This is a genomic window from Streptomyces sp. CHD11 (genome assembly GCF_018638295.1).
GTDB lineage: Bacteria > Actinomycetota > Actinomycetes > Streptomycetales > Streptomycetaceae > Streptomyces.
Window position 1 is genome coordinate 1 of sequence record NZ_JABTTS010000041.1, and the last position, 41,732, is coordinate 41,732.

38 protein-coding genes, 4 tRNA genes, 1 other RNA gene and 4 pseudogenes are annotated in these 41,732 nt (G+C 72.3%); 23 read left to right on the forward strand and 24 right to left on the reverse strand.

The features are described from left to right. Nucleotides 1–414: 414 nt before the first annotated feature. Together HTV45_RS30890 and HTV45_RS30895 are read left to right on the forward strand one after the other, a co-directional pair. Complete coding sequence (locus HTV45_RS30890) at nt 415–972, forward strand: SigE family RNA polymerase sigma factor (RefSeq protein ID WP_215209219.1); 558 nt, start codon at nt 415–417, stop codon at nt 970–972. A gap of 146 nt (nt 973–1,118) precedes the next feature. Beyond that, complete coding sequence (locus HTV45_RS30895) at nt 1,119–2,762, forward strand: long-chain fatty acid--CoA ligase (RefSeq protein ID WP_215209249.1); 1,644 nt, start codon at nt 1,119–1,121, stop codon at nt 2,760–2,762. 92 nt (nt 2,763–2,854) lie between these two features. Here the strand turns inward: HTV45_RS30895 and HTV45_RS30900 are convergent, their stop codons facing one another. Further along, nucleotides 2,855–7,096 (reverse strand): PAS domain-containing protein, encoded by a 4,242-nt coding sequence (locus HTV45_RS30900; protein WP_215209220.1) that lies wholly within the window; start codon nt 7,094–7,096, stop codon nt 2,855–2,857. Between the two features lie 584 nt (nt 7,097–7,680). On the opposite strand from HTV45_RS30900, the gene HTV45_RS30905 reads away from it, so the two are divergent. The 4 genes from HTV45_RS30905 to HTV45_RS30920 all read left to right on the forward strand — a co-directional run bounded on the left by HTV45_RS30905 (nt 7,681) and on the right by HTV45_RS30920 (nt 9,390). After that, nucleotides 7,681–7,771 (forward strand) — tRNA-Ser (locus HTV45_RS30905). A 187-nt stretch (nt 7,772–7,958) separates the two neighbouring features. Continuing rightward, nucleotides 7,959–8,031 (forward strand) — tRNA-Arg (locus HTV45_RS30910). A 338-nt stretch (nt 8,032–8,369) separates the two neighbouring features. After that, nucleotides 8,370–8,969: a hypothetical protein gene (locus tag HTV45_RS30915; protein ID WP_215209221.1), complete on the forward strand. Its 600-nt coding sequence runs from the start codon at nt 8,370–8,372 to the stop codon at nt 8,967–8,969. A 28-nt stretch (nt 8,970–8,997) separates the two neighbouring features. Beyond that, complete coding sequence (locus tag HTV45_RS30920; RefSeq protein ID WP_251693170.1) at nt 8,998–9,390, forward strand: hypothetical protein; 393 nt, start codon at nt 8,998–9,000, stop codon at nt 9,388–9,390. Nucleotides 9,391–9,497: 107 nt separating this feature from the next. Here HTV45_RS30920 and HTV45_RS30925 read toward each other — a convergent pair whose 3' ends face one another. The 4 genes from HTV45_RS30925 to HTV45_RS30940 all read right to left on the reverse strand — a co-directional run bounded on the left by HTV45_RS30925 (nt 9,498) and on the right by HTV45_RS30940 (nt 12,594). Beyond that, complete coding sequence (locus tag HTV45_RS30925; protein ID WP_215209222.1) at nt 9,498–10,886, reverse strand: FAD-binding oxidoreductase; 1,389 nt, start codon at nt 10,884–10,886, stop codon at nt 9,498–9,500. A gap of 173 nt (nt 10,887–11,059) precedes the next feature. After that, nucleotides 11,060–11,548 carry a potassium channel family protein gene (locus HTV45_RS30930; protein WP_251693177.1) on the reverse strand — a complete coding sequence of 163 codons (489 nt, stop codon included), beginning with the start codon at nt 11,546–11,548 and terminating at the stop codon, nt 11,060–11,062. Between the two features lie 44 nt (nt 11,549–11,592). Then, entirely contained in the window at nt 11,593–12,024 is a 432-nt protein-coding gene (locus HTV45_RS30935; RefSeq protein ID WP_215209224.1) for a hypothetical protein, read from the reverse strand. A 93-nt stretch (nt 12,025–12,117) separates the two neighbouring features. Next, nucleotides 12,118–12,594 carry a MarR family winged helix-turn-helix transcriptional regulator gene (locus HTV45_RS30940; RefSeq protein WP_215209225.1) on the reverse strand — a complete coding sequence of 159 codons (477 nt, stop codon included), beginning with the start codon at nt 12,592–12,594 and terminating at the stop codon, nt 12,118–12,120. A 103-nt stretch (nt 12,595–12,697) separates the two neighbouring features. On the opposite strand from HTV45_RS30940, the gene HTV45_RS30945 reads away from it, so the two are divergent. The 6 genes from HTV45_RS30945 (at nt 12,698) to HTV45_RS30970 (ending at nt 18,507) form a co-directional block, all read left to right on the forward strand. Then, nucleotides 12,698–13,099: an HGxxPAAW family protein gene (locus tag HTV45_RS30945; protein ID WP_215209226.1), complete on the forward strand. Its 402-nt coding sequence runs from the start codon at nt 12,698–12,700 to the stop codon at nt 13,097–13,099. A 49-nt stretch (nt 13,100–13,148) separates the two neighbouring features. Beyond that, entirely contained in the window at nt 13,149–14,021 is an 873-nt protein-coding gene (locus HTV45_RS30950) for a DUF2797 domain-containing protein (protein WP_215209227.1), read from the forward strand. A 44-nt stretch (nt 14,022–14,065) separates the two neighbouring features. After that, nucleotides 14,066–14,971 (forward strand): amidohydrolase family protein, encoded by a 906-nt coding sequence (locus HTV45_RS30955; RefSeq protein WP_215209228.1) that lies wholly within the window; start codon nt 14,066–14,068, stop codon nt 14,969–14,971. Between the two features lie 261 nt (nt 14,972–15,232). Continuing rightward, entirely contained in the window at nt 15,233–15,985 is a 753-nt protein-coding gene (locus HTV45_RS30960) for a response regulator transcription factor (RefSeq protein WP_215209229.1), read from the forward strand. 139 nt (nt 15,986–16,124) lie between these two features. Next, a complete protein-coding gene (locus tag HTV45_RS30965) occupies nt 16,125–17,657 on the forward strand; it encodes an MFS transporter (protein ID WP_215209230.1) in 1,533 nt (510 codons plus the stop codon). Between the two features lie 76 nt (nt 17,658–17,733). Beyond that, nucleotides 17,734–18,507 carry a TetR/AcrR family transcriptional regulator gene (locus HTV45_RS30970; RefSeq protein ID WP_215209231.1) on the forward strand — a complete coding sequence of 258 codons (774 nt, stop codon included), beginning with the start codon at nt 17,734–17,736 and terminating at the stop codon, nt 18,505–18,507. A 17-nt stretch (nt 18,508–18,524) separates the two neighbouring features. On the opposite strand, the gene HTV45_RS30975 is transcribed toward HTV45_RS30970, so the two are convergent. Further along, nucleotides 18,525–18,995, reverse strand: coding sequence for a PPOX class F420-dependent oxidoreductase (locus HTV45_RS30975; protein WP_215209232.1), 471 nt, complete (start codon nt 18,993–18,995; stop codon nt 18,525–18,527). Between the two features lie 9 nt (nt 18,996–19,004). Further along, nucleotides 19,005–19,370, reverse strand: coding sequence for an STAS domain-containing protein (locus HTV45_RS30980; protein ID WP_308309795.1), 366 nt, complete (start codon nt 19,368–19,370; stop codon nt 19,005–19,007). A 121-nt stretch (nt 19,371–19,491) separates the two neighbouring features. Between HTV45_RS30980 and HTV45_RS30985 the strand changes: the two genes are divergently transcribed. Further along, nucleotides 19,492–20,256 (forward strand): GAF and ANTAR domain-containing protein, encoded by a 765-nt coding sequence (locus tag HTV45_RS30985; protein ID WP_215209234.1) that lies wholly within the window; start codon nt 19,492–19,494, stop codon nt 20,254–20,256. A 93-nt stretch (nt 20,257–20,349) separates the two neighbouring features. Here the strand turns inward: HTV45_RS30985 and HTV45_RS30990 are convergent. From HTV45_RS30990 to HTV45_RS31000, 3 genes and pseudogenes are all read right to left on the reverse strand, one after another. After that, nucleotides 20,350–20,544: pseudogene (locus HTV45_RS30990) on the reverse strand (YceI family protein); the annotation flags it as partial. A 165-nt stretch (nt 20,545–20,709) separates the two neighbouring features. Beyond that, a pseudogene (locus HTV45_RS30995) lies at nt 20,710–22,356 on the reverse strand (MDR family MFS transporter); the annotation flags it as partial. Between the two features lie 13 nt (nt 22,357–22,369). Then, nucleotides 22,370–22,873, reverse strand: coding sequence for a MarR family winged helix-turn-helix transcriptional regulator (locus HTV45_RS31000; RefSeq protein ID WP_215209236.1), 504 nt, complete (start codon nt 22,871–22,873; stop codon nt 22,370–22,372). Between the two features lie 228 nt (nt 22,874–23,101). On the opposite strand from HTV45_RS31000, the gene HTV45_RS31005 reads away from it, so the two are divergent. Continuing rightward, entirely contained in the window at nt 23,102–23,296 is a 195-nt protein-coding gene (locus HTV45_RS31005; protein ID WP_215209237.1) for a hypothetical protein, read from the forward strand. 458 nt (nt 23,297–23,754) lie between these two features. Here HTV45_RS31005 and HTV45_RS31010 read toward each other — a convergent pair whose 3' ends face one another. From HTV45_RS31010 to HTV45_RS31045, 8 genes are all read right to left on the reverse strand, one after another. Further along, nucleotides 23,755–24,702: an RNA polymerase sigma factor SigF gene (locus HTV45_RS31010; protein WP_215209238.1), complete on the reverse strand. Its 948-nt coding sequence runs from the start codon at nt 24,700–24,702 to the stop codon at nt 23,755–23,757. Nucleotides 24,703–24,948: 246 nt separating this feature from the next. After that, nucleotides 24,949–25,785, reverse strand: a complete 837-nt coding sequence (locus HTV45_RS31015) for an RNA polymerase sigma factor SigF (protein WP_215209251.1) — start codon at nt 25,783–25,785, stop codon at nt 24,949–24,951. A 237-nt stretch (nt 25,786–26,022) separates the two neighbouring features. Continuing rightward, nucleotides 26,023–26,316, reverse strand: coding sequence for a Dabb family protein (locus HTV45_RS31020; RefSeq protein WP_215209239.1), 294 nt, complete (start codon nt 26,314–26,316; stop codon nt 26,023–26,025). Continuing rightward, on the reverse strand, nt 26,316–26,495 hold the full coding sequence (locus tag HTV45_RS31025) for a complement resistance protein TraT (protein ID WP_215209240.1): 180 nt from the start codon (nt 26,493–26,495) through the stop codon (nt 26,316–26,318). The genes HTV45_RS31020 and HTV45_RS31025 overlap by 1 nt, the downstream gene beginning before the upstream one ends. Nucleotides 26,496–26,595: 100 nt before the next feature. Continuing rightward, nucleotides 26,596–26,680: transfer RNA gene (locus HTV45_RS31030), tRNA-Ser, on the reverse strand. A 45-nt stretch (nt 26,681–26,725) separates the two neighbouring features. Continuing rightward, a complete protein-coding gene (gene tadA / locus HTV45_RS31035; RefSeq protein ID WP_215209252.1) occupies nt 26,726–27,157 on the reverse strand; it encodes a tRNA adenosine(34) deaminase TadA in 432 nt (143 codons plus the stop codon). Between the two features lie 65 nt (nt 27,158–27,222). Then, nucleotides 27,223–27,768: a hypothetical protein gene (locus tag HTV45_RS31040; protein ID WP_215209253.1), complete on the reverse strand. Its 546-nt coding sequence runs from the start codon at nt 27,766–27,768 to the stop codon at nt 27,223–27,225. Between the two features lie 307 nt (nt 27,769–28,075). Beyond that, nucleotides 28,076–28,279 (reverse strand): hypothetical protein, encoded by a 204-nt coding sequence (locus HTV45_RS31045; protein ID WP_215209254.1) that lies wholly within the window; start codon nt 28,277–28,279, stop codon nt 28,076–28,078. 285 nt (nt 28,280–28,564) lie between these two features. Between HTV45_RS31045 and upp the strand changes: the two genes are divergently transcribed. Then, the gene (gene upp / locus HTV45_RS31050) at nt 28,565–29,200 is read left to right on the forward strand and encodes a uracil phosphoribosyltransferase (protein ID WP_215209241.1); all 636 of its coding nucleotides are present in this window, start codon (nt 28,565–28,567) and stop codon (nt 29,198–29,200) included. Between the two features lie 111 nt (nt 29,201–29,311). Here upp and HTV45_RS31055 read toward each other — a convergent pair whose 3' ends face one another. From HTV45_RS31055 to HTV45_RS31070, 4 genes are all read right to left on the reverse strand, one after another. Then, the gene (locus tag HTV45_RS31055; RefSeq protein ID WP_215209255.1) at nt 29,312–29,923 is read right to left on the reverse strand and encodes a LytR C-terminal domain-containing protein; all 612 of its coding nucleotides are present in this window, start codon (nt 29,921–29,923) and stop codon (nt 29,312–29,314) included. Between the two features lie 147 nt (nt 29,924–30,070). Next, entirely contained in the window at nt 30,071–30,367 is a 297-nt protein-coding gene (locus HTV45_RS31060; protein WP_003986294.1) for a type II toxin-antitoxin system VapB family antitoxin, read from the reverse strand. Nucleotides 30,368–31,211: 844 nt separating this feature from the next. After that, entirely contained in the window at nt 31,212–31,823 is a 612-nt protein-coding gene (locus HTV45_RS31065) for an HhH-GPD-type base excision DNA repair protein (protein WP_215209242.1), read from the reverse strand. Nucleotides 31,824–31,847: 24 nt separating this feature from the next. Next, complete coding sequence (locus HTV45_RS31070; protein WP_215209256.1) at nt 31,848–32,570, reverse strand: siderophore-interacting protein; 723 nt, start codon at nt 32,568–32,570, stop codon at nt 31,848–31,850. 76 nt (nt 32,571–32,646) lie between these two features. On the opposite strand from HTV45_RS31070, the gene HTV45_RS31075 reads away from it, so the two are divergent. The 6 genes from HTV45_RS31075 (at nt 32,647) to HTV45_RS31100 (ending at nt 39,342) form a co-directional block, all read left to right on the forward strand. Next, a complete protein-coding gene (locus tag HTV45_RS31075; protein WP_215209243.1) occupies nt 32,647–34,782 on the forward strand; it encodes a penicillin acylase family protein in 2,136 nt (711 codons plus the stop codon). Continuing rightward, nucleotides 34,775–35,392 (forward strand): GNAT family N-acetyltransferase, encoded by a 618-nt coding sequence (locus HTV45_RS31080; RefSeq protein WP_215209244.1) that lies wholly within the window; start codon nt 34,775–34,777, stop codon nt 35,390–35,392. The genes HTV45_RS31075 and HTV45_RS31080 overlap by 8 nt, the downstream gene beginning before the upstream one ends. After that, the gene (locus tag HTV45_RS31085) at nt 35,389–35,868 is read left to right on the forward strand and encodes a cupin domain-containing protein (RefSeq protein ID WP_215209245.1); all 480 of its coding nucleotides are present in this window, start codon (nt 35,389–35,391) and stop codon (nt 35,866–35,868) included. The genes HTV45_RS31080 and HTV45_RS31085 overlap by 4 nt, the downstream gene beginning before the upstream one ends. Further along, nucleotides 35,865–36,638, forward strand: a complete 774-nt coding sequence (locus HTV45_RS31090) for an SDR family NAD(P)-dependent oxidoreductase (protein ID WP_215209246.1) — start codon at nt 35,865–35,867, stop codon at nt 36,636–36,638. The genes HTV45_RS31085 and HTV45_RS31090 overlap by 4 nt, the downstream gene beginning before the upstream one ends. 235 nt (nt 36,639–36,873) lie before the next feature. Continuing rightward, nucleotides 36,874–38,649, forward strand: coding sequence for a copper resistance protein CopC (locus HTV45_RS31095; RefSeq protein ID WP_215209257.1), 1,776 nt, complete (start codon nt 36,874–36,876; stop codon nt 38,647–38,649). A gap of 123 nt (nt 38,650–38,772) precedes the next feature. Beyond that, nucleotides 38,773–39,342 carry a DM13 domain-containing protein gene (locus tag HTV45_RS31100; protein ID WP_215209247.1) on the forward strand — a complete coding sequence of 190 codons (570 nt, stop codon included), beginning with the start codon at nt 38,773–38,775 and terminating at the stop codon, nt 39,340–39,342. A 486-nt stretch (nt 39,343–39,828) separates the two neighbouring features. Here HTV45_RS31100 and HTV45_RS31110 read toward each other — a convergent pair. After that, nucleotides 39,829–39,916 (reverse strand) — tRNA-Ser (locus HTV45_RS31110). 72 nt (nt 39,917–39,988) lie between these two features. Here HTV45_RS31110 and ffs point away from each other — a divergent pair. Both ffs and HTV45_RS31120 read left to right on the forward strand, forming a co-directional pair. Then, nucleotides 39,989–40,087, forward strand: an RNA gene (gene ffs, locus HTV45_RS31115) — signal recognition particle sRNA small type. 48 nt (nt 40,088–40,135) lie between these two features. Continuing rightward, a pseudogene (locus HTV45_RS31120) lies at nt 40,136–41,626 on the forward strand (DNA polymerase III subunit gamma and tau); the annotation flags it as partial. On the opposite strand, the pseudogene HTV45_RS34615 reads toward HTV45_RS31120, so the two are convergent. Continuing rightward, nucleotides 41,621–41,732, reverse strand: a pseudogene (locus HTV45_RS34615) (LysE family transporter); the annotation flags it as partial. The pseudogenes HTV45_RS31120 and HTV45_RS34615 sit on opposite strands and share 6 nt — an antisense overlap.

Consider the following 41,732-nt stretch of genomic DNA (forward strand, 5'->3'; position numbering starts at 1 on the left):
CGCCCGCCTCGGCCGCTCCGACGCCGCCCGCAGCCATCTTCACCGGGGGGCGGTACCGCCGCCCAGGCGTGCTCGGAGGCCCCGCCGTCCGTCGCGGTACCGCCGGCGCGGCCCACGCCGCCCACGCGACACCCGGTGACCGGCCGTGAAGGCCGTACCGCGCGGTGGCCCGTGGGGGCCGACCACCATGCGCCTCAGCGCCGGCCGCACCATGCGCCACAGTGCCGCCCGCACCACGCACCCCAGCGCCGGCCGCACCACGCGGCCTCTCCTCAGGGGTCGACCCGCAGTACCCCTCATCCGCTCGTCCACCTGTAGGAGGTGTGGCAGGCCCCACCCCTACAACCTGAGGGGGACCCGGCTTCGGGACCTGCGGCCGATCCGCCGGACGGGGCCCGCTCATAGCGTTGAGACATGACCACACTCGTCTGCTCCAGCGCTTCGCACGCGGCTGCCCCATCGAGGCAGGCCGCCCGGTACCCGTCGTTCTCGTCGTACATGAGGGCCCGCCAGCCGGTGCTCCTGCGTACCGCCCGGTCGCTGACCGGGAATCCGAGCGACGCGGAGGACCTGCTGCAGACCGCGCTCGCCAAGACGTATGTCGCCTGGGAGCGTATAGAGGACCACCGCGCGCTCGACGGCTACGTACGCAGGGCGCTGCTCAACACGCGCACCTCGCAGTGGCGCAAGCGCAAGGTCGACGAGTTCGCCTGCGAGGAGATGCCCGAGCCCGATCCGGTGTCCGGCGACGACCCGGCCGAGCAGCAGGCACTGCGCGACGCGATGTGGCGGGCGATCATGCGACTGCCCGCGCGGCAGCGGGCGATGGTCGTGCTGCGGTACTACGAGGATCTCAGCGAGGTGCAGACGGCCGAGGTGCTCGGGGTGTCGGTCGGCACGGTGAAGTCCGCCGTGTCGAGAGCGCTCGGCAAGCTTCGCGACGACGCTGAGCTGGGACTTGTCAGAAAATGAGCTGAATCTGAGGAAAAAGACCTCCGGTGGCGCGTGATCGATCATCCGCTCCCCTAGTGACATACCAAGCGGTATGTGCGCAGAATCAGCGCAACTCATACCGACGCGTAGGCAATGTCGCCCAGGAGGACGCCGTGCTGAGCACCATGCAGGACGTACCGCTGTTGATCTCGAGGATCCTGACCCACGGGTCGACGATCCACGGCACATCGCAGGTCACCACATGGACCGGCGAGGGCGAGCCGCAGCGCCGTTCCTACGCGGAGATCGGCGCCCGTGCGGCCCAGCTGGCCCACGCCCTGCGCGAGGACCTCGGCGTCACCGGCGACGAACGCGTCGCGACCCTCATGTGGAACAACGCCGAGCATGTCGAGGCGTACTTCGCGATCCCCTCCATGGGAGCCGTCCTCCACACCCTGAACCTCCGCCTGCCCCCCGAGCAGCTCGTGTGGATCGTCCAGCACGCCGCCGACCGGGTGATCCTCGTCAACGGTTCGCTGATCCCCCTCCTCGCCCCGCTGCTGCCGCACCTGAAGACCGTCGAGCACGTGGTCGTCTCCGGTCCGGGTGACCGCTCCGCGCTGGCGGACGCCACCGTCCGGGTGCACGAGTACGAGGACCTGATCGCCGGACAGCCCGTCGCCTACGACTGGCCGGAGCTGGACGAGCGCGCCGCAGCCGCCATGTGCTACACCTCCGGCACCACCGGCGACCCCAAGGGCGTGGTCTACAGCCACCGTTCGATCTACCTGCACTCCATGCAGGTCAACATGGCCCAGTCGATGGGCCTGACCGACGAGGACACCTCGCTGGTCGTGGTCCCGCAGTTCCACGTCAACGCCTGGGGCCTGCCGCACGCCACCTTCATGACCGGCGTCAACATGCTGATGCCGGACCGCTTCCTGCAGCCCGCCCCGCTCGCCGAGATGATCGAGGGCGAGAGGCCGACGCACGCCGCCGCCGTCCCCACCATCTGGCAGGGTCTGCTCGCCGAACTGACCGCCAAGCCGCGGGACGTCTCCTCCCTCACCCAGGTCACCATCGGCGGCTCCGCCTGTCCGCCCTCCCTGATGGAGGCGTTCGACCAGCTGGGCATGCGGGTCTGCCACGCCTGGGGCATGACGGAGACCTCCCCGCTCGGCACCATCGCCCGGCCGCCGGCGAGCGCCGTCGGCACCGACTCCGAGTTCGCCTACCGGCTGACGCAGGGCCGCTTCCCGGCCGGCGTCGAGGCCCGCCTCACCGGCCCCGGCGGCGAACGCCTCCCCTGGGACGGCGAATCGGCCGGTGAGCTGGAGGTCCGCGGAGCGTGGATCGCGGGCGCCTACTACAACGGCCCCGGCGCCGAACCGCTCCGTCCCGCCGACAAGTTCAGCGAGGACGGCTGGCTGAAGACGGGTGACGTCGGCACGATCTCCCCCGACGGCTTCCTCACACTCACCGACCGCGCCAAGGACGTCATCAAGTCCGGCGGCGAGTGGATCTCCTCGGTCGACCTGGAGAACGCGCTGATGGCCCACCCGGACGTCGCCGAGGCGGCCGTGGTCGCCGTCCCGGACGAGAGGTGGGGCGAGCGCCCGCTGGCCACGGTCGTCCTCAAGGAGGGCTCGACCGCCGACTTCACCACCCTGCGCGCCTTCCTCCAGGAGGAGGGCCGGATCGCCAAGTGGCAGCTCCCGGAGCGCTGGACGGTGATCGAGGCGGTGCCGAAGACCAGCGTCGGCAAGTTCGACAAGAAGGTGCTGCGCAGGCAGTACGCCGAGGGCACGCTGGACGTGACGCAGATCTGACGGAAGCCTCCGGCCGGAACGACGTGCGCCGGGCGGTGACCGGGGAAGCCCACGGTCACCGCCCGGCGCGTCGTCGTAGGGGCGAAGGCCGGTCAGTTGGTCCCGATCCGCGAGAGCAGTTCGACGATCCGGTCCTGCACCTCGGCGCTGGTGGACCGCTCCGCGAGGAACAGCACCGTCTCGCCGGAGGCCAGCCGCGGCAGATCCGCCTGGTCGACGGCGGCCGTGTAGACCACCAGCGGGGTGCGGTCGAGCTGTCCGTTCGCCCGCAGCCAGTCCACGATCCCGGACTGACGGCGCTGCACCTGCATCAGGTCCATCACCACCAGGTTGGGCCGGAACTGCCCCGCCAGTGACACGGCGTCGGCGTCGCTCGCGGCCCGCGCCACCTGCATCCCGCGCCGCTCCAGCGTCCCGGTCAGCGCCAGCGCGATCTCCGCGTGCTCCTCGATCAGCAGCACGCGCGGAGGGTGCTGTTCGCTGTCGCGCGGCGCGAGCGCCTTCAGCAGGACGGCGGGATCGGCGCCGTACGCGGCATCGCGGGAAGCCTGTCCCAGCCCGGCGGTGACCAGCACCGGTACCTCGGCCGCCACGGCCGCCTGGCGCAGCGACTGCAGCGCCGTACGCGTGATCGGCCCGGTCAGCGGGTCCACGAACAGCGCGGCGGGGAAGGCCGCGATCTGCGCGTCGACCTCCTCGCGCGAGTGCACGATCACCGGACGGTAACCGCGGTCGCTCAGCGCCTGCTGTGTCGCGACGTCCGGCGCGGGCCACACCAGCAGCCGGCGCGGGTTGTCCAGCGGTTCCGGCGGCAGTTCGTCGTCCATCGGCTGCGGACGCGGGGTGTCCGACACCTCGACGGCGCCGCCCGGTCCGTCCAGCGGCTCGGGTCCCTCCGCGGCGTCCGCGTCGGGCGCGCCTATGGCGTACGAGCGGCCCGAGCCCTCGGTACCCGGCGCGAGCCGCGACTGACCGGCGAGCGAGGGCTGCGGCTGAGGCTGCGCCTGAGACTGCGTCTGGGTGAGCGTCGGTGCCGGTGCCTGCGCGGCGGCGGGCGCGGGCTCGGTTCCCGGGTGCGGGCGCCCGTTCTGCCCGGTGGCCGCTGCCGGGTCCGGACGCGTACCGAGCTTGCGGCGGCGTCCGGAGCCGCCCGGCTGGTGCGGGGGCGGTGTGGCCGACGGCAGCGGCTGCTGGACCTGGGCGGCCTGCCGGTTGAACGGCACCCCTTCTCCCAGCGTCCGCACGCTGATCGCCCGCCCCTGCGTGGAGTGCGGGTCCACCGGCGCCGCGGTCGCCTCCTCGGGCAGCGGCTGAGCGGCACGCTGCGCCGGCGTGGACGCGTCTTCGGGCGGCAGCGGCGTACCGGTGGCGGGCGTCGGCTGCGACGGGCCCGAAGGCTGCGACGGGTTCGGAGGCTGCTGCGGTACGGGCATGCCGGCGCCGGAGCCGTCACCCGCGGCGGGCCACGGCTGCGGAGCCGGGGCATGGTGCGCCGGCGCGGCCTCGGCGGGCAGCGGCTGCGCGGCGGGAAGCGGTACCGACGCGGGTGCCTCGGACGGTGCCTGTGCCTGTGCCTGCGCGGGGGCGGGCATGGGCGTGGGCAGGGGTGCGGGCATCCCCTGCGAGGGCGCCGCCCCCCACTGCTGCGGAGCCCCGGCGGCCGGAGCGGCAGGAACACCCGGAGCGGCCTGCGCCGGCTGGGCGGCGGCTCGTCGTCGGCGGCCCGTCGGCGCGCTGGTGGGATGCGGCTGCGGCGGGGTGTGGTCGTCGGCCTGGTCATGCGGTGCGGCGTCATGACGACCGAGGTCGGCCGGAGCGTCCGCGGACGCGACGGATACGTCCCCGCCCGCCTCGGCCGGCGCGGGCTGCCCAGCCTGCCCAGCCTGCCCAGCCTGCCCAGCCTGTACAGGCTGTCCGGCCTGCTCCTCCTGCGGCCCCTGCTCACCTTGCTCCGCCTCCACCGGCGGCAGCGCGAACACGGTGCGGGGCGCGGCCTCCTGCGCCGCCGCCCGCTCGCTCGCGGCGGCCAGCGCACGCCGGCGCCGCCCCGTCGGCTGCTGGGGCTGCCCCGCCTGGGCCGGCACATGCACGGCCACCTCGGCCTGGGGGGCCTCGCCGGACCCGTTCAGGCCGGTGGCCGGCGCGGGCAGCGCCGCCGGCAGCGCGTGCTGTTCGCCGGATCCCTGCCGGGCACGCCGGCCGGAGGGGTCGGGCATCCCCTGCGGCGGCACGGTCCCGCCGAGCCCGGTGTTCGACGCGGCGGCACCCGCCGCATGTTCGGCGGCGGTGACCACGGCTCCTTCGGACACCCCGGACCCGGCGACCTCGAGCTCGGCGCCGGCCGGCGCGACCTCCGCGGGCCGGCCGCGCCGGCGCCCGGTACCGCCGGACACCGCGGCGGCGTCACCGGAGGCCTGCGCCGGAAGCTGTGCGCGCGCGGGCTTCTCCGCGGCGGCCGCCCGGCGCCTGCGCCGTCCGGTGGGCCCGGCCGTACCGACCGGACCTGCCGCACCACCCGGGCCTGCCGCACCGTCGTCCGCGCCGGGCACCTCACTGTCCAGGAAGGCGTCGACGGAGGACCGCCGCGCCCGTCGCCGCCCGCCGCCACCGGCCGGCCCGGCGGGAGCGGCCTCGAGCGCCAGAACCGGAGTCTCGACGGCCGCCACGGCTCCCGCCCCGCCGCCGATCGGCACCTCGAGGACGAACGCGCTGCCGCTCATCCCGGGCACCTCGTGCGTCTGCAGCACACCACCGTGCGCCCGGACGATCCCGCGCACGACCGGCTCGTGCACCGGGTCCCCGCCGCTGTACGGTCCGCGCACCTCGATGCGTACGACCTCACCGCGCTGGGCCGCCGCGACCACGACGGTGTTGTCCAGGTAGCCGCCCGTCGACAGGGGCGTGTTGCCGGTCGCGTCGACGCCCGCGACGTCCGCGACGAGATGCGCCAGGGCGGTGGCGAGCAGCCGCGGGTCGACCTCGGCCTCGATGGGCGGAGCGTGCACGGCGAACTGCACGCGCCCGGGGCCGATCAGCTCCACGGCACCGTCGACCCCGGCGGCGACGACGGCGTCGAGCATCACCTTCGTACGGGCGATCCGTTCTGCGCCCACGTCGAGCCGCTGGTAGCCGAGCACGTTGTCGATGAGCGTGGTGATCCGGGCGTAGCCCGCCGACAGGTGGTGGAGCACCTGGTTGGCCTCGGGCCACAGCTGCCCGGCGTCGTCGGCGGCCAGCGCGGACAGCTCGCGGCGCAGTTCGTCCAGCGGGCCGCGCAGGGACTGCCCGAGCAGGACGAGCAGCTGCTCGTGCCGTGCCGCGAGGGCCTCGTAGCGGTCCTTCTCCCGTTCACCGAGGGCGGCGTAGCGCTCCTCGTTCGCGGCGAGTTCCTCCGTGTGCCGCTCGCTCAGCCGCTCCAGTTCGGCGACGTGGCTCTGGCGCAGCGCGGTGAGTTCGGAGCCGTGCTCCTCGGCGAGCCGCTCCAGCTCCTCGGCGTGACGCTTCTCGGACTCCTCCTTCTCCTCGGCGAGCGCGTCATAGGGGCGCCGGTCGAGGAAGGTCATGACGGCGCCGACGAGCTGGTCGCCGTCGCGCACCGGCGCGGTCGTCAGGTCGACCGGCAGCTTGTCGCCGCTCTTGGCGTACAGCACCTGCCCGCGCACCCGGTGCTTGCGTCCGGAACGCAGGGTGTCGGCGAGCGGGGACTCGTCGTAGGGGAAGGGGGAGCCGTCGGCGCGCGAGTGCAGGACGAGGGTGTGCAGCTCGCGTCCGCCGAGTTCACCGGCCCGGTAGCCCAGGATCTGGGCGGCGGCCGGGTTGACCAGGACGATCCGCCCGTCGGTGTCGGTGCCGACGACGCCCTCTGAGGCGGCGCGCAGGATCATCTCGGTCTGCCGCTGCGACCGCGCCAGCTCGGCCTCGGTGTCGACGGTGCCGGACAGGTCGCGGACGACGAGCATCAGCAGTTCGTCACCGCCGGCGCCGTAGTTGTCGTACGCCTGCTGTCCGCTCTCCAGGTTGGCACTGGTGACCTCGACCGGGAACTCGCTCCCGTCGGTCCGCCGGGCGGTCATCCGGGTCGGCTTGGTGCGCGCGCGGGGGTCGATGTGGTCGGGCCGCCGCATGGACCCCGGGATGAGTTTGCTGTCGAACTGCGGCAGCAGATCCAGCAGCCCGCGTCCCACCAGCGCCGTGCCCGGGGTCTCGAAGGCCTCGAGGGCGATGGTGTTGGCGTTGACGACGGTCCCGTTGGCGTTGACCAGCACCAGCGCGTCGGGGAGCGCGTCCAGTATGGCTGCGAGGCGAGCAGCGCCTCGGGATGGCCTGCTGCTCACGAGACCCGTTCCTCCCTGTTACCGCGACGTGCCGACCGCTCCGGCCATCTTGCCAACGTGCCCGCAGCGTGTCACGCGAGGGAGTCTAAGGGCTGGGGTGGCGCTCGCGGCGCCGGATGCGACGGACATCGCATCAGGACGTGACGACGGTGTGACGCTTGGTGCGCCCCGGACCCGCGGCTGCCTGCACCGACACGGCCCGAACCTTCGCGGGACCTTTACGTCCCCTGTGCCCCGACTCGCCTCCCCATCCCGGGCAGCAGCGGCACGAGCCGGTCCCACCGGGCGGTCGCGCATCCGGCTCTTCCCCCGCGGCGCGGCCCGCGCCGTGCCGGGGGAGGCGGGCCGGCACAGGACCCGGGACGGAGGCGGGGACGTGACCTGAGGCGTGGCGTGGGACATGGCCTGATCACCGCGTCACCGCGCGGGCCGTCGCGCCACGCCGGCCCGACGGCCGGAAGGGCTTTGCCCTGCGGGCTCCCTGCCTAGTACCGTGGGCGTCGATTGGTGACAGCCCACGCGGTTGTGTCATCATCGGCACGCACCGACCCGCTCGCGCTCACGCGCGGAAGGAACCTGTGCGAGGAGGCGTCGCCTAGTCCGGTCTATGGCGCCGCACTGCTAATGCGGTTTGGGTCTTAAAGCCCATCGAGGGTTCAAATCCCTCCGCCTCCGCCCTCACCACGAAGCCCCGGCCCCTGCGGCCGGGGCTTCGTCGCGCTCCCCCTCAGAAGTGCGTTCGCGCAGCTCACAAGGGGTGAACCAAACGGATTTCACATGGCGGCGGCAGTCATGTAATGTTCTTCCTGTCGCCGCGAGCGGGCCCGAGAGGCCGGGAGCGGCGAGAAAACTGAAAAGACAAGCACTCGTAGCTTAACGGATAGAGCATCTGACTACGGATCAGAAGGTTGCAGGTTCGAATCCTGCCGAGTGCACAGCAGACCAGAGGCCCCGTGGAGTGATCCACGGGGCCTCTGGTGTTGCGCGGCCAGGGTGTCCGCGCGGGTTCGCGCCGTGACGCCTTTCGAGCAGGGGTGACCGCTACCGGCTGCGGGCTGCGGGCCGACTGTCCGCTCCGAAGGCCGGGGAGTGCGCGCGCTGAAGAGTCGCTTCCTGTGCGGTTATCGCCGTCTCCGTTTCCTCAGAGAGCCCTCAAGTCAGTTGCTCCGGAAACGCTTCTCATGCAAGATCAACACCGCGACGGAACGCCGTCTCTGACCAGGGTGGCGGCTGTTCGGTGTTCAAGTAAATGTGAAGCAGGGGGAACAATTTCATGATTGCTTTTCTGCATGCGCGTACCGGTGCTCCGGTGCGGCGCCGGGTGGCTGTGACGGCCGGTGTGGCGGCGGCGGCCGTCTTCGCCACGACGGCCGGCGCCCACGCGTCGGAGTCGGCGCCGGAGTCCACCCCCGTCGTTGTCCCGGCCCAGGTCCAGGCGGGGTCCGCCGCCGACGAGGCCGCGTTCGCCGAGATCGAGAAGGCGCTGCGGCTCATCACCGACATCCCTGAGGACGTACTGAGCCGAGGTGACGAGGCGGCGCGGCAGTGGCTGACGCAGCGCGTGGAAGGCGAACTCGCCAAGGAATCCAAGGGGGGACCCCAGCGGGCCTTCAGCGCCACCGGATGTGCCCGTGGAATTCTGCTGGCCATCGGCTCCAACGTGTTCGCCGTGGCCAAGATCTACAAGATGAAGAAGGCCATCGACAAGCTCGGCGGGATATCCAAGGTGGTCAAGAATATTCGCTCGAAGAAGAAGGCGGGGAAGACCTTCAAGAAGGGAATCGCGGAGGTTTTCGAGGAGGCGGGCGGCGGCCTCGGCGGGATGGCCGCTTCGATCCTCGGGGTCGACGGCGTCATCAAGCACTGCTGGTGAGTGAGCACGACGGGAACCGGAGGCAGGGATGATGGACACGTTGGCGAGCCTGCTGCGCGCGGGCTGTCTGGTCGCCGGGAGCGCGCTGATGGTCGCCTTCGCCGTGACGGCGGTGCGGCGTCGCCGTGCGGGTGCCGGCTTCGGTGAGCTGGCGGATCTGATGGAGCGCGACTGGTTCAGCGCCGGGAAGGTCTTCTTCGCCGTTCTGACGGGGCTGGCCGGTTCGTGGGCCGCGGCGTATGCCGGCGGTACGCGGAGCGGGCTGACGGAATCGGTCGCCATTCTGTTCCCGCTCGGTGTCGTCGCCGCGTTCGCGGTGTGCCGCTTCGCGGACGGGGCCGGCGGGCGTGCGCTGGGCGGGAAGGCGGTCGCCCTGGTGGCGGTGCCCGTCGCGCTGGGCGCGATCATGACCGGCTGGTGAGACATCCGGCGGTCTGAACCCGCGCGCCGGCCCTGAGGGACCCACCGTCGTGCCCGGCCTGGACCGCCCGGCCGGGCACGACCTGTCCCGGGGCGGGAGGATGGCGCTCAGGCCGCGGACGGGGCGATGTTCTGGTTGGCGTGGAAGAAGTTGTGCGGGTCGTAGGCGCGCTTGACCGCCGTCAGACGGTCGTAGTTGCCGCGGTAGGTGGAGCGGACGCGTTCGGGTCCTTCCGACTCGCCCAGGAAGTTGACGTACGAGCCGCCCATGGAGTGGGGGTGGAGGTCGGTCCAGTAGTCGACGCACCACTGCCGGACCGCGTCGGCGTTGGCCGGGTCGGGGTCGATGCCGGCGATGACGCCGGACCACACGGCGTCCCGGTAGGCCCAGGCCGTTTCACCGGGGGCGGTCCGGTGGGCCGCCCCGTCCACCGGATACAGGTGCATGGTCGACAGGTCGGTGGGCAGGGCGTGGCCGTACCGTTCGTGCACGGCGACGGCCGCGTCCGGGATGCCGTCGAAGAAGTCACCGCGCCAGTACCACTGCAGGCCCTTGGGGACGAGTTCGTCGAACATGGTCTGGAGGGCGGGGTAGGGCATCGGCGTGGCGAAGTGGAAGGCCGGCGGCGCCGGTTCGTTGACCACGGACAGCGTGTCCTCGAGGCGGCCTTCCGCCGGTTCGCCCGTGTAGCACCAGATCACGGCGCACATCTTCCGGCCGTGGATCGGTTCCGGGAACGGCGGGCCGGGCGGGACGGTCATCAGCGCGAAGAACCCGTTGAGGTCCTCCGGCGCGGCCGGCAGGAACTCCCGGTACCAGCGGAGCACCTCCGGAGTGCGGTCGACGGGCCAGACGGTCACCGCCACCCCGACCGTGTCCACCGGGTGCGGCCGGAACGTGAACGAGGTGACCACCCCGAAGTTGCCTCCGCCACCGCGCAGTGCCCACAGCAGATCCGGGTGCTCCTTCCCGGAGACGGCGACGACGCTGCCGTCGGCGAGGACGACGTCCGCGCCGATCAGGCTGTCGACGGTCAGCCCGTACTTACGGGTGAGATGGCCGTGTCCGCCGCCGAGGGTGAGACCGCCGACCCCCGTGGTCGAGTTGATCCCGGCCGGTATGCCGAGGCCGAAGGCGTGGGTCTCGTGATCCAGGTCGCCGAGCTGACTCCCGCCGCCGACCTGCACGACCCGGGCCTCCGGGTCGACCCGTACCCAGCGCATGGGCGACAGGTCGAGGGTGAGGCCGCCGTCGACCAGGCACAGGCCCGGCCCGCTGTGCCCGCCCCCGCGGACGGCGAGGTCGGCCCCCGTCTCCTGGGCGAAGCCGATCGTGGTCCGCACGTCCGCCGTGCCCGTGCACCGGACGATGGCGGCCGGACGCCGGTCGATCATGGCGTTGTAGATGCTGCGGGCGTCGTCGTAGTCCGCGTCCTGCGGTGTGACGACACGTCCCCGCAGGGCCGTGCGCAGGCTGTCGAGAGCAGTTGCGTCCATGCCGCTCATGAGCGGACACCCCTCGGAAGAATCGCGGAGCCGGAAGGTCGTGGGCGGCGGACGGTAACCGGGAGCCGGCGGGAAGGCCGTGGTGCGTCGTTGGCCCAGGCCCGGGGAGGGAATCCCCCTCACTCCAGTGTGACGCCGGTCACATGGAGGCGCGACACGGCGGCTCACTCGGGCCGGTGCGGGTGCCCACGGTGGCGGAGGGTGTCCCGGAGGTAGCGGCTCAGGCTGGTGGCCGCCGCGGTGAGGAAGACGAAGGTGTAGACGATCTGCAGGACGGCGACCAGGCGCGCTGCCTGTCCGTGCGGGGTGATGTCGCCGTAACCGATGGTGGCCAGGGTGACCAGGGTGAAGTAGAGGGCGTCCAGGCGGGTGGCGATGCCGTGGAGCTCACCGGGGTTCCGGGCGAGCGTCAGGTAGGCGGTGGCGAAGACCAGGATGGACAGGCACATCAGCGGCGGGATGACCAGGCCCGGCCGGACGTCGGGGACCGACAGCAGTACCCGCACGACCTGCCGCAGCAGCAGGAGCGCGATCAGTGCCAGCGCGACGACGATAAGCACCCAGCTCAGGACCGGACGCCTGGGCCCCAGCCGGTCGAGGGGGAGAAGGAAGTAGGCGGCGACGAGCACCGTCACCACCGCCGCCTGGACCAGCCAGGGCCACAGGGCGGCCCAGGCCGTGGCGGTGGAGGACCGCGTTACGCCCGGCTCTCGCGACGGGGTGCGCACAGGGCCCAGATGATGAAGCCGTCGATGACGATGAGAACGATCGACCACACCGGGAAGTACGGGAGCCATACGAAGTTGGCGATCATGCTGAGCCCGGCGAGCGCCACGCCCACCACCCGGGCCCACGTGGCTCCCTTGAACAGGGCGGCGCCCGCGGCGACCACCAGCGCGCCGAGGATCAGGTGGACCCAGCCCCATCCGGTCAGGCTGAACGCGTAGGTGAAGTTCCGGGTGGAGACGAAGACGTCGTCCTCGGCGATCGCGGCGATGCCCTGGAAGACCGCCATGATGCCGCCGAAGACCATCAGGAACGCCGCGGCGGCGGTCCAGCCCGCGGCCCAGGGGTTCTCCGCCTCCCATCCGGTTCCGTGGTGGCGCGTACCGCTGACATTGCTCGCCATGTTCTCGGCCTTTCGCCAGTCCCCGAGTGGAGCGATACCTCACTTCAGGTTGGCACTCGCGGTCGCACCCGGCACTTCGGCGCACGTCCCCGGTCAGTCGGTACGGCAGTGCTCCTCCAGGTAGGCCGCGGCCAGGGACGTCGCGCGTGTGAACCAGTCGTGCAGTACGGCGATCTCCTCGGGGGTGTAGTCGGCGAAGAGCGCGGTGACGCGGGCGTAGTAGGGCTCGTAGATCTCCTGGGTGCGTGCCAGGGCCTCCGGCTGGGCCGCCACGCGGACCCGGCGGCGGTCCGCGGGATCGGGCCGGCGGGTGATGTAGCCCGCGCGTTCCAGACGGTTGAGGATCCCGGTCATCGCACCGGTGGTGACATGGACGCGTTCTGCGAGTTCGCCGGCCGTGAGCAGGTCCTCGCCGGCCCCGACGACGAAGCCGAAGCAGGTCAGGTCGGTGACGTTCACGCCTGCCCGCTGGGCGATCTCGTGCTGGCCCACCAGGTGGGTCGCGATGAGCTGGTCCATCGCCCACAGCGTCTGCTCCGGTGTGGCGGGCGGGCGCGACTTGGCTTGCATTCCGGACTCCTGATTCCCTTAGCTCGTGAGGGATTTCTGTAGTAAATTCCTTACGACGTGAGACATCACGTCCTGGGAACGCCGACTGCACGAAGGGGCAGACATGAGCGCGCATCCATATGACCACGGGCACACGGTGGCCGGATGGACCGGTTTCGCCATCGCCATCGTCGGAACGGCCGTACTGGGCACCGGCGTCTGTGCCGGGTCCGGACCGCTGCTGTTCGCGGGGGCGGGGACCGTGGTGGTCTCGCTCCTCGTCACCTGGGCGCTGCATCTCGCCGGGTGGGGCAAGGCGTCGGGGCCGCGGCCGAGGGACCAGTGGGACTGGAGGGTGCGCGACCCGGGCGCCCGCGCGGGGCATGGGGAGTGTGTCGGGTGCCTGCTGGCGGGCCGGAGGCGGGTGCGGAACGGCACGGACGGGGCTCCTGCCCTGAACGCCGTGCCCGTGCCCCGGAGCGATGCCGGTGTCCAGGCACTGGGAGCCGGGCGTTCCGGGAGCTGAGCCGCCGGGCGGAAGGCGTTGTCAGTGATGCCCTCTAGTCTCGGCAGAGATGGCACAGGCGTGGCGCTGCTCAGGACTGCGGTGGTCGGCCGACGGCCCCGTGTTGGCGTGGGACGGCGGTCGGCGCTCGGCGCTGACCTGGGGGAAGCGGGTGGCCTTCGGGGTCGCGGACGGGGGTGTGCGGGCATGTGTGGGGGCACGGGGGCATGCGTGTCCGCTCGGCGCGGCGGTGCCGGGGCGGAGTACGGGGGCGCGCTGCGAGGAGTGCGCCCGGCTGGACCGGGCGCACTCGGTGGCCGCCGACACCCTCGCGGACGATCCGCGGCCCTACCGCGTGTACCTGGCGTGGTTCGGGCCGGGGATGACCAAGGTCGGGATCACGGCGGAGCGGCGGGGCGGGGCGCGGCTGCTGGAGCAGGGGGCGGTCTGCTTCACCTGGCTGGGCGGGGGGCCGCTGATGGCGGCGCGGCGCACCGAGGAGCTGTTGCGCGCCGCCCTCCGGGTACCCGACCGGGTCCCGTACGCCGCCAAGCGGGCGGTGAGGGCGGGCCTCCCGGCGACGCGTGCGGAACGGGCGGCGGAGATCGCCGGGCTGCACGCGCGGGCGGTCGCCCTGAGCGGCTGGCCGGAGTCGCTGGCCCCCGCGCCGTTCGAACCGGTCGATCATGTCGGGGTGTTCGGGCTGGCGGAGGTTCCGGCCGCCGTGGGGGAGGTCCGTGAACTGGTCGCCGGGGGCGCGGTGAGCGGTGAGCTGGTGGCCGCCGCGGGTCCTGATCTGCATCTGCTGACGGACCGGGGGGTCGTGGTGCTGGACACCCGACTGCTGGCGGGGTGGGGGCTGGTGCCGGCCGGCGGGCGGGAGGTGGCGGTGCCGGTGAAGGCGTTGAAGGAGAGGACGACGGCGCAGGAGGGGCTGTTCTGACGGGCCTCTGGACCGGAGGCGGGGTCACGGGTGATCGTGACGGCATGAGCGATCCCTCCGGTACCGGTTCCGAAGCCGACGACGTGCGGCGCTTCTGGGAGGGGCTCGGGCTGCCCGGCCTCATCGACGTGCACACGCACTTCATGCCGGAGCGGGTGCTCCACAAGGTGTGGGCCTATTTCGACGCGCTGGGGCCGCTGACCGGCGGGGTCGAATGGCCGATCACCTACCGGGAGGAGGAGGGCGAACGGGCGGCGCTGCTGCGGGCGTTCGGCGTGCGGGCCTTCACTGCGATGCTCTACCCGCACAAACCGGGCATGGCGCGCTGGCTGAACGACTGGGCGGCCGGTTTCGCCCGGCGCACCCCTGACTCCCTGCACACCTCGACGCTGTTCCCCGAGCCGGGAGTCGAGGGATATGTCCGGGAGGCCGTGGAGGACGGGGCGCGCGTCTTCAAGGCACATGTGCAGGTGGGTGGGTACGACCCGGCCGGTGAGACGCTCGACGCCACCTGGGGGCTGCTCGCCGAGGCGGGCGTTCCCGTGGTGATCCACTGCGGGTCCGGGCCCGCGCCCGGCGACTACACCGGCCCCGAGCCGGTCGCCCGGGTGCTGGCCCGCCACCCCCGGTTGCGGCTGGTGGTGGCGCACCTCGGGATGCCCGAGTACGAGGATTTCCTGGACCTCGCCGAGCGGTACGAGGAGGTGCGGCTGGACACCACGATGGCGTTCACCGACTTCAGCGAGCGCATGGCGCCGTTTCCCCGGCGGTCCCTGCCCCGGCTGGCCGCCCTCGGCGACCGGATCCTGCTCGGGTCGGACTTCCCCAACATCCCCTATCCGTACGTCCATCAGCTGCACGCGCTGGAGCGGCTGGAGCTCGGGGAGAAGTGGCTGCGGGGGGTGTGCCACGACAACGCGGCGGCGCTCTTCGGTCTGCGGGGCCGGTGAGGACAGAGATGTGGCGCAGCCCGGCGCCTACGGGGTGCCTCCACCGCTCTCGGCTCCGCTCGATCGGGGGACCCCATGAGCGGAAAGACCCCATGAGCGGGACCGCAATCGCCCGCGGAGGTGCCTCCCGGCCTACAAGGCACTGGGGGAGGCGTGGCTGCCCGCGCAGGGCGGGGGCGGCGGAGGGACCTGCGCGGTTTCTCAGGGAAAACACAGGTTGCCGAAAGGGTGTTCTCAGAGGGCCCGTACATCGTGTGCGGTATGACCACGATCTCGCCCCGGGGGCGCACCGAACTGCTCAGGCCGGACGAGAGCCCCGTCCGGGTGCTTGTCGTGGACGACGAGCAGTCGATCACCGAACTGCTGTCCATGGCCCTGCGGTACGAGGGGTGGCAGATCCGCAGCGAGAGGGACGGCCGGAGCGCGCTGCGCACCGCGAGCGAGTTCCGGCCCGACGCGGTGATCCTGGACATGATGCTGCCGGACATGGACGGGCCGTCCGTCCTCGGGCGGCTGCGCCGCGAGCTGCCGGACGTGCCCATCCTGTTCATGACCGCCAAGGACGCCATCGAGGACCGTATCGCCGGTCTGACCGCCGGCGGGGACGACTGCGTCACCAAGCCGTTCGGCCTGGAGGAGGTCGTCGCCCGGCTGCGCGGGCTGATCCGCCGCTCCGGCGTCGCGGAACGCCGCTCCGACGCGGTCCTGGCCGTCGGCGACCTGACCCTCGACGAGGACAGTCACGAGGTCACCCGGGGCGGGCAGGGCATCCACCTGACCGCCACCGAGTTCGAGCTGCTGCGCTTCCTGATGCGCAACCCGCGGCGGGTGCTCAGCAAGGCGCAGATCCTCGACCGGGTCTGGTCGTACGACTTCGGGGGGCAGGCGAACGTCGTCGAGCTGTACATCTCGTATCTGCGCCGGAAGATCGACGCCGGCCGGCAGCCGATGATCCACACCCGCCGTGGTGCCGGGTACCTGATCAAGGCCGCGGTGTCGTCGCCGCGTACGTGACGATGGGCGGACGCGGTAATGTGCGCGTGGCCTGCACGGTCACCTGCCACGGCCTCTCCCGGCGGACGCCCGGCAGCTGACCGTCGTCCGCCGCCACCCGAACTGTACGCTGTATGACAGTTGTTCTACGGTGTACAGCATGACGATGTCCTCCCAGGAGCATGCCTCCGACCGGTCCCCGGAGCCGTCGGACCAGGCTGCCCCTCCGCCCCAGGGCCACCCCCGCCGCTGGCTGATCCTCGGGGTCATCTGTCTCGCCCAGCTCACCGTGCTGCTCGACAACACCGTCCTGAACGTGGCGATCCCCTCGCTCACCCGGGAGCTGGACGCGTCGACCGCCGATATCCAGTGGATGATCAACGCCTACTCCCTGGTGCAGTCGGGTCTGCTGCTCAGCGCCGGCAACGCCGCCGACCGCTACGGCCGCAAGAAGATGCTGATCGTGGGCCTGGCCCTGTTCGGCGTCGGGTCGCTGGCGGCCGGCCTGTCCCAGTCCTCCGGGCAGCTGATCGCGGCGCGGGCCGGCATGGGCGTGGGCGGTGCGCTGCTGCTGACCACGACCCTCGCCGTCGTGATGCAGATCTTCACGCCCGAGGAGCAGCCCAGGGCGATCGGCATCTGGAGCGCCGTCAACTCGCTGGGCTTCGCGGCCGGTCCGCTGGTCGGCGGCATCATGCTCGACCACTTCTGGTGGGGCGCGATCTTCCTGATCAACCTGCCGGTGGTGGTCCTCGCGCTGGCCGCCGTCGCCGCCTGCGTCCCCGAATCGAAGAACCGGCAGGGCGACCGGCCCGACCTGGTCGGCGCGGTGCTCTCCACCATCGGCATGACGGCCCTGGTCTACGCGATCATCTCGGGCCCCGAACACGGCTGGACCTCCGGCCGGGTCCTGGCCACGGCCGCGGCGGCGGCCCTGGTCCTCGGGCTCTTCGCGTACTGGGAGAACCGGATCCCGTACCCGATGCTCGACCTGCGCTTCTTCCGCAACCGCCGGTTCACGGGCTCGGTCGGCGGTCTGGTACTGATCACCTTCGGCATGGGCGGCGCGCTGTTCCTGCTCACCCAGTATCTGCAGTTCGTCCTCGGCTACGGCCCCCTGGAGGCGGGACTGCGCACCGCGCCGATGGCGATGACCGTGGTGGCCCTCAACTTCACGGGGGTCGGGACCCGCTGGGCGGCGAGGATGGGCACCCCGCTCTCCATCGCCGTCGGTATGACGCTGATGGCGGGCGGGCTGGTGTCGATCGCCACGCTCACCGGGCACGGGTACGCCGGTACGCTGCTCGGCCTGGTGATGATCGGTGCGGGTACGGCGATCGGCAGTCCGGTGATGGCACACGCGGTGATGAGTTCCATACCCCGGGAGCGGGCGGGCGTCGGCGCCGGGATCAACGGCACCCTGGCCGAGTTCGGCACCGGGCTCGGGGTGGCCGTGCTGGGCGCGGTGCTGGGCGCACGGTTCGCCTCCCTGATCCCGGTGACGGCGACCTCGCTCCCGGCGGCGATGGCCGAGGCCGGCTCGGACGGCGAACGGGAGCGGATCACCGACGCGTTCTCCGCCGGGCTGGAGACGAGTCTGCTGGTGGGGTCGGTGGCTGTGCTGCTCGGCGGAATGATCGCGGCGGCGTTGCTGCGCCGGGCGGACCGGGCAGACTCGCGGGAGAAGGCCTGAGGGCCGGACCGGCCGCGCGACCCGGACCCGGGCGCCCGGCACGGACCGGCAGTCGGCACGTCGAGGAAGGTGCGCCATGGTGAGGGCAGACCAGCGGTCCGAAGAGGTACCGCGGACCAGTGTCTGGCTGGAGGACAGAACGCGTCGCGGCGGGCGGGGCGGCGGACATCCGTCGGGGCTGGACCGGGAGAGGATCACCGAGGTCACCGTGCGGCTGCTGGACGCGGAGGGCCCGTCCCGGTTCTCCATGCGCCGGCTCGCCGCCGAGCTCGAGGTGACGGCGATGTCCGTCTACTGGTACGTCGACACCAAGGACGACCTCCTCGAACTCGCCCTGGACCGCACCTTCGGCGAGCTGAGGCTGCCCGACCCGGCCACCGACGAGGACTGGCGCGACCAGCTGCGCGCCCTGGCCCGCGAGTACCGCGTCCTGCTGGTGCGCCACCCCTGGCTGTCACCGCTGGCCGGCCGGTTCCTCAACATCGGGCCCAACGCGATGGAGTTCTCCCGGGTGGTCCAGCAGGTCATCCGCAGGACCGGACTGCCGGCCCACGGGGTGACCGGGGCCATCGCGGCCGTCTTCCAGTTCGTGTACGGCTACGGCACGATCGAGGGCCACTTCCACGCCCGGGTCGCCGCGACCGGCATGACCCCCGACGCGTACCACCGGCACGCCCTGCACGAGGCGCGGCAGTCACCGGACGCCTCCGGGGTGATCGAGGAGTCGGCGAGGATCATGGCGGCCCGCGGCGGTGACACGGTCGAGGAGATGCTGGAACGCGACTTCGCCTTCGCCCTGGACCTGTTGGTGGCCGGCATCGAGGTGATGGTGGCCCGCGGCCGGGACTGAGCAGCGCCGCCGGGGGCCTACTCCTTCTCGGCGAGCCGTGCCGGGAACCCCCCGGTCGCCACCGGACCCCAGCGCTCCGGCGTGACCCGGATGATCGACTTGCCCTGCTCGGCCATCGCGGTCCGGTACTCGTCCCAGTCGGGATGCTCACCGGCGATGTTCCGGTAGTACTCCACCAGCGGTTCCACGGACTCGGGCGAGTCCACCACCTCCGCGGTGCCGTCGATCTGCACCCAGGGTCCGTTCCACTCGTCGCTCAGGACGATCAGGCTCACCCGGGTGTCCCTCTTGGCGTTCCGCGTCTTGGCCCGCTCGGGATAGGTGGACATCACGATCCGCCCCGAGTCGTCGACCCCGCAGGTCAGCGGCGAGCCCTGGGGAGCGCCGTCGGCCCGTCGGGTGAGCAGGACAGCCCGGTGCCGGGGCCGGACGAAGTCCAGCAACCCGGCCAGGGAGACACGGGTGTTCGTAGCGATGTTCGGTGCCATGGCGTCAGACTAGGCGGCCATCGCCTCGGGGAGGTTGTCGTACACGGGGATGTCGCGGCGCAGGCCGGTCAGTTCCAGTACGCGGCCCGCCAGACTCTCCGGACGGGCCACCACGTACACCCGGGTCCCGGGTTCCAGCAGCCGGCGGACGCCGTTGATGAGGCGGACGCCCTGGGAGTCCATGAACCGTGTCGCGGTGAGATCGAGGACCACGAGCCGGGGCGGCCGGCCGGCGCGGGGACGGGCCTGGGCCATGATCAGCGGGAGCAGCCCGTCCGCGTTGGAGAAGTCGATCTCCGTGGGTAAGGGGAAGAGCACACGCTCGGACGGTTCGTAGGTCCGGGAGCGGTTCGGGAGGAAGGTCACTGCGGTCACCTGGCAGACGTGCGTTCGGAATCTCGGCAAGGCCGCTTCCTGACCCGCCCTCATTTCACCACGTCGGAGAGCATCACCGGAAGCGGCTAAAATTGCGTACGTCCTGTGCTCGCAGTCGGGAATGTGCTGCGGAGCTCTCCTGCGCACGCCTGTCCGGTCGTGCTCGCCGAAGAGGTTCGTGGTGACTGCGTCCCGGTTTTCCGATCTGCCCCGATTCCCCGCCGATCCCGATCTGGCGGAAGCGCTGACGGCCGCGGCGTGCCGCCTGCACGAGACGTCCAGCCCGGACAGCACCCTGGACGCAGCCGTCCGGCTCGCCGTGGAACTGCTGCCCGGCGCCGACCACGCGGGCATCTCCGTCATGGAGCGCGACAACCGCCGGCAGACGCTCGCCTGGACGGACGAGGTGGTGCGCGCCGCCGAGGACCGTCACCCCCTGGTGGGGAAGCAGCCGTACTGGCACCCTCTGTGGACCGCTCCGGCGGTCACGGTCGAGGACAGTGAGGGCGCCGGGGAGGCGGACCCTCTCGCCGGGATGGGCCTGCGGTCCGTGCTGTCGCTGCGTCTGCGGGCCGACCGGCGCCGGCTGACCGTGCTCACCGCGTACGCCCGCAAGCCGCGCGCCTTCGACGAGGAGGCGCTGCGGATCGGGCGGCTGTTCACCGCGCACGTCGGTATCGCCCTGGACTCCGCCACCGTGCGCGAGCAGCTCACCGAGGCCATGCGCACCCGGGACCTGATAGGCCAGGCCACCGGCATCCTCATGGAGCGCCTGGGCATCGACGCGGCCGGCGCCTTCGACAGCCTGGTACGGGCCTCGCAGCGGGAGAACGTGAAACTGCGCGACCTGGCCCGCCGTATCGTCGACGTCCACAGCGGACCCTGACGGCTGCGCACCCCTGACGGCTGCGCACCCCTGACGGGGGCCGCATACCGCCGACGGGGCCGCACACCGCCGGCAGCGACGCGGCACAGCGCTCAGGGAGTCCGCCGAACGCAGATGGGTGTCGCGCGTCCTGTCGCCGGTGTCGATGGACGCCGCCCGGATCACCGCCTCCACCCGGGACCCGGTGACATCGTCCGGCGCGACCTCCACCAGGGCCCGCGGGAACCCGGTGAACCGGCCCCGCACACCGGGGATGTCCAGCTGCTGGGCGAGCGCGGTCACTGAACTCGGGACCGGCCCGGGGCGGGGCGCGTCTGCGGTGCAGGACGCGCGGCCCGCCACGGGCCGGGGTTTCTCGCTACCCGCCGGGGCGGGTTCGATGACCGTGGTCTCCTACGGTCACCGGCGCACCGGCCGGGCCGGCTGCTCGGCACCCTGCGCCGGGTCGGCACCGCGGGCCGCCTCGGCCGGGGCCGGTGTCACGGGCGGGGCGGTCGCGGCGGAAGCCTCCGCCGCCTGGGCCGGCGCGCCGCTGGTCCGCAGCGGGACCTCCTTGATGAACAGGGTGACCAGGAAGGCGAGCAGGGCGATCGGCGCGACGTACAGGAAGATGTCGGCGATGCCGTGCCCGTAGGCACTCTCCAGCCAGGTGCGGATGGACGGGGGCAGCAGGTCCATGTCGGGTATCGCGCCGCTGCCGGAGGCCTTGGCCGCCGCGGCCTGCTCCTGGGGGCCGAGCGAGCCGATGGTGTCCTGGGCGTAGTGGCTGATCCGGGTCGACATGACCGAGCCGAGCACGGAGACGCCGACCGCGCCGCCGAGGGAGCGGAAGAAGGTCACGACGGAGGAGGCCGCGCCCAGGTCGTCCGGGGCCACCTGGTTCTGCGTGCACAGCACCAGGTTCTGCATCATCATGCCGACGCCGAGACCCATCAGCGCCATGAAGACGCCGATGTGCCAGTAGGGGGTGTCGTAGCGCATGGTGCCCAGCAGACCCAGTCCCGCCGTCAGCAGCAGTCCGCCGGCCAGCAGCCAGTTCTTCCACCTGCCGGTCCGCGTGATGATGATGCCGGAGACGGTGGACGATATGAACAGTCCGCCGATCATCGGGATGGTCATGACGCCCGACATCGTCGGGGACTTGCCCCGGGCCAGCTGGAAGTACTGGCTGAAGTAGACGGTGCCCGCGAACATCGCCATACCGACGAACAGCGACGCCAGCGAGGCCAGCGTGATGGTGCGGTTCCGGAACAGGCGCAGCGGGATGATCGGCTCGCTCGCCCTCGACTCGACGAAGAGGAACACGAGCGTCAGGACGATCGAGCCGCCGACCATGACGCCGGTCTGCCACGACATCCAGGAGTACTTGTCGTCGGCGAAGGTGACCCAGACGAGCAGCAGACAGACGGCCGCGGTGACGAAGAAGGCGCCGGTCCAGTCGACCTTGGCCTTCCGCTTGAGCACGGGCAGGTTCAGGGTCTTCTGCAGCACGATCAGCGCGAGCATCGCGAAGGGCACGCCCACGTAGAGGCACCAGCGCCAGCCGAGCCAGCTGGTGTCGGTGATGACGCCGCCGAGCAGCGGACCACCGACCGTCGCGACGGCGAACGTCGCGCCCAGGTAGCCGGAGTAACGCCCGCGCTCCCGCGGGGAGATCATCGCGGCCATGATGATCTGCGCCAGGGCGGACAGACCGCCGCCGCCGAGGCCCTGGATGGCGCGGGCGGTGATCAGCATGGCCGAGTTCTGCGCCAGACCGGCCACGACGGAGCCGATGACGAAGATGATCAGGGCTGACTGGACCAGGACCTTCTTGCTGGTCAGGTCGGCGAGCTTGCCCCACAGGGGGGTGGAGGCGGTCATCGTCAGCAGTGAGGCGGTGACGACCCAGGTGTAGGCGCTCTGGCCGCCGTCGAGGTCGGCGACGATCTCGGGCAGTGCGTTGGTGACGATGGTCGACGACAGAATGGCGCAGAACATGCCGAGCAGCAGCCCGGACAGTGCCTTCATGATCTGCGGATGGGTCATCGGAGCCTCCGCGGAGGAGCCTCCCCCGTGCTTGGCATGAGCCCGCACACCGTTCGGTGTGGTCGTTGCCATGGACTTCCTTCTCTTAGGTGCTCGCGGGTGTACGGGTGGTCTCTGCGGGTGCGGGTGCGGGTGTGGATGCGGTCGGCCGGGGCACGCCGCGGCCGTCGCCGAAGCTGTCCCTGAGCCGGGCCATCAGCTGGGCGAGCCGGCCGACCTCGTCGTCGGACCAGTCGTCCAGACGTTCGGCGAGGAGCTGGGTGGTCCGCCGGAACAGCTCGTCGAGCCGGGTCCGGCCGGCGGGGGTGAGGCGCAGGATGCGGGACCGCTTGTCGGCGGGGTCGGGGAAGCGCTCGATCCAGCCGCGCTCGGTCAGATGGGCGACGTTGCGGCTGGTGACCGACATGTCCACGGAGAGCAGCTCGGCGAGCCTGCTCATGCGCATGTCGCCGTGTCGGCCGAGGAGGGTCAGCACGGACGCGGAGCCGCCGGGGCAGTCGGCCGGCATGATCCGGTTCATCTCCCGCTTGACGGCACCGAAGGCGCTGAACTGTCGGACCAGTTCCTCGTAGCGCGCCGGCTCGGCCATGGCATCTCCTATTTCGTTGCTTGAAGCAACCGTAGATTTCGATGGTTGTTACAGGCAAACGAAAGAGGGGAGGGAGGCTCAAAAACTTGGCAAAGGCAAGTAATCGCGCCGGTAAAAACGCAGGTGGCAGGGGCTGTGCCGGTTCGGCCCCGTCTGTCACCGGCGTTCAGCCCGCCGACCCCGGCCCCGCTTGGGCCGCCCGCCGGGGATTCGCTAGTGTCTCGTGACATGGCTAACACCCCGGGCCCGCAGGGCAATCAGGACCCCGCCGGCAACACCCAGATGTTCCGTGCCTTCGTCGACGAGGCCCCTCAGGGCCGGCAGGCCGCGTCCACGGGCGGTGGGCCGCGTATCGGCCTGATCGTCGGCATCGTCGTCGCCGTGGCGGTCGTCGCCGCGGTCGCCTGGCTCGCGCTGAAGTAACGGGCGGCGCTGCGGCGTTGCCGGGCTTGTGCCGCGGTGTCGGCAGCCGGCTGCGCCGTGGCGGAGCTCGCGCTCATATGGCCGGGCGCGCGGCCGGCATCGGACGCACGCCCGAGTGGCCCCGCCCGCACCCCCCGGGGCGGGAGGACACGCACTGAAGCGGCCGGGCGCGGCTGGCACGGCGGAGAACGCTTGAAGCGGCCGCCCGGAAACGCGGCGGCCGCCGTTGCGCCCCCGGTGGGGCGCCCCGACGGCCACGAAACCGCTTCCGTCCACGGAGCGTCCTGCCCGCGCCCCGCAGGGCGCGGCGCCCCGGACCGCGCGGAGAGTCCGGCCGGCTCAGGCCGTACGCGCCGGCTCACACCGGACGGCCGGCTCGTCCCGCCGCGGGCAGCTACGCCCGCGCTGTCCGTTCAGCCGGCTCGGTCCGCTCGGTCCGCTCGGTCCGCTCGGTCCGCTCAGTCCGAGATGAGGCCCTCCCTCAGCTGGGCGAGCGTCCGCGTGAGCAGCCGTGAGACGTGCATCTGGGAGATGCCGACCTCTTCGCCGATCTGCGACTGGGTCATGTTGGCGAAGAAGCGCAGCATGATGATCCGGCGCTCCCGGGACGGCAGCTTGGCCAGCAGCGGCTTGAGCGACTCCCGGTACTCCACGCCCTCCAGCGCCGTGTCCTCGTAGCCGAGGCGGTCCGCGAGCGAGCCCTCGCCGCCGTCGTCCTCGGGGGCGGGGGAGTCCAGCGAGGACGCCGTGTACGCGTTGCCGACCGCGAGCCCGTCGACGACGTCCTCCTCCGACACGCCGAGCACGGCGGCCAGTTCGGGAACCGTCGGGGAGCGGTCCAGCTTCTGCGAGAGCTCGTCGCTGGCCTTCGTCAGCGCCAGCCGGAGCTCCTGCAGCCGGCGCGGCACCCGCACCGACCACGACGTGTCGCGGAAGAACCGCTTGATCTCGCCGACCACCGTCGGCATCGCGAACGTCGGGAACTCCACGCCCCGTTCGCAGTCGAAGCGGTCGATCGCCTTGATCAGGCCGATGGTGCCGACCTGGACGATGTCCTCCATCGGCTCGTTGCGCGAGCGGAACCGCGCCGCCGCGTACCGCACCAGCGGGAGGTTGAGTTCGATCAGTGTGTCCCGGACGTAGGCACGCTCCGGGCTGTTCTCGTCGAGGGCGGCGAGCCGCAGGAACAAGGAGCGGGACAAGGTGCGGGTGTCGAGGGCCGCCGTGTCCGGGAGCTCCGGAACATCCTGAAGCTCCGTCGGGTCCGGGAGCTGCTTCGTTTCCTGGAGCTCCGGAACCGGTGTGGCCGGGCCTTCGTCGATGGGGCCGAGTGCGTCGAGAGCATGGGGAGCTGATTCGCTCTCCGCGAGCGTGAGCACCTTCGAGCTGCCCTGTTCTGCGGACATGCCACCCCCTTTGGGTCGCGGGACGGTCGCGGCGGACGTTCCCGATCTGAGGAACGCAGCCTTCACCTGAATACCGGCGCCGAGGCTCCGGCAAACGCGCTTCCGGCAGAATGTCACATGTCGGCAACGCGCTGTAGTGACATGTCGACATCCAAGTTGCGAATCAGCCCTGGAAACAAGGGGTCTGACGGGCTTTCGACGCAGAAACAGGGAGAAAGACCGAGGTGAGCGATTCGCTCTTTCCGGTTACGCCTCGATCCTGTTTGCGGACCGGAGCCGCTGGAAGCTGCGCGCCAGCAGACGGGACACATGCATCTGCGAGACGCCGAGTTCCGCGCTGATCTGCGACTGGGTGAGATTGCTGTAGTACCGCAGCAGCAGGATGCGCTGCTCCCGCTCGGGCAGTTGTACGAGCAGATGCCGGACCAGGTCGCGGTGCTCGACGCCGTCCAGCGCGGGGTCCTCGTAGCCGAGCCGGTCCAGCAGTCCGGGCATTCCGTCGCCCTCCTGCGCGGCCTCCAGGGAGGTGGCGTGGTACGACCGCCCGGCCTCGATGCAGGAGAGCACCTCCTCCTCGGGGATGCGCAGCCGTTCGGCGATCTCGGCGGTCGACGGGGTGCGCCCGAAGGCGGTCGTGAGGTCCTCGGTGGCGCTGTTGACCTGTACCCACAGCTCGTGCAGCCGGCGCGGTACGTGCACCGTGCGGACGTTGTCGCGGAAGTACCGCTTGATCTCGCCGACCACCGTCGGCATCGCGAATGTCGGGAACTGCACGCCCCGCTCCGGATCGAAGCGGTCGATGGCGTTGATGAGCCCGATGGTGCCGACCTGGACGACGTCCTCCATCGGCTCGTTGCGGGAGCGGAAACGGGCGGCCGCGTAGCGCACGAGCGGGATGTTCGCCTCGATGAGCGCCGCGCGCACGCGGGTGTGCTCCGGCGTGCCCGGCTCGAGATCCTTGAGCTGACCGAAGAGCAGCTGGGTCAGGGCCCGGGTGTCGGCGCCGCGCCGCTTGGCAGGGGTCTGGACCGCGTCGGGGGACACCTCGTCCTGGGGCGGCGCAGTACTGGCCGGCACGGTCAACGCCACCTCGTCATCGTTCTCATGTCCGTCAACTCATCCGTCAAAAGCGGTCATAGCATCACAAGACTGACTCACTGTGTGCAAGCACCGCATATTCCGTGTTGAGGGCGAACGCGGCCGTGCGGCGCGCGAAAACCCCGTGCCTCGACGGCAGGGGGCCTTCAGGGGCCGGTCGGGAGACCGGGGGAGAGGTGGCGGGCGAAGGGGGACGGGAGAGGAGACGGAGACGGCGAGATGTCAGAACTCGTAGTCGGCGATCACCCAGGTGGCGAACTCGCGCCACAGTGCGACACCCGCCTGGTGCTCCGGGTGCTCCGCGTACCGGCGCAGCGCGTCCGCGTCCTCGAACGCCGAGTTGATGGCGAAGTCGTAGGCGATGGGGCGGTCGCTGATGTTCCAGGCGCACTCCCAGAAGCGGATCTCCGGGATCCTGCCGTCGAGCGACCGGAAGGCCTCCTCGCCCGCGACGACCCGCGGATCGTCGCGCCCGACGCCCTCGTTCAGCCGGAAGAGCACCAGATGGCGGATCATCACTTACCTCCGTTGGCGACCCAGGTCATGAAGTCGCCGATGGCCTTGGCGGCGTCCGAGACCCCCTCGAACCCGACCGTGACGTAGTCGCCGGCCGTCTCGGGGTCCGTGATGATCAGATACAGCACGAAGACCACAAGCAAGTAGGTCGCGGCCTTCTTCGCGTTCACCGCCCCCATCGCGGCCCTCCCCTGTCACTGATGTGCACCGGTGTCACGTGTGTCGAGCGGGCCCATGATCGCACGAAGGGCCCCGTCTGACGACGGGGCCCTTCACCAGCGGTAGCGGAGGGATTTGAACCCTCGGTGACTTGCGCCACACTCGCTTTCGAGGCGAGCTCCTTCGGCCGCTCGGACACGCTACCGAGGGAGACTTTACAGCACGGTGCGGCGTGGTTTGAAATCGGTATTCACCGGTTCCGGAAGAACTCCGTGAGCAGCCGGGAGCACTCCTCGGCGAGCACGCCCCCGATCACCTCGGGCCGGTGGTTGAGCCGCCGGTCGCGGACCAGGTCCCACAGGGAGCCCGCCGCGCCGGCCTTCTCGTCCCGGGCCCCGTAGACGATCCGGTCCACCCGGGACTGCTGGAGGGCGCCCGCGCACATCGTGCACGGTTCCAGGGTCACCACCACGGTGCAGCCGGCCAGCCGCCACTCCCCGAGCCGGGCGGCGGCCCGCCGGACGGCGAGGACCTCCGCGTGGGCCGTGGGATCACCGCCCGCCTCGCGCTCGTTGTGGGCGGAGGCCAGCACGGTGGTGCCGTCCGGGGCCAGGACGACGGCGCCGACCGGCACGTCCCCGCCCCGGACGGCCAGCGTGGCCTCGTCCAGGGCGAGTCGCATCGCCGCCCGCCATCGGTCGCGTACGGGGTCCGGCGGTCCGGACGCGGTGGTGGTGGCCGGCACGGTCAGCGGACGGTCTCCAGGACCTCCGAGGCGCCCAGGGCCTCGGCGATCTCGTTGACGGCGTCTCCGGTCATCGCACGCAACTCCTTCTCGCTCACGCCCAGATCCTCCAGGACCCGCGGGTCACCGACCGGTCCGTGCGGCGCCGTGTCGGCGGAGCCGGCGGACGCGGCACCGTCGTCGGCGTCGGTGTCGTCGTCGTCCGGTTCGCCGTCCTCGGTGCCGTCGAGGTCGAGGGCGTCCAGGTCGGGTCCGTCGTCCCCGGGCTGCCGGCCGAGCAGTTCGTCGGTGAGCAGGATCTCGCCGTAGCTGCTGCGGGTGGCCGCGGCGGCGTCGGAGACATAGATCCGGGGGTCCTCCTCGCCGTCCACGCGGACGACGCCGAACCAGCCCTCCTCCTGCTCGATGAGCACGATCACCGTGTCGTCGTCGGTCGAGGCCTCCCGGGCCAGGTCGGCCAGGTCCGACAGGGTTTCCACATCGTCGAGCTCCGTGTCGCTCGCTTCCCACCCGTCTTCGGTGCGCGCGAGCAGTGCGGCGAAGTACACCGTGACTCTCCCACTGGTCATAGGCGTGCCGGTTGGGGATCCCCCCGGCGGAGGTGTGCGGGCGGGGACCGGTACGCCGAGCCCCACCCACGGGGAATCGTGGCAGAAACATGGCCGTCAGGGGACGTCTTCCGCACCCTGTGTCCGGCACTTTCGATCGCGGTCCGCCCTGCGCGCCCCCGAAGGAGTCACCGGCGCACCTGGCGCCGCTGTCACCGCTGTTGCCGCCACGTGCGGATCGTACGCGGCCGGACCCTCCGCGGCGGTGCGGCGCTCGGGTCCGCCGTGCGGCGGCCCGGTGGCGGTCCTACCAGCGGAAGGTGCGCATGCGCATCGCGTGCCGCAGCCGGGCGGCCTTGGCGCGGCGCGGCTGGACCCGCTCTCGCAGTGCGCGCGCCTCGGCGAGTTCACGCAGGAACCGGGCGCGCCGCCGCCGTCGCTCGGTCTCCGACTCGGCTTCCGACCGGGCCTGCGACCGCGACACGGGGGCCGGCCCTGCGGCCGACTGGATCTCCGACCGCGACACGGGCGCCCTTCCGGCTGCCGGTTCGGCCGCCGGTCCGGCCTGCGGCCGCCTGGCCCTCGTACCGGTCCCGGACGCGGTGGGGCGGGGCGTCGCGCGCGGCGACGGATCGTCTCGGTCTTCCTGCTCAGGCATGGGTTCATCACTCCCGTCCGTCCCTCCCACCTTCCCCCGGACGGGCGATTTGACGCCAGCGAACGAGTGATGGGGGGGCCGGGGCGCTTGCCGTGCGCGGGGACGCCGCGCCTCCGGGGCCCGGTTAGTGTTGACGCCATGCGCCTCCACGTCGTCGACCACCCTCTGGTCGCCCACAAGCTCACCACCCTGCGCGACCAGCGCACCGACTCCGCGACCTTCCGCCGTCTCGCCGACGAGCTGGTCACCCTGCTCGCCTACGAGGCCACCCGTGACGTGCGCACGGAGCAGGTCGACATCCGGACTCCGGTCGAGCGGACCACGGGCGTCAAGCTCTCCCACCCGCGCCCGCTGGTGGTGCCGATCCTTCGCGCCGGTCTCGGCATGCTGGACGGCATGGTCCGGCTGCTGCCGACCGCCGAGGTGGGCTTCCTCGGCATGATCCGCAACGAGGAGACGCTGCAGGCCTCGACCTACGCCACCCGGATGCCGGAGGACCTCTCCGGACGCCAGGTCTACGTGCTGGACCCGATGCTCGCCACCGGCGGCACGCTGGTCGCGGCCATCCGGGAGCTGATCAGGCGCGGCGCGGACGATGTGACCGCCGTGGTGCTGCTGGCCGCGCCGGAGGGCGTCGAGGTCATGGAGCGCGAGCTGGCCGGGACGCCGGTGACGGTCGTGACGGCGTCGGTCGACCAGCGGCTCAACGAGCAGGGCTACATCGTGCCGGGCCTCGGTGACGCGGGCGACCGGATGTACGGGGCGGCGGAGTAGGCTCCACGCCCTCCGGCCCACCGGTCCTCCGGGTTCCCGCCGCGGCGGACCCTCGTCCGTGGCGGTGCTTCCCGGCCGGAGGGCTGTCCCCGGCCGGCGCGGGTTCCCCGGTCAGCAGTTCTTCTTCGAGGCGGGCGTCGGCTTCGGTTCGGCCAGTGCGGTCAGGGCCCGGTCGGCGTCCGCCTTCTTCGTCAGCTCCCGGAACCCGTCGCCGATGATGAGGTCGAGCTCGACACCCTTGCGGGCGGGATCGGTGCGGCGTTCCGCGCCGGCGAGCTGGGTGCCGAGCACCGGCAGCGAGGAGTCGAGAGCGGTGGCGGGACCGAGCAGCACGCCGGCGCCCTTCACCTTCTTGTCGTATTCCTTGTTCGCGTTGGCGACCTCGCCGATCTTGAAGCCGCGCTTCTTCAGCTCGTCGGCGGTCTTCTGCGCCAGGCCGCCGCGGGTCGTGGCGTTGAGGACGTTGACCGTGATCGTGCCCGGTGCCGGGAGCGTCTTCGGGGCGGCCGCGGTGGTCGCCTTGGCGGCGCAGGCCGCCTTGGTGCCGACCGCGGAGGCGGAGTCCCCGCCGCCGGTGAACACGTCGATGAGCTGCAGTGTGCCCCAGCCGCCCACACCGAGGACGGCCACGGAAGCGACGCCCAGGGCGACGAGCTTCCCGCGCCGCCGGGGGCGGCGCATCCGCGGGTATCGGTCACCCGTGATCCGGTACTGGCCGCCCATGCCGGGTGGAGTGAGCATGCTCATGAGCGCAGCGTAGTGCGCCCGGGCTGTAATGCCTACCAGATGATCATTCGACTGGGTGCAGCCCTGGCGCAGTCCAACCCGAAAGGGCCAAACCGGGCGGTGGGAGAGGGCTCCGGAGGGGCGTCAGCCCAGCTCGAGCACGCGTGCGTGCAGTACCTGACGCTGCTGGAGTGCCGCGCGCACGGCGCGGTGCAGCCCGTCCTCCAGATACAGGTCGCCCTGCCACTTCACGACATGCGCGAAGAGGTCGCCGTAGAAGGTCGAGTCCTCGGCCAGCAGGGTCTCGAGGTCGAGTTGCTGCTTGGTCGTCACCAGCTGATCGAGGCGGACCGGGCGCGGCGCGACGTCCGCCCACTGCCGGGTGCTTTCCCGGCCGTGGTCGGGGTACGGCCGGCCGTTTCCGATGCGCTTGAAGATCACACGGAAAGCCTACCGGTCAAGGCGAACCGGGCGCAGCCATGGCGGCGCAGTGCGGCGCCGGAAAAAACGGGAGCAATCGGGAGGTGGCGGTCTTCCTCGGTGAGGCGCGTCCGCTGTTCGGTGACGCTCGCGCGGTGTCAGGGGCCCGGTCGGCCCGACCCGGCGGCCGATTCCCCCGAAAGGGGTCGCCGCCGTCCGCGTCCCGCGGCGGACCGGCGTGCCCGGCGGGACCACGACGCGGACGCCCTGCGAGCGCTTCCGGCCGATTCGTCCCGCTCGCCCCCCGCCCGGTCGCGGACGCCTGATGTCGTCTCCGGCCGCCCTGCTTGCCGGTGCCCGCCCACCTGCCCGGCGGGGTGGCGGCCGGCGTATCCGGCGGTGTCTCCGGCGGCCGTCCCGGTGACGTGCCCGCCCGCCCGTGTGCCGGAGGCCCTGCTTGCCGGTGTTCGGTCGCCTGTCCGTGGGATGACCGTCGGGGTGACCGGTGGTGGGTCCGGTGGGCCTGCGCTCGCGTGTTCGGCTGTCGGCCCGGCTGCGTGCCTGGCCGTCCGGCTCGTGGGTGTTCGGTGGCCTGTCCGGCCCTGTTCCGCCCGCGTGCCCGCGCGCCAGCCGCCAGTCGCCCGCGCGCCACTCTCCCGCCGCCTGGCCGGTCGCGACGGCGGGTCTCGGCCGCGCGCCCGCCGACCCGCCGGGCCGGTCGGTCGGCTCCGGTCTGTGGGGGCGTTTCAGCCGCGCGCCCGCCTGACCGCGCCCGCCTGACCGCGCCCGCCTGCCCGCGCGCGTGTCCGCCGGCCCGAGTACTACGTGTCGGCCGCCCGGCTGCCGCGTCCGCACGCGGGGCCGTTCACGTGCCCGGCTTCCTGTCGGCGTTCGCCGCCTTCGCGGCCTTGGCCGCCGCCTTCAGTTCCTGCTTGTGTGCCCGTACCTTCGACAGCGACTCCGGGCCGGTGATGTCGGCGACGGAGCGGAACGCCTTCTCCTCGCCGTAGGCGCCGGCCGCCTCCCGCCAGCCGGTGGGCCGGACCCCCAGCTGCTTGCCGAGCAGGGCGAGGAAGATCTGGGCCTTCTGCCTGCCGAACCCCGGCAGGTCCTGGAGCCGCTTCAGCAGCTCCCTGCCGTCGCCGACGCCCCGCCAGACGGCCTCGGCCTCACCGTCGTAGTGCTCGACGAGGTACTGGCACAACTGCTGGATACGGCCCGCCATCGAGCCCGGGTAGCGGTGCACGGCCGGTTTCTCGGAAAGCAGTGCCGCGAACGCGTCGGGTTCGTACGCGGCGATCTCGTGCGCGTCCAGATCATCCGCGCCGAGCCGCCGGGCGATCGTCGCCGGGCCCTTGAACGCCCACTCCATCGGGATCTGCTGGTCCAGCAGCATCCCGGTCAGCGCGGCGAGCGGGCTGCGGCCCAGCAGCCGGTCGGCGTCGGGGTCCTGGGCGAGGTGAAGGGTGACGTCCATGCCCCGATGATCGCGCGTCGCGGCTCAGCTCGCGCGCCAGTACCCCAGCGCCTGCATCCGCTGCTTGGGGACGCCCAGGTCCTTGCGTACGAAGGCGGAGAGCGCCCGGGTGGTCGCGGTGTCGCAGGCGATCCACACGTACGGGTCGGGGCCGGACCGCAGCAGTTCGGGCAGCTCGGCCCGTACGCGCTCGACCAGGGCCGCCCCCGCCTCCTGCCGGGGCACCTCGCGCACCTCGTGGCGGCCGGGGTCGGCGGCGCTGGGCAGTCCGTCGAGGGTGCCCTCGAACCAGATGGTCGCCGGGGCGTCGCCCAGCGCGCCGAGCAGGGAGTTGATGGCCGGGAGCGAGGCGGGGTCGCCGACCACGAAGAGGTGGGAGGGGGCGGGGGCGGGAGCCTCGAACCCGGTGCCCTGCACCGTCGCCTCGATGGTGTCCCCGGGCTTCGCCGTCCGCGCCCACTCGCTGGCGCAGCCCTCGTGAAGCGCGAACTCCAGGGTGAAGGTGCCGGCCGCCTGGTCCGGATCGACCAGGGTGTACGCGCGCTGATGGGGCTTGCCCGCGTTGTCGAACCACAGCCGCACCCACATCGTCGGGTGGACCCCGGCCGCCGCCAGCAGCCCGCCGTCCGTGAAGTGCACCCGCCGGTAGTCGGCGGTGACGTCCTCGCCGCCCGTGACCGTGAATGTGAAGTCCTTCGCGCGCAGCAATCTGAGGACCGCGCCCTCCCAACCCCGCCCCTGCCCCATCGTCTTCGCACCCTTCGCGTACAGTTCCGTCACGATTTACTTAGGGGAGCCTAACCTAAAGCGAGATGAGGGCACAGTGACCGGCGAGATCTTTCGGGACCCCTGGGGCATCCCGCACCTGCGCGCGGACGGCGTGGACGAACTCGCGCGCGCCCAGGGCCGGGTCACCGCCCTCGACCGGGCCTGGCAGCTCGAGGTCGAGCGCCATCGCGCCCAGGGCACCTCGGCTTCCTTCCTGGGGCCGGAGGCCCTCCCCTGGGACCGCTTCGCCCGCCGCGCCCGCCTGGCCGACACGGCCCGCCACTGCTTCGCCGGACTGGAGCGCCGGGACCCGGAGACGGCGCAGTGGATACGGGCGTACGTGACGGGGGTCAACGAGGGTCTGGCCTCCGCCGGGACCACGAGCCCCGCCCCCGAGTTCGGGCGGGTCGGCCTCACTCCCGGCCGCTGGGAGCCCTGGACGCCGCTCGGGGTCTGGCTCGCCACGCACATCCTCTTCGCGGGCTTCCCGGCCAAGCTCTGGCGCGAGCACATCACCACCCGCCTCGGCCCCGAGGCCGTCGGACTCTTCGCCGCCGACGGGCCCGGCACCTCCGGCAGCAACGGCTGGCTGGTCGCCGGGGAACGCACGGTCACCGGGCACGCGGTCATCGCCGGGGACCCGCACCGGTTCATCGAGGAACCCGGCGTCTACCAGCAGATCCGCCTGTCCTGCCCGGAGTTCGACGTCGTCGGCCTCGCCGTGCCCGGCGTCCCCGGGATCGCCCACTTCGGCCACACCGGCACCGTCGCCTGGGCCATCACCAACGCCATGGCCGACTACCAGGACCTCTACCGTGAGCGGCTGCGGCGCACCGGCGCCCGCGTGGAGGCGCTCGGCCCGGACGGCACCTGGCGGCCGGCCGCCCGGCACACCGAGACCATCGAGGTGGCGGGCGGAGAACCCGTCGAGGTCGAGGTCATCGAGACCGGCCGGGGCCCCGTCGTCATCGGCGGCCCCGAAGGCGCTGAGGGCCTCGAAGGCTCCGAGAACCCCGACGACGGTGTACCCGGTTCCGCCGTCCCCCCGCTCGCCGTCGCCCTGCGCTACCCGCCCCGCGTCACCGGTGACCTCGGCTTCTCCGCGCTGCTGCCGCTGCTGCGGTCCCGCCGGGTAGCCGACGTGGACCGGGCCGTCGACCGGTGGGCCGAACCGGTCAACGTGATCATGGCCGCCGACACCGACGGCGGAACCCTCCACCGGGTGGCCGGCCGGGTCCCGGTCCGCGCCGACGCCAACCGCACCCGCCTGGTCCCCGCGTGGGACCCCGAACACGCCTGGCAGGGCTGGCACGAACCCCCGCGCGACGGACTGACCGACGGCGTCGCCGTGATGGCGAACCAGCGCGGCCCGGCCGCCCCGCTCGGCGTCGAGTTCGCCCCGCCGCACCGCGCGGAGCGCATCGCCACCCTGCTGGGCCGGCAGTCCCGCTGGTCCGCCGCCGACATGGCCGCGATCCACACGGACACCCACCTCGCCTCCGCCGCGCCCCTCCTCGACCACCTCGCCGCACTCGACCCCCCGACCCTCACCGAGCCCGCCGCCGCCCTGCGCGACCGCCTGCTGCGCTGGAACCGTCACATGGACACGGACAGCGCCGACGCGGCCGTCTTCGCCGCGCTGCGCACCGCGGTCGTCCGCCGGCTCGCCGCCCACCCCGCCTTCGCGGCGACGGCCACCCCGCCCCCCTGCCCCGAGATCTTCCGCCCCTGGCTAGCGCTGGTCCCCCGCGTGGCGTACGCCCTCGGACACCTGCTCTCCGCCCGGGACCTGTTCGGCATCGACCGCCCGGCCGCCGTCCGCGCGGCGCTCGAGGAGGTGGCCGCCGAGCCGCCCGCCGGCACCTGGGGCGGCACCCACCGCCTCGCCCCCTGGCGGGCCCTGCCGCCGTCCGGGACGCCGTACGACGAACCGGGTCTCTCCGGCGACCACGACTGCGTCCTGTGCACCTCCCCCGTGCCCGGCCTCACCGACCTCGCCGCGCGCGGTCCCGCCGCCCGCTACGTCTGGGACCTGGCCCGGCGCGAGGACAGCCGCTGGGTGGTGCCGCACGGCGCCTCGGGCGTGCCCGGCTCACCCCATCACCGCGACCAGCAGCCCCTGTGGCTCGCCGGAGACCTGGCCCCGGTCCTCACCGACTGGGCGCACCTGACGAAGGAGACCGATGTCTGACCCGTACGACCCGTACGCCTCCCGCACGATCCTCCACGAGCAGGTGGTCGACGGCTTCGGCACCGTACGCGTCCTGCCACTGGACCCGGCCGCCGACGCGCCCCTGCTGCACCGCTGGGTGGCGGAGGAACGCGCCGCCTTCTGGGGCATGAACGGCCTGACCGAGCAGCGGATCGCCGAGATCTACGCCCATGTGGACACCCTCGGCACCCATCACGCCCACCTCGTCCTCAAGGACGGAGTCCCTGCCGCGCTGCTCCAGACGTACGAGCCGGAGGCCGACCGGGTCGGCGCCTGCTACCCCGTCGAACCGGGCGACATCGGCGTCCATCTGCTGCTCGCCCCCGCCGCGCCCGGCGACGCCCGCTCCGGCTGGACCGGCGGGCTGGCGGCCGCCATCGTCACCTACGTGATGGCGGTGCTGGACCGCGGCCGGGTGGTGGTCGATCCGGACGTCGCCAACGAGAAGGCGGTCGCCCGCTTCCTGCGGCAGGGTTTCACCGCCGGACCCGTGGTCGTCCTCCCGGAGATCGACCTGCCCGACGTGTACCTCCCGGAGAAGAAGGCACAGCTCGCGTTCCTCACCCGGGAGGTAGCGTTCGGACGGTGACCCCCGACGAACTCGCCGCCCACTACGGTCTGGAGCCGCTCCCGCGCGAGGGCGGCCGGTTCCGGCAGACCTGGGCCGGCCCCGCGCGTCCGGACGGCCGGCCCGAGGGCACCGCCATCGTCGCCCTGCTCACCGACGCGCCCGGCGACTTCTCCGCCCTGCACCGCCTGCCGACCGACGAGATCTGGCACCACTACCTGGGCGACCCGCTCCAGTTGCTCCTCCTCGCCCCCGACGGCACCTCGCGCGCCCCCGTGCTCGGCCCGGACGTCCTCGGCGGCCAGCACGTCCAGCTCACCGTGCCGGCCGGTACCTGGATGGGCGCACGCGTGGCGGCGGGCGGCGCCTGGACCTTCTTCGGCTGCACGATGGCGCCCGGCTTCACCTTCGAACAGTACGAGCACGGTGAGGCGGGTGACCTGGCGGCGCGTCACCCCGACCGGGCGACACTCATCGCGGAACTGTGCCGCCCATGACCGAGCGGGGTCTGCTGCAGGGTCAGACCGCCCTGATCACGGGCGCGGGCGGCGGCATCGGCCGGGGCATCGCGCGGCGGTTCGCCGAGGAGGGCGCGGCCGTCGCACTCCACTGCCGTACCGCGCTCGCCTCCGCGCGGGACACCGCCGGCCGCATCCGGGAGTCGGGTGGCGAGGCCGTCGTCCTCCAGGGTGATCTCACCGACGAGGAGACGTGCCACCGCGTGGTGGCCGAGGCGGCCGACCGGCTCGGCGGGCGGCTGACCGCGCTGGTCGACAACGCCGGTGTCCAGCCGGTCCAGGCCCTCGCCGACATGACGGCGGCCCAGTGGCGCACGGTCTTCGACACCAACCTGACCGGCGTCTTCGCCTGTACCCAGGCGGCCGCCCGCCTCATGCGCGACCAGGACGGCGGCGGCAGCATCACCCACATCGCCTCCGTCGAGGCGGGCTTCCCGGCCCCCGGGCACGCCCATTACGGCGCCTCCAAGGCGGCGGTGGTGATGCACGCCCGCGCGGCGGCGCAGGAGTACGGCCCGTGGGGCGTCCGCGTGAACACCGTCTCGCCCGGCCTGATCGACCGGGAGGGCCTGGCGGAGGACTGGCCGGAGGGCGTACGCCGGTGGCGCGAGGCGTCCGCCGTGGGGCGGCTCGGCCGCCCGGAGGACATCGGCGACGCCTGTGTGTTCCTGGCGTCCCGGCTCGCGTCCTGGGTGACCGGCCACGACCTGGTGGTGGACGGGGGAGCGACGGCCCGGCCGACCTGGTGAACCGCCGGGCGAACCGCCTGGTGAACCGCGTGGTCACCCGCCTGGTGAACCGACTCGATGAGCCGATGAGCACACCGCGCCTGTCGTCCGTACCTATCGTGAGGCCGGATTGCCGGGAGGCGGGTACGACGTGGAGCGACGGCGCAGCGAGGCGGCGGGCGAAGGCGGACGAAGCGGCACCCCGGACGCCCGCGCGACCCGGGACACCGGCGGAGCCCGGCGGCTTCGAGGGCTGGTGCTGCTGGGAACCGTGCTGGTCCTGCTCGTCCTCGGCAGCGCGGCCCCGGCGAGCGCCCACGCCGCCCTCCGCGCCAGCGACCCCGAGGCCGGAAGCGTCGTAGCGACGGCCCCCCGGCACATCACCCTGACCTTCACGGAGTCCGTCGGCCTGCTCGACGACTCCTTCCGCGTCTACAGCCCCGACAACCGCCGGATCCACCTGGAGGAACCGCAGCACGCGGACGGCGCCTCCGACACCGCACGCACCGAACTGCCCGGCGACCTCGCCGACGGCACGTACACGGTGGCCTGGCGCGTGGTCTCCGCCGACAGCCACCCCGTCTCCGGCGCCTTCACCTTCTCCGTCGGCAAGCCCTCACCCACCCCGCCGGCCGCCCCCGCGGACCACGCCGAACACCCGGTCACCAAGAGCCTGTACGACACCGGCCGCTACCTCGCCTACATCGCCGCCGCCCTGATGATCGGCGCGGCGGCGTTCACCGGACTCTGCCGTCCGCCGGACACCTCCCCGCTGCGTCCGGCGCTGCTCATCGGCTGGTGGACGCTGCTGACGTCCACGTTCGCCCTGCTCGTCCTGCGCGCCCCCTACGAGAACGGCACGTCCCCGGCGACCGCCCTCGACCCCTCGGCGTTCACCGGCATCCTCAGCGGCCGCCCGGCCCTCGCCCTGCTGGCCCGGCTGGCCCTGCTCCTGCTGACGGCGGCCGTCCTGGTCCCGCTCGCCCGCCGCAGTGGCCCCCGGGTCCGCCTGGCGATCGGCGCCGCCGCCTCCGTCGCCCTCGCCCTCACCTGGGCGGCGGCCGAACACGCCTCCGCCGGGATCCAGGTCCCGGCGGCGATGACGTCCTCCGTCCTCCACCTGCTGGCGATGGCCTGCTGGCTCGGCGGCCTGACGGCCCTGCTTCTCACCCTCCGCGCGAAGACCCCGCCCCCGCCGGCCACGGTCGCCCGGTTCTCCCGGCTGGCCTTCCTCTCCGTGACCGTCCTCGTCGTCACCGGCCTCTACCAGTCCTGGCGCGGCCTCGGCTCGTGGACCGCCCTCACGGAGTCGTCGTACGGCCGGATCCTGACGGCCAAACTCGCGGCGACCGTCTTCCTGCTGCTGGCGGCGGCCTTCTCACGCCGCTGGACGACCCTCCTGGTGACGAGGGCCGACGCCCCGGCGACGGTGGAGACACGGGTGCCTGAGCTGGTGGGCGCGCCGGGCGGGGCCGCGGACGAGCCGGTCGCGGACGGAGCGGACCGGACCGGCGCGCCTCCGCCGCCGGACCCCGGCCACTACCGCCGGGTGCTGCGCCGCTCCGTGCTGGCGGAGGTGGCCGTGGCCGTCGTCGTCCTGCTGATCACCACGGTGCTGACCGGCACCCTCCCCGCCCGCGCGGAGGCCGAGGCGGCCGAGGCCCCCCGCCCCCAGGTGGCCGGACTTCCCGCGGCGGAGGCCTTCACCATCCCCTACGACGTCGGCACACCCGACGGCCGCGGCACGGTGCAGATCCAGCTGGACCCGGGCCGGGTCGGCGAGAACGGCCTGCAGGCTGTGGTCTTCGGCCCCCGCGGCGCCCTGACCTTCGTCCCCGAGCTCCGCGTCTCCTTCACCCTCGCCGCCAAGGACATCGGCCCCATCGACGCGAAGGTGACCGACCGCGGCGGCTACTGGGCGACCAGCGACCTCACCCTTCCCCTCGAAGGCACCTGGACGATGCGGCTGACGATCCGCGTCTCCGAACTGGACCAGGTGACCGAGACCCGGCAGGTGGAGATCACCCGCTGAGGACGCGCCAGGATTCATCAGGCGCACACGTAAGGATTTCGTCATCCGTCACACGGCTCCGAACGGGCGGTCCGCCCCGTTGAATGGGAACCGTTACTGCTGATACTTGAGAAGGCGAGCGACATGGGACGGGTGCGGAGCGCACTGTTCAGGCCGTGGACGGCCGGAGTGCTGATGGCGGCGGTCGTCGCGGGCGCGTTCGGGCTGTACTGGTTCCAGCCGTGGAAGCTGTGGCAGGACGAGACGGTGCAGGAGGCGCTGCCCGAGGTCACGGCGGTCGCCTCGACCCCGCCCGCCGGCTCACCGTCCGGCACGGCGGCCACCCCGCCCCCGGCCGGCCCGGTGACGCTGGCCAGCGGCGAGATGATCAGCCACGAGCACGCGACGTCCGGCACGGTGAGATTCGTGCGGCTGGCCGACGGCAGCCATGTGGTGCGTCTTGAAGGACTCGACACCAGCAACGGCCCCGATCTGCACGTGTGGCTGACCGACGCGCCGGTGAAGGAGGGCCGCGCCGGCTGGCACGTCTTCGATGACGGCCGATACGTCACTCTCGGCAAGCTCAAGGGCAACAAGGGCAGCCAGAACTACACCGTTCCCGAGGACGTCGACCCGTCCCTCTACACCAGCGTCACCATCTGGTGCGACCGCTTCGACGTCTCCTTCGGCGCGGCGGAACTGGCCCGCGCCTGACGCGCCGCGCGGACGGCGAGCGCGGCTTCGCGTCGGGGCAAAGGGCTGCCTCGACGCAGGCCCCGCCCTGGCTGTCGCTGTGGCTGGACTTGCGCCGGTCGAGCGCTATTCGCGCCAGGCCCCGAGCAGTTCCTCGGGGCCGTACACCGCCTGAAGGCCGGAACACGCGACGCCGCCGCCGAAGCGATGAAACGAGTGCGAAGGGCAGCGGGAGCCGTCCCGTGGTCGCTCAGTCCGCATGTGCCTCGTCTGCCGGTGCGGCGAGGTCGGCGGTGTCCTCGGACGGTGGTGCCTGCACGGCGACCGGTTGACGATGCGTGGGCTCGATCGTGGCCTGCCGGGTCCGGGGGCCCAGGGGAACGGCCCGTACGCGTGCTCGGCACATGGCATGCGACGGCGGCCGTGCTCAGCAAGGTACTGGGACGGACAAAGTCGAAGGGCCCCCTGTTTCCAGGGGGCCCTTCGACTTCGTGCCCGGTGAGGCACTGGCGGAGGATACGAGATTCGAACTCGTGAGGGGTTGCCCCCAACACGCTTTCCAAGCGTGCGCCCTAGGCCACTAGGCGAATCCTCCGGTGGGAACATTACATGACCGAGAGGAGTGCTTGCGAACTCGTTCCGGGCCCACGACATGGGGTAGCCTCTGCGTAGCCCCTCACGCGGCGCTATCTGACTGAACTCCCCCAGGGCCGGAAGGCAGCAAGGGTAGGTCGGCTCTGGCGGGTGCGTGGGGGGCGCTTGCGTTCCCGAGCGGCCGGTCCGGTTGTCGGTGCGCGGCTATAACCTCGTATGCGTGTCGTCTCTCGCGTTGTACCGCCGCTATCGCCCGGAGTCGTTCGCCGAGGTCATCGGGCAGGAGCATGTCACCGACCCGTTGCAGCAGGCGCTGCGGAACAACCGGGTCAATCACGCGTACCTGTTCAGTGGTCCGCGCGGCTGCGGCAAGACGACCAGCGCGCGCATCCTCGCGCGGTGCCTGAACTGCGTACAGGGCCCGACTCCGACGCCCTGCGGGGAGTGCCAGTCCTGCCAGGACCTCGCGCGGGGCGGGCCCGGTTCGATCGACGTCATCGAGATCGACGCCGCTTCCCACGGTGGTGTGGACGACGCCCGTGACCTGCGCGAGAAGGCGTTCTTCGGGCCGGCCGGCAGCCGGTACAAGATCTACATCATCGACGAGGCCCACATGGTCTCCCCGCAGGGCTTCAACGCGCTGCTCAAGGTCGTCGAGGAACCGCCGGAGCACCTGAAGTTCATCTTCGCCACCACCGAGCCCGAGAAGGTCATCGGGACCATCCGGTCGCGTACGCACCACTACCCGTTCCGGCTGGTGCCGCCCGGCACCCTGCGTGACTATCTCGGCGAGGTGTGCGGCAAGGAGGACATCCCCGTCGAGGAGGGTGTGCTGCCGCTCGTGGTGCGGGCGGGCGCGGGGTCCGTGCGTGACTCGATGTCCGTCATGGACCAGCTGCTCGCCGGCGCGGGAGAGAGCGGTGTGACGTATGCCATGGCCACCTCCCTGCTCGGGTACACCGACGGCTCGCTGCTCGACTCCGTCGTCGAGGCCTTCGCGACCGGTGACGGGGCCGCGGCCTTCGAGGTCGTCGACCGGGTGATCGAGGGGGGCAACGATCCGCGCAGGTTCGTCGCCGATCTGCTGGAGCGGCTGCGGGACCTCGTCATCCTCGCCGCGGTTCCCGATGCCGCCGAGAAGGGGCTCATCGACGCCCCCGCCGACGTCATCGAGCGGATGCAGGCCCAGGCCGGCACCTTCGGCCCCGCCGAGCTCGGCCGCGCCGCCGACCTCGTCAACGAGGGGCTCACCGAGATGCGCGGTGCCACCTCGCCGCGGCTCCAGCTCGAACTGATCTGCGCGCGCGTGCTGCTTCCCGCCGCGTACGGCGACGAGCGGTCGCTGATGGCCCGGCTGGACCGGATCGAGCGCGGGGTGAACTTCTCCGCGGGGGCGGCCGGGGGCGCCCCCGGTGTGCCCGCTGTGCCCGTGGGGTACGTCCCGGGGCCGGAGGGACACGGGGGAGGCGTTCAGGGGCAGGCCCCCGTGGAGCCCGGGGGCGGTGCCGCCGCCGCGCGGGCCGCGGTGCGGGGTCCGGGGCCGGCGCCCGCACCCATGCCTGCGCAAGCGCCCCCCACTCCGGCTCCCGCTCCGGCACCGGCTCCGGCTCCTGCACAGGCCGCCCCTCAGGCTTCGCCTCCGGCGGACGCCGGGAGCCCGGCCCCGCCGGCCGGTGCGCCGGGTGCCTGGCCCGCCGCCGCCCCCGCCGGCGCCCGTGTACTTCACGATGCCGAACAGGACGGCGTTCGCCTGGAGCAGTGAGGCGACCCCGGCGGCCGACAGTGTCATCAGCACGGCGTCCCCGCACCACACCCCG

Excerpts from the sequence above, each read along its gene's own strand:
- HTV45_RS30985 (WP_215209234.1), top strand. The coding sequence starts at position 19,492 with ATGTGCTGCGGAGCTCTCCTGCGCACGCCTGTCCGGTCGTGCTCGCCG.
- HTV45_RS31065 (WP_215209242.1), bottom strand. The coding sequence starts at position 31,823 with ATGGACGTCACCCTTCACCTCGCCCAGGACCCCGACGCCGACCGGCTG.
- HTV45_RS30950 (WP_215209227.1), top strand. The coding sequence starts at position 13,149 with ATGGCACAGGCGTGGCGCTGCTCAGGACTGCGGTGGTCGGCCGACGGC.
- HTV45_RS30975 (WP_215209232.1), bottom strand. The coding sequence starts at position 18,995 with ATGGCACCGAACATCGCTACGAACACCCGTGTCTCCCTGGCCGGGTTG.
- HTV45_RS31025 (WP_215209240.1), bottom strand. The coding sequence starts at position 26,495 with ATGGGGGCGGTGAACGCGAAGAAGGCCGCGACCTACTTGCTTGTGGTC.
- HTV45_RS31080 (WP_215209244.1), top strand. The coding sequence starts at position 34,775 with ATGTCTGACCCGTACGACCCGTACGCCTCCCGCACGATCCTCCACGAG.
- HTV45_RS31000 (WP_215209236.1), bottom strand. The coding sequence starts at position 22,873 with ATGGCCGAGCCGGCGCGCTACGAGGAACTGGTCCGACAGTTCAGCGCC.
- HTV45_RS31055 (WP_215209255.1), bottom strand. The coding sequence starts at position 29,923 with ATGGGCGGCCAGTACCGGATCACGGGTGACCGATACCCGCGGATGCGC.
- HTV45_RS30925 (WP_215209222.1), bottom strand. The coding sequence starts at position 10,886 with ATGGACGCAACTGCTCTCGACAGCCTGCGCACGGCCCTGCGGGGACGT.
- HTV45_RS30960 (WP_215209229.1), top strand. The coding sequence starts at position 15,233 with ATGACCACGATCTCGCCCCGGGGGCGCACCGAACTGCTCAGGCCGGAC.
- HTV45_RS31005 (WP_215209237.1), top strand. The coding sequence starts at position 23,102 with ATGGCTAACACCCCGGGCCCGCAGGGCAATCAGGACCCCGCCGGCAAC.
- HTV45_RS31020 (WP_215209239.1), bottom strand. The coding sequence starts at position 26,316 with ATGATCCGCCATCTGGTGCTCTTCCGGCTGAACGAGGGCGTCGGGCGC.
- HTV45_RS30915 (WP_215209221.1), top strand. The coding sequence starts at position 8,370 with ATGATTGCTTTTCTGCATGCGCGTACCGGTGCTCCGGTGCGGCGCCGG.
- HTV45_RS31010 (WP_215209238.1), bottom strand. The coding sequence starts at position 24,702 with ATGTCCGCAGAACAGGGCAGCTCGAAGGTGCTCACGCTCGCGGAGAGC.
- HTV45_RS30935 (WP_215209224.1), bottom strand. The coding sequence starts at position 12,024 with ATGGCGAGCAATGTCAGCGGTACGCGCCACCACGGAACCGGATGGGAG.
- upp (WP_215209241.1), top strand. The coding sequence starts at position 28,565 with ATGCGCCTCCACGTCGTCGACCACCCTCTGGTCGCCCACAAGCTCACC.
- HTV45_RS31090 (WP_215209246.1), top strand. The coding sequence starts at position 35,865 with ATGACCGAGCGGGGTCTGCTGCAGGGTCAGACCGCCCTGATCACGGGC.
- HTV45_RS30920 (WP_251693170.1), top strand. The coding sequence starts at position 8,998 with ATGATGGACACGTTGGCGAGCCTGCTGCGCGCGGGCTGTCTGGTCGCC.
- HTV45_RS31070 (WP_215209256.1), bottom strand. The coding sequence starts at position 32,570 with ATGGGGCAGGGGCGGGGTTGGGAGGGCGCGGTCCTCAGATTGCTGCGC.
- HTV45_RS30970 (WP_215209231.1), top strand. The coding sequence starts at position 17,734 with ATGGTGAGGGCAGACCAGCGGTCCGAAGAGGTACCGCGGACCAGTGTC.
- HTV45_RS31100 (WP_215209247.1), top strand. The coding sequence starts at position 38,773 with ATGGGACGGGTGCGGAGCGCACTGTTCAGGCCGTGGACGGCCGGAGTG.
- HTV45_RS30890 (WP_215209219.1), top strand. The coding sequence starts at position 415 with ATGACCACACTCGTCTGCTCCAGCGCTTCGCACGCGGCTGCCCCATCG.
- HTV45_RS30965 (WP_215209230.1), top strand. The coding sequence starts at position 16,125 with ATGACGATGTCCTCCCAGGAGCATGCCTCCGACCGGTCCCCGGAGCCG.
- HTV45_RS30895 (WP_215209249.1), top strand. The coding sequence starts at position 1,119 with ATGCAGGACGTACCGCTGTTGATCTCGAGGATCCTGACCCACGGGTCG.
- tadA (WP_215209252.1), bottom strand. The coding sequence starts at position 27,157 with ATGCGACTCGCCCTGGACGAGGCCACGCTGGCCGTCCGGGGCGGGGAC.
- HTV45_RS30955 (WP_215209228.1), top strand. The coding sequence starts at position 14,066 with ATGAGCGATCCCTCCGGTACCGGTTCCGAAGCCGACGACGTGCGGCGC.
- HTV45_RS30945 (WP_215209226.1), top strand. The coding sequence starts at position 12,698 with ATGAGCGCGCATCCATATGACCACGGGCACACGGTGGCCGGATGGACC.
- HTV45_RS30940 (WP_215209225.1), bottom strand. The coding sequence starts at position 12,594 with ATGCAAGCCAAGTCGCGCCCGCCCGCCACACCGGAGCAGACGCTGTGG.